Origin of the sequence: Brevibacterium sp. W7.2, from assembly GCF_018137945.1 — a bacterium.
Lineage (GTDB): Bacteria > Actinomycetota > Actinomycetes > Actinomycetales > Brevibacteriaceae > Brevibacterium > Brevibacterium sanguinis.
In genome coordinates this window covers 2,068,388-2,124,154 of record NZ_CP073089.1, presented here as the reverse complement: position 1 = coordinate 2,124,154, position 55,767 = coordinate 2,068,388, and the positions used below count along the sequence as shown (strand labels likewise).

Here is a 55,767-nt window from a genome sequence, read left to right as displayed (position 1 = left end):
ACCCGTCCGCCGAAGAGGAGAGGAGACGGCGATGACCGTCATCGTCGCCATCTGTGCGATCATTCTCGCCGCCGCGATCGTCGTCGGCCTCATCCGCGTGCTCACCGCCCGCGACCTGGGGTCCCGCGCGGTCGTCAGCGATCTCATCTACTTCTGTGCGATCGGGATACTGACGATGATCGCGATCAGCGTGTCCTCCTCGATCGTCCTCGACGTCATCTTCCTCGCCTCGATGGTCGGCATCCTCGCGACGATCGCCCTGTCCCGGATCCTCACGAGGGGGCACCGCTGATGTCGGACACCGTCGCCACCGTTCTCGTCGGGATCTTCGGCATCACCGGCTCCCTGCTCATGCTCGCCTCGGCGCTGGCGATGTTCCGGGTCAAGGACGCGCTCTCCCGGATCAACGTGTTCTCCCCGGCCACCGGCCTGGGCATGCCGCTCATCGTCATCGCCGCCTACATCCACACGCTCCACACCGAGGGCTTCAGGGTGATGACGCTGTTCATCGCGCTCATCGCCGTCCTCTGTCTCATCATCGTCTCCTCGGTCGCAAGCAACACGCTGTCGCGGGCGAGTGTGCTGTCGGGGCAGCCGATCTACCGCAAGACCTCGCCGAACCGTCTGGCCCAGCCCCCGGAGGGCATCGAGGATCCAGCTCCGTGAGCCGGCGCGTGAGATTTCGCGGCACTCTGAGGATTAAGTAAGGCTTTCCTTATGCTAGGCTGAGCGAGCCGTGCCCCGCGGCGCTCCCCAGGACCAGAAAGCCGCCTATGTTCCAGACATTCCTCATCGGCCTGCGCGAAGGCCTCGAGGCCGCTCTCATCGTGAGCATCCTCATCGGCTACCTTGGCAAGATCGGCCGGACCCGTGAGGTCAGGGCGATGTGGTGGGGGATCGCCGCGGCGATCCTCGTGTCCCTCGGCTTCGGAGCGCTGCTCACCTTCGGCCCCTCGACGCTGACGTTCGAGGCCCAGGAGTTCATCGGTGGGACCCTCTCGATCATCGCCGTCGGCTTCGTCACGTGGATGATCTTCTGGATGGCGAGGACGGCGAAGAGCCTCGGCGGCGAGCTGCGGGCGGCGGCGGACAAGGCCCTCGACGGTCCCGTCATCGGCCTCGTCATCCTCGGCGCCTTCTCCGTCGGCCGGGAAGGGCTCGAGACCGCGCTCTTCCTCTGGGCCGCCACCCGCGCGAACGCCACCGGCACCACCTCGGCGCTCGGCCTCACGGCGGCCGCGATCGCCGGCATCGCCATCGCCGTCGTCCTCGCATGGCTCATCGCCAAGGGCCTGCTCAGACTCAACCTCTCGGCGTTCTTCCGCTATTCGGGGGCGTTCCTCATCCTCATCGCCGCCGGCGTCCTCGCCTACGGGTTCCACGACCTCCAGGAGGCCGGAGTCGTCCCCGGTCTCCACGCCCTGGCCTTCGACGTCTCCGACGCCGTTCCGCCGACGAGCTGGTACGGGGTCCTGCTCAAGGGCATCTTCAACTTCTCACCGGCGACGACGTGGGTCGAGTTCACCGTGTGGTGGCTCTACGTCATCGTCGTCGGCGCGCTCTTCATCCGCAGCCTCCGCGCCTCCCCGACACCGGCAGCGCGACCGGCCGCCCGCGGCGTCGCCGCCGCGTGAGCCCGCGCTGCCACCGGCGGCCCACCCTGACTCCACCTCTGCCGATTCCCCGGCGACCGCCTCGGCGGACCTCCCTCTGCCTCTGTGCAGGACAACGATCAAAGGACCGATATGACCACTCTCTGGCCCCGTCTCGCCATCGGCCTCGCCGTCGGCGGAGCGCTCGTGCTCACCGGCTGCGAACCCAATGATGCCGGTGACGGCACGATCGCGGTGACGAGCACCGACGACTCGTGCGACGTCGCCGCGCAGGAGGCCCCGGCGGGCACCCTGAAGTTCTCCGTGACGAACGACGGATCGAAGGTCACGGAGTTCTACCTCCTCGGCGAGGACGGACTGCGCATCATCGGCGAGGTCGAGAACATCGCGCCGGGACTTGAGCGCACGCTCACGGTCACCGCCCCGGAGGGCAAGTACTTCACGGCATGCAAACCGGGCATGGTCGGTGACGGGCTGCGCGGGGACTTCACGGTGACGAAGGGCACCGGGGGCCAGAGCGTGAGCGCCGAGGACTCGCAGCTCGCCGAGCAGGCGACGACGCAGTACGCGGCGTACGTGAAGGATCAGACGGAACAGCTGCTCACCGGCACCGAGGAGTTCGCGCAGGCGTACAAGGACGGCGACGACGATAAGGCGCGGACCCTCTACGCCCAGGTGCGCACGAACTGGGAGCGCATTGAACCCGTCGCCGAATCCTTCGGCGACCTCGACCCCAAGCTCGACCTGCGTGAGGCCGACCTCGAGGAGGGACAGGAGTGGACCGGCTGGCACCTCATCGAGAAGGACCTGTGGCCGCCGAAGGACGGGTACACGGCGCTGAGCGAGGGTGATCGGACGAAGTACGCCGACCTCCTCGTCTCCGACACGCAGGTCCTCTACGACCGGACCCGGGACATGAGCTTCACCCCCGACCAGCTCTCCAACGGGGCCAAGGAGCTCCTCGACGAGGTGGCCACCGGCAAGGTCACCGGTGAGGAGGAGACCTGGTCGCACACCGACCTGTGGGACTTCCAGGCCAACGTCGACGGCGCCAGGGTCGCGTACGAGAACCTCCAGCCGCTGCTGGCCACGCGCGACAAGGAGCTCGACGCGACGCTCAAGACGCGCTTTGCCGACCTCCAGACCCTCCTCGACGAGCACCGTAAGGGCGACGGGTTCGTCCTCTACACCGAGCTGAGCGAGGACGAGGTCAAGGCCCTGTCCGATTCCGTCAACGCGCTCTCCGAACCGCTCTCCCAGCTCACCGACAAAGTGGTGGGCTGATGGCGGACCGGCCGGGTGTGTCGCGCAGAGCGATGTTCGGCATCGGGGCGGGTGCCGTCGCGGCCGGTGCCGCGGCCGGGTACTTCGCGCATGATCCGCTCGCCGAGGCGGTCGGGGCCGATTCCGATGTCGTCGACTTCTACGGCGCGCACCAGGCCGGGATCGTCACCGAGGCCCAGGACCGCATGTGCTTCGCCGCGATCAACGTCCTCACCGACGACCGTGAGGAGCTCATCGACCTCCTCAAGACGTGGACGGCAGCTGCGGCCAATCTCAGTCAGGGGCTGCCGGTCGTCGAGGGCGGCGTCGCCGACGGCTCGCGGTACGCTCCGCCCGAGGACACGGGGGAGGCGCAGGGGCTGAGCGCCGGCCACCTCACGGTGACGATCGGCTTCGGCCGCAGCCTCTTCACCGATGCCGAGGGGAAGGATCGCTTCGGCATCGGGAAGAAGCTGCCGGCCGGGCTCATCGACCTGCCGCATTTTCCCGGTGATCAGCTCGACGAGGCGCGCGTCGGCGGGGATCTGTGCATCCAAGCGTGCGCCGACGATCCGCAGGTCGCCGTCCATGCGGTGCGCAACCTCATCCGGATGGGCTTCGGCATCGTCTCGACGAAGTGGATGCAGCTGGGCTTCGGGCGTACGGCGTCGACGTCTCCGGCCCAGGAGACCCCGCGCAACCTCTTCGGCTTCAAGGACGGCACGGCGAACATCCGCTCCGACGAGGACACCGCGCTCAACGAGAACGTGTGGGTCCGGGACGGCTCATGGCTCGACGGCGGCAGCTTCCTCGTCGCTCGGCGCATCCGCATGCACATCGAGACGTGGGATCGGGAGAGCCTCGACGGGCAGGAGCGGATCTTCGGCCGCACGAAGATGACCGGCGCGCCGCTGTCCGGCGGCGAGGAGTTCACGACCCCTGATTTCGCGATGGCAGGTGCCGGCAGTCAGCCGATCATCCCCGTGACCTCACACGTCCATCTCGCGCATCCGAAGCAGAACGGCGGCGTGCGGCTCCTGCGCCGCGGATACAACTACGCCGATGGCGCGGATGCGCGCGGCAACCTCGATGCGGGCCTGTTCTTCATCGCCTTCGTCGCCGATCCTGCCCGTGACTATGTGCCGATGCAGAACCGGCTCGCATCCCAGGACGCGCTGAGCGAATACCTGCTCCACACGGGGTCGGGGCTTTTCGCGATCCCGCCGGGCGTGAGCAGGGGCGGTTGGATCGGGCAGACGCTCTTCGGGTGAGTGCGCTCAGTCGCGGCCGGTCGTGCGCATCGTGATGTTGATCCTGCCGCCGCCGAGGTCGGTCAGACGCGCCGAGTCCGGGGCGGTGTCCGGGTGGATCTTCGTCACCCCGTGGTAGGCGAACCGGGCGGGACCGCCGAAGACGAAGGCGTCGCCTGAGGCGAGCCGGATGTCCTCGTACGGCCGGTTCCGCGTCTCGGTGTTGCCGAATCGGAAGGTGCACGTGTCGCCGAGGGAGAGGGAGACGACCGGGGCCGGATCGTGTTCGTCCTTGTCCTGGTGCATTCCCATCTTCGCCGCCTCGTCGTAGTAGTTGATGAGGGCGACGTCGGGGGAGTAGTGCGCGGGGTCGAACCCCCACGCGCCAGCCGCCCCGGTGGGGTGGTCGGGGTCGGCATCGACCGCCTCGGCGGCAGCGGTGAGGATCTGGCGCCCGAGCCGTGTCATCCAGTCGGGGAACGGCGGGACGCGCTCCCGGTTGACGTCGACGGCTTCACGGTCGTAGCGGCCCGGCCGCCAGTGCCACCCGAGTCCGATCGTCGTCACGCTCATCGGGTGTCCCATGATCGTCGTCGAGTGCGGCGGTACCGGGCCGGTGCGCCACCGGGCGTACTGGCGGGCGATCCACGCCTGACCGGCATCGTCGAGGAAGCCGGGCAGCCACACGGCTCCGGGCGCGATGACTCGGGGGCCGCGGTCGAAGGCGTCGTCGGCGAAGAGGGCGGGCATGGACGTCTCAGAGGTCGGTGAGCGGAACCGATTCGTCGGCGAGGCGGGAGGCGTCGACCTGCGTGCCGACGATCCGGCGGAGGTCGTCGTTGACGTCCCAGACGTTGACGTTCATCGCGGCGGTGACGGTGCCGTCCTTGGTCCAGAATGCGATGAATTCGCCGGAGTCCTTGTCCCCGCGGATGACGACGTCGTCGTCTCCCGAGCCGTGGCCGACGTACTCCATGCCGAGGTCGAACTGGTCGGTGTAGAAGTACGGTTCCCAGTCGTAGACCTTGCTGCCGCCGGTGAGTGTGGAGGCGGCGACATCGGCCTGGCGCACCGCGTTGTCCCAGTGTTCGACGCGGATCCGGGAGTCGAGTCGGGTGTTGAAGGCGTTGGCGATGTCGCCGATGGCGAGCACGCTCGGTACGCTCGAGCGCATCTTCTCGTCGACGGGAACGCCGTTGTCGATGTCGAGGCCGGCCGCCTCGGCGAGTTCGATCGTCGGGTCCGCGCCGATGCCGACGACGACGAGGTCAGCGGGCAGGTCGCCCTTCGTCGTCTGCACGGTGTCGACGGAGTCCTCGCCGGCGAAGCCCGTGGTGTCGGCGTCGGCGAGGAACTTCACGCCGTTCTTCGACTGCAGATCCTCGAAGTACTGTCCCAGCTCATCGCCGAGGACGTTCTTCAGCGGAGGAGCGTCGCGGAGGACGACGGTGACATCGGAGCCGTGCGTGCGGGCGGCGGCGGCAACCTCGAGGCCGATCCAGCCGCCGCCGATGATGACGACCTTCCTGCCCTCGCCGAACTGCGAGCGGATGGCCACGGCGTCACCGGCGGTGCGCAGGGTGTGCACGTTGGCGAGTTCCTGACCGGGAACCTCGAGAGTGCGCGGGGTCGAACCGGTCGAGAGGATCGCCTGAGCGTAGGTGAGCTCCTCGCCGGAGGCCAGGGTGACGGTGTTGGCGGAGGTGTCGAGCTTCGTCACGGTGTCGCCGAAGAACGTCGTGACGTCATGGGCCGGATACCACTCCGCGCCGCGCAGTGCGGAGTCCGCGGGGTCGGTGTCCTCGAGCATGACCTTCTTCGACAGATCAGGACGGTAGTACGGCGGAAGGGGATCGGTGCCCACCAGGGCGATGGTGCCGGCGAAGCCGTCATTGCGCAGGGCCTCAACCACCTGACCTCCGCCGATTCCCGCACCGATGACGACGATTCCGAATTCCTGGGCCATGCTCGCTCCTTGCTGTATCGGGGTCCTTGTCACAGACTCTACTGTCGGAATCCCGAGTCAACCACTCCCGGTTTTGTGCTTCCTGGGTGCTCGGGTCTAGAGTAGTGCGGTGTCAGGGGCTATAGCTCAGTTGGTAGAGCGCTTCGTTCGCAATGAAGAGGTCAGGGGTTCAATTCCCCTTAGCTCCACTCTGTCGGAGGCGCCGCGTGAACGCGGCGCCTTTCGCTTTCCCAGCCGGTGAAGTCAGACGTCATCGGGACCGCGATAGTCGGGTGCTGAGGCTGTCAAACCCACCTGTCATCGACGACATCGGCGAAACTGCCGATCTCGGCTCGCAGGCGTTCGACGATGGCGTCCCCTTCAGCCTGACTTCGCTGGTGACTCTCTTCGGACTTCCAGCCGTCGAACGGGTCGAAGTGACTGTTCCAGTAGGAATTCCAATCTTGTATGTCCTTGCTCAACGAGTCTGACAGGCCGAGGTCCTCGGGATAGAGGGCGTAGTTCGCCGATCCGTTCTCCCATAGGACGGTCCTCCCGTAGTCGGGGAAGAATCTGATCGTGCGCCTCGATCGTCCGCTGGACTGATCGGATTGAGAGCTGTCGTCTTCTGCCATAGGGCCTTGCCTCCTCAGCTCTGCGAAATCGGGGTGCGAATGGTCTCGTCGGTCAGGGCCGGTGTGACGATCCCCTGCCTTCGAGGCAAACACGGAGGCACACAGATCGTCAACCGTCGTGGTGCAATTCCCCTTGTCTCCACCTTGCCGGTGGCGCGGCGTGATCGTAGTGCTTTTCCCATTCCCACAGCGGCGAGGTGGCGGCAATTCCAGCGTGCACGCATCGGAACTGCAATAGGGTCGAGATGCCTTGAGCGCTGAGGCGGAAGAGACGCTGTTTCAGAGCTTCGGTTCCTCCGAGGGACCGATCTCTCTCGGCTTGCCGTCCCTACCGCGACCGACGAGCACGGCGACGCCGACTGCTGCCGTCCAGACGGTGAGCGTGTCGAAGGAGAGGCGTTCGGCGATGCCGAAGCTCAGACCCGGCACCGCGGCGCCGTCGAGGGCGAGAAGGAACGCTGCGAATCCGAGAATCGAGACGGCGACGGCCGCGATCGTCACCCACCTGAAGACACTGCGACCGGCGGCAACGGCGAGCAGAATCATCGCCGCCCACTGGAGGAGAGCCTGCGCCGCGGCGGCCCCGTCATGCAGGGCCGGGTGGCGATCCCACGGCGCGAAGCCCACCGCGACGACACACACCCCGACGGCAGCCATGAGAATCGTCGCCACGCGTCCAGTCCGGCGACTCCTGCAGCCGTGCAGCAGCACTGCACCAAGGGCTGTGAGCACACCGGAGACGACCATACCCGCATTGAACCCGACGTGCCACGGTGAGCAGACCTCGCGGACGACGCCGCCCTCGGTGAAGGGGCCGCAGACCGTGACACCGAGGTCGCTGATCGCATTCCCTGTCACCGAATACCCGTCCGGCCACTGCAGTGCCACGATGAGTTGGACGGGCAGCAGCAGTGCACTGGCCACCCAGAGAGCTGCCCCGATTCTCCAACGCTGCCTCATGTGCCTCGCCCTCCTCGTCGAACGCGATCGCCTCCGATCGCGCTGGGACGCGGCAACCGGAGACGCGGTCTGCGTTCATCGTAGGGCGATCAGAGGTGATGCGAGGCGACCGGCGGGAAAGTCATGACCCCGCGACGCGCATGCCCTCCCCATCGCCGGGGGCGAGAACGATGTCGAAGCGCGTCTCGGCCCACCCTCTGCCACCGACGTCGTGTCCGTCGGGTGTCGGGGTGCCGGGCGCATGATGCGAGAAGTCCATGATGAGCGACTCCTTGACCCCGAAGACGCTGTCACCGATCTCCAGCTGCTCATCACCGCGGACGAAGATGTGCGTGACAAGCGTCCGGAAGCCCGGTGCCGTGACCATGAAGTGCAGGTGGCTCGCACGCATCGGCGAGCGCCCGGTCGCGGCGAGCATCGCCCCGACGGGTCCGTCGTCGGGAATCGGGTACGGTGTGGGAAACAGCCCCCAGAACCGGTAGGTGCCGGATTCGTCGGAGAACAGATGCGCCCGGGCAGCCGTTCTCTCGTCGTCGTACTGGACGTCGTAGAAGCCGTCCTCGTCGGCCTCCCACACCTCGATGCGCGCCCCGGGGATCGGATTGCCCTCAGTGTCCGTGACCGACCCCTCAACGAGGCAGGGCTCGCCGAGCGCCCCGAACGCCGTGTCCTCCCCGCGGGCGATCTCCGGGGCGTCGTCGACGAAGAACGGACCGAAGACCGTCGCCTCGGTGGCATTCGCGTGCTCGGGATTGTTCATGCCCACGACCTGCATCGACGCCCCGAGCGTGTCCGAGAGGAGCACGAACTCCTGCCTCGTCCCGGTCGTGATGTGCCCGGCATCGGTGAGGAAGCGGATGCCGGCGTTCCACTCCGCCTCGGTGAGGCGCACCTCCCGGAGGAAGGCGTGCAGATGCCGGGTGAGGGCCTCCATGACCGATTTCAGGCGGGCGTCGTCGGTGCCCGCGAATGACGCGATGACCTCATCGACGAGTCCCTGTTCGCGCGCCGACTGCTCGGGGGAGATGTCGCTCATGCTGCCGCCCGCACGATCATGCCCGAGAGGATCGAATCGAGGCGCGTGGTGAGTTCGGCGGCATCACCGGCGACGAAGGCGACGTAGAAGTCCGGTCGCATGAGGAGGTGGCGGGCACCGTGCTCACCCATCCACGTCGCATACGTTCCGTCGAGATCGATGACCTCGGCACCGCTGTCGGGACCCCCGACCGTCAGGTGCCGGCCCCCGACCCGCTCGAGGTCGGCTGCCAGACCCGGATCGAGGTCTCCGGACGCCTCGGGAGTCGAGAGGAGGAACCAGCCGTGGCCGACGGCATCGTCGAACCGTCCGGTCCGCCCCCGGTGGGCGACACACCCCTGGATGCCCGTCTTGCCCGCGGTGCCGTCCTCGGCGACCCAGGTGCCGGGGCCGAGGATCGTCTCATGCGCCGGCAGCGGCCCGACCTTCGACTGTTCGGCATGGTCGGCGAGCATGCGCGCGTCCCGGGCGGCCGCCTCGGCGGGATCGGTGATGCAGATGATCTTGCCGAGGTCGACGGAGAACTCGATGTACCACTTCGCCTGATCGCGCCGCTCGTCGGACCAAGCGTCGAGGAGGTTCCCGTCGGCGAGCCCCTGGAGCACGAGATCGAGGCGCCATGCGAGATTGACGACGTCACGCAGCCCCGCACACATGCCCTCACCGGCGAACGGCGGCATGAGATGGGCGGCATCGCCGACGAGCATCGTCCGCCCGTGATGCCACTTCTCGAGGTATTTCGCCTCGAACCGGGGGAGGGCCAGACGCTCGAGCGAGGCGTTGTCGGGACGGATGTCCCACGGCTCGAGGAGCTTCCACGCCGCCTCCGGGGTGAGCATCTCCTGGAGATCGTCGTCGGGCAGCATCATGAACTCCCACCGGCGCCTGCCCGGCCCGCCCGGCACGACCGTGGTCGGCCGCACGGGATCGCAGACCTGGAAGTGGTGCGTCATGTACGAGGGCATGACCTCGGGCTTCGTGTCGACGATGAGCCAGTGGAAGAGGAAGCCGAGATCCGTCATCTCCGCCCCGACCGCTTCCCGGAGGAACGAATTCGCCCCGTCTGCCCCGATCGCATACCGCGCCCGGATCCGACCGGACTCTCCGCCCTCGGCGTAGTCGACGGTGCGCAGACCGGGCACCGTCTCCCGGAAGTCGAGGGTCACACCGTCCTCGTCCTGGGCGAAGGCGACGGTGTCGCGTCCGAAATGGAGGGTGACGTTGGGCAGGGTCTGGGCGATGACGCGCAGCCGGTCCTCGAGTTCGGGCTGGCTGAACCAGTACCGCTTGCGGAACCCGTTGTCCTCCTTGCCCAGCCAGTCGATCTCCATGAGGATCTCGCCGTCCCCGTTGAGCCAGTAGTAATGGTCGTCGTGGAAGTCGATCGCCGGGTCGTTGTCGGGGTCGATCCCGATCATCGCGAGCACGCGGGCGATCTCATGATCGAACGTCACCGCACGCGGGCGTCCGTACTGCGTGTGCCACCGGTCAAGGGCGTGAACGCGGTAGCCCTGGCGACCGAGCAGGATCGTGGCGAGGAGGCCGACGGGGCCGAGGCCGTTGATGACGACATCGGCGGTGTGTTCGACGGTGGGTGCGGATGCGGGGGTCATGTCTCACTCCTATGTGAACATCTGTTCATCGTTGAACTTATGTTCATTATGGGGAGGGGGTGAGGGGCCGTCAAGGGTTTGTCCGCGGATTCCGCCTGGGAGTTCTCCTCGCGCGCCGAGGCTGTCGTCCGTTCCCATGGCCTCTTACCTCGCGCGCCTGCTGGCCGAGGCATGGCCTGAGCAGGCACAATCGTGTCCATGGCAGAATCTCCCGACCGGCGCGCCCGCAAGGCCGAGGCGACACGTCGTCGCATCCTCGATGCCGCGCGCGACGTCATCGCCACCGGCGGACCGGAGGCGCTGACGATTCGGGCTGTGTCGAACGGCGCCGATATCGCCGTCGGGACGTTCTACAACTACTTCACCTCCGTCGAACAGCTCACTGACGAGGTCGTCTTCGACCTCGTCGAGACCTTCGGCCAGCGTCTTGATGCGCTGACCGGGGACTTCGACGATGCCGCCGAGGTCTACGCGGTGTCTCTGCGGCACCTGGCGACGACGGCGATCTCCGATCCCGTGTGGGGGTGGCTGCTCGTCCGGCTCGGTCTCGCCCATGCGGGGCTGCTCGACGTGCTGGGTCCGCGTGCCAATCGGGACATCCAGAAGGGCGTCGACAGCGGTCGCTTCGACATCGACGACGTCGCCCTGGCCGGGGCGATGACCTTCGGGGCGCTGCTCTCGGCGATGCGTCTGCGACTTGAGCGCGGGGGGTCCGATGAAGTCGTCGCCACCTACACGCAGTACCTGCTGCGGATGGTGGGGATCTCGCGCGAGGAGGCGCGCGACCTTGCCCGGCGACCGCTGCCGCCCCTGCCGCCGCTCAACCCATCCGACGGAAACAGGAGCCCAGCCGCACCTGAGTGACCGGACGCGGCCCCGGGGACGCACGTCGGATCGGCCCATCCGAGTGCGCCGAGAGTCCGAATACTCATCGGTAACACGGTCACGCGGAGATCGACTAGTCTGACGACTGACCTGTCCGTGACGCTGACATATTCACCCAGAGGAGTCCGATGAGACTGAGACCTGCACTGATGACCGGCCTGCTCGGATTCGCCGGGGCCATGCACTTCATCCGACCGCGGACATTCGACTCGATCGTCCCGCCTGCCCTCGGCAATCGGCGGGCGTGGACCTATGCGAGCGGGGTCGCCGAACTCGGCTGCGCCGCCCTGCTCGCCAACCCTGGCACACGACGCCTCGGAGGGGCCGCCTCGGCGGCACTCATGGTCGCCGTCTACCCGGCCAACATCTACACCGTGGTCAAGTACTGGCACTCACCCCGCGGGCGGGCGATCGCGCTCGCGCGCCTGCCGCTGCAGATTCCCCTCGTGCAGATGTCGTGGGCGATCGCCACCGACAGGGGCGCGCAGGACTGACCTCCGGGCGGTGCGCCGAACGGCGGTCATTGGTAGCCTGGGCACAGCGAGTGCCCGTGTGCCTGACCCGTCCGGGCAGACGTCAGCAGGCATCGTGAGGGCGGCCCAAGGGGTCCCCATGTCTCAACGCCACCACCTCTTCAGCCTCTGGCTCATCTTCTTCATCAACGGCTCAGTCATGGCCAGCTGGTCGCCGCGCATTCCCGAGGTCGCAGCCGCCCTCGACGTGGGTGACGCGGCATTGGGCATCGCCCTGCTCGGCTTCGCCGCCGGAGCCATCCCGGCGATGTTGTGTGCCGGTCACCTGACCCGTTGGGTGTCGCCCGAACTCGTCAGCCTCCTCTCTGCGACGGGGTTCTCCCTCGGCCTGCCGGTGATCGCCGCGGCACCGAACCTCGTTGCGCTCTTCGCAGCTCTCTTCGGGATGGGTGTCGCCGGGGGCCTGTGCGACATCACGATGAACCTCACAGGGGTGCGCATTGAGCATCGACTGCGCTCGGGCGTGCTCGGACGCCTTCACGCCGGATTCAGTCTCGGGGTCGTGGCCGGCGGTGTCGGTGCGCTCGTCGCGACCTCCCTCGGTGCGAGCGTCGCCGGGCATTTCGCGGTCGTGGCAGCCGTGCTCGTTGTTCTCGCGGCAACTGCTGCTCCCGGTCTCCTGCGCGCTGGGGGACGGGGGCCTGAGCGGGAACGCGTGCCCGAATCCGCAGGTCCACCCGACGGTCCTCGTTTCACCTCGCACCTCCCGGCGGCGATCGCCGTCCTGGCCATCTGCGGACTGCTGCTCGAAGGCGTCATCACGGACTGGTCGGCGCTCCTGCTCACTCGTGACCTGGGCGCCACCGCAACGCAGGGTGCGTTGGCGCTCACGCTGTTCTCCGTGGCCATGGTCGGATCACGGGCAGTCACCGACCTGCTGGCCGACCGCCTCGGCGAAACGGTGATCCTCTGTGCCGGGGCAGTGACGGCCGCGACGGCGATGACGATCGGAATGCTCAGCGCGGTGCCCGGGATCGTCGTGGGGTCGATCGTGGTCATCGGCTTGGCGATCGGTCCGGTGTTTCCGATCACCCTGAGCCGGGCCTCCCGGTTCGGTGATCCGGCGGCCTCGATCGCCCGCATCAGTGTGGTCGGCTACACCGCAGGACTGATCGGTCCGCTGCTCATCGGCGTGATCTCCTCTGCTGTGGGCCTGCCGTGGACGATCACCGGCGCGGTGCTCGCCGGGAGTCTCGGCATCCTCCTCGCTCTTCGTCCCGCGTCGCGTGGTGACGAGACCGGCACGGCGCCTTAGTCCTCCGAAGTCGGCGAGGTGATCTCTTCAGCACTCGGCGCCGAGTCAGGGTCGAGCAGCCACTGGGCGGCTACGCCGATGAGCATCGCGTAGTGACGCGAACCGGCCCTGTCGTCGTCACCCCCGAAAGCGCGTGCGAGCACGGCCCGTGCGGCATCGCCGCGCTCTTCGAGGCCTGCGCGAATGGTGTCATTGTGCTGAGCCAGACTGATGGCCTCGAAGTTGACGAACCACATCGCGCGGTTGTCATCGATCGCCTCGATGACACGCTGCCACCGCTCGGTGGCCGACAGATCCGGTGCGGCGACCGCACCGAAGAGCAGCTCTCCCCATTCGCCGTTGAGGTCGAACAGGGCCTGATTGAGCAGCACTTCCTTCGAGCCGAAGTGGTAGTTGATCGAGGCCAGATTCGTCCCGCTCTCACCGATGAGGTCACGCACGGTGGTGTCGGCATATCCCTTGTTGAGCAGGCAGGTTCGAGCCGCTGCCAGGAGGCGGCTCTTCGTCGCGTCAGGTTCGGGGCGGCTCATGAAGCGATCGTAGCACCTGTGTTTAAAACACATGTTTGATACGGTTGTTTCAACCGGGGCAACTCGCCTCGCAGAGAGGAGAATCATGAGAGACGAAATCCGATCACGCACCTCGTCCACTCAGCAGCCGTCCGCCTCACCCGCGCTGAGGCTCACCGCGCTCACATGCACGTACCCGGGAGAGGGCGGTCCGGTTCACGCCCTACGGGGAATCGATCTCACCATCCCGAAAGGCACATTCACCGCGATCATGGGGCCGTCGGGATCGGGGAAGACCACACTGCTGCACTGTGCGGCAGGGCTCCAGGAGCCGACCTCTGGAATCGTGGAACTCGCCGGTGAGAACGTGGTCGGATTGGATGAGGCGGAACTTGCCCGGCTGCGTCGCCGAGAACTCGGCTTCGCCTTCCAATCCTTCAACCTGCTTGCCGCACTCACTGCCGCCGAGAACATCGAGCTGCCATTGCGTCTCGACGGTCGACCCGTTGAGGACGGCGCGACCGACCGGCTCCTTGCCCAAGTCGGTTTGGGACAGCGCGCCCACCATCGGCCGGGCCAGCTGTCAGGAGGTCAACGACAGCGGGTTGCCGTGGCTCGTGCCCTGATCACCGACCCGGCCATCGTCTTCGCCGACGAGCCAACCGGTGCTCTCGACCTGCGCAGTGCACGCGACGTCCTCACCCTGCTCCGGGACCTCGCCGACGGAGGTCAGACCATCGTCATGGTCACCCATGACCCGACAGCTGCCGCCTTTTCCGACCACGTGCTCTTCCTGGCCGACGGGCGCATCGTCGACGACCTCGTCGACCCCACGGCGAGTGTGGTGGCTGCGCGCATGGCAGCACTCATCGATGATGCAGAGCAGACGGAGCCCGGCCCTCCACCGGCGGCTGAGTCCGCGCCCGGAATGCCCACCGAGGTGGCGCCATGATCCGGATCGCGCTGCAGTCCGCAGCGCACCACCGGCGCAGTTTCCTCGCCACTGGCGTCGTCATCCTCGTCGGGACGACCCTGGTCTCGGCGATGGCCGCCATCCTCGCCACTGGGATCGCACCGGAGACAGCCGTTGCCGACCGACCGTTCCTCACCCAGTTCCCTCTCATCATGGGAACGTGGATCCTCGCAATCGTCGTCTTCGCCGTCGTGTCAACAGTCTCTGTGGCTCTGGAGAACCGCACCGACGAGATCACCGGGCTTCGCCTCATCGGAGCCACGCCTGAGCAGGTGAGGCGCCTGGCCGCAGTCGAGACCGCCGCGATCTCCGTTGTCGCTGCCCTGCCGGGCGTGGCACTGAGCTATCTTCTCGGTGGTGTCATCGTTTCGCGCGTCGCGGCGAATGGTCTGATCAGCGCGGCTTCCCACTACACTCCAGGGTGGGTTCTCCCTGCGACTGCCGGTCTGCTCGTCATTGCGGCCGGTGTGCTCGGCGGCCACCTCGGCGCGCGTTCAGCGGCACGTCGCAGTCCGATCGGTGCACCTGAGACCGCGGCTTCGCGGCAGCGGGGACCACGTGTCCGCCGGGCGGCAGCTGTCACGCTCATCGTCATCGGCCTGGCCTCCTCGGTGACGTCATTGGCAATGGATCCCTCCAGCGTGTACGCCACCGCGGCCACGGGCCCGGGAGTCGTGCTCGTGGCAGTGGGCACGGCCCTGCTCGCCGCCGAGATCCTCGGTCTGGCCAATCGTCTGCTCGGCAAGGCCTCGGTTCGCGGGACGGCAAGCGTCCACCTCGCCCGCATCAACCTGCGCGAGGTGCACCAGCGCTCCCGTCCCCTCGTGACTTTCCTCGTCCTCTTCATCGGAGTCTCGTCAGGGACGCTGACGATGCAGGCCATCGAGAACGACGCGAACTCGAACTCCGGCGGGATCGGTGCGGTGATGGCTTCGATCAACTACCTCGTCGTGGTGCTCATCGCTGCATTCATGGCCATCGCCCTGGCCAACACCATCGTCTCAGCGATCGCCGCGCGGCGTGAGGAGCTCAGAGATTTGCGACTCGTCGGCGCGACCGCAGGCCAGGTGCGCCGGACAGTCGTCGCCGAAGGTGTCATCGCCATCCTCGCCAGCGCCGTCGCCGCTGCGGTGGCCGCCGCGGTCGCTGTGATTCCGTTCGCGATTGCGAAGCTGGGAACGCCCCTGGCCGTGCTCAATCCGGTGCCATACGTGATGACGATCGTCATCGGAGCGCTTCTCACGATCGGCATCATCAGCGCTGCGACAAGGCTGTCTGGGAGGCGGGCGGCGTCAGGAGAGAATCACGAGCTCCGCGGTTGATCGGGTCATCGCGACGTAGCGGTCGACGGCACCGGTGATGCCGTCACCGAACCGATCGGGGTCGACGAGGACGACGAGATCGAACTCGAGACCCTTGACCTCGAGTGGAGTGAACGCGTTCACCCGCTCGGATCGCCGCCAGCGACCCGGGACGGGGAGGACACTGGGGTCGGCCGCGATGATGCCGACGGTGCCCTGCTCGTGGGCGCTCAGCCACGCCTCGACGACGGGGATGAGCGCCTCCGTCCGTTCACGGCGCAACGGGTTTCCGGAGGTGCGCACGGAGTCTGGCACATTCGCATCGGGGAGGGCGGCACGGATGACGGGACCGGCTTCGGCCATCACCTCGGCGGGGGTGCGATAGTTGACGCTCAGGTGCACCGTCTCGACGCTCAGCCCCACCCGCGACAGCCGTGCCTCCCACGTCTCGGCGAACCCGTCCCTTGCCTGAGCGCGGTCTCCGACGATCGTCACCGATTTCGAGGGGCACCGGTCGAGGATCATCCGCCACTGGGCATCGGTGAGCTCCTGGGCTTCGTCGACGATGATGTGACCGAACGGACCGGCGAGCCGATCCGGTTGCGGCACCGTTCGACCACTGGAATTCTTCAGAGCTGCCTGCAGGTCCGCGCTGCGGAGCATCGTCATCTCCCGCAGCTCGCTGTCGTCGGCAGAGATGAGGTCGTCGATGACGTCGCTCATCCGCGCGCGTTCGGCGGCGGACTCGCGCTCGTCGGTGCGTCGGCGACGGTGAGCGTCCGGGTCGCCGATGCGACGGCGGGCGGCATCGAGGAACGGCAGATCCGATGCCGTCCAGTCTCGCGGTTCTCGGCGGATGAGCGCGTCGATCTGCGTCGGCGTCAGCCCCGGTGCGCACATGTCCAGGTAGGCCGGCACGGTCCACAGGTCGCCGACGATGTCGAGCGGATCGAGCACGGGCCATGCGGCTGTCAGTGCCGTCCGCAGTGCCGGATCGCAGCGGACCATGCGCCGAGTCAACCCCTCGTCGATGTCCTCATCGAGGTCCCGGGCATGGTCGACGATGATGTCGACGAGTTCGTCCCACACCTCATCACGGGCGTCGTTGTGCGGCGTCGTCCCGATCCCGGCCCGGAACGCTTCGGCCCACATCCCCAGTCCGACCGGAATCTCGCCGGCCGGAGTCGGGACGGTCAGGTCGTCGGTCGGCGGCTGCTCGTAGAGCGAGACGGCCCGGTCGACCACCTCGGCGGGATCGAGCGCACCTTTGATCCGGGCGGAGTCCGCAGACTCGGGAGCCGTGGCAGTCTCCGGCACGAGGTCGCTCAGCGTGCACATCTGCACCGCATCCTCACCGAGGCGGGGGAGGACGTCGTCGACGTAGCGCAGATACGTTGCGGTCGGGCCGATGAAGAGCAGCCCGCCTCCGGATCTCACCTGCGGTGTGGAATGGAGCAGGTAGGCGGCCCGGTGCAGCGCGACGACGGTCTTGCCCGTGCCCGGCCCGCCGTCGACGACGAGCGGTCGACGGGCAGACGTGCGGATGACCGCATCCTGGTCGGCCTGGATCGTGCCGAGGACATCGGGCATCCGCGGCGAGCGCACCGCGGAGAGAGCTGCGAGGAAGGCCGACTGGTCGTCGAGCACAGCGGCATCGGCACCGCCGTCGGGACTCAGCTGCTCTTCCCAGTAGTCGATGACCACGCCGTCCCGCCAGCGATATCGTCTCCTGCTCGTGAGACCGAAGGGGGAGGCGAGGGTGGCGGCGAAGTACGGTTCGGCCGCAGAGGTGCGCCAGTCGACGAGCAGCGGGTCGCCGTGCTCGTCGCGGATGCCCATCCGGCCGATGTGGATCGTCTCACCGGTCGTGGTCACCATCCGACCGAGGCACAGGTCGAGGTCGAAGCGGCCGAGCAGGCTCAGCTGCGCGGAGGCATCGCGGACGAGGGCGTCGCGTTCGACGGCCGCCTCACCGGAGGACGCGGGTGTCGCCCGCAGCTCGGCGAGGCGGGTGGTCAGCCGGGCGGACTCGGTCTCCAGGGCTTGGGAGACGCGGGAGAACAGCGCATCGTCGGCGGCGATGAGGTGCGGTCGGGCTTTGGCGGACAGACGAGCGGGCAGGGCGAAGGCGCTGGTTCGCAACGAGGCTCCTGGAGGGTGAACGGCGAGGTGAGCCACCCATTGTTCACCCTGTCCGGGGCCTTGCGGCAAGCCCCCTGTGCGCTGATATCCTGAAAATGCGAGGAGATGCCGGCCGCTCGTCAGCCGCCCATGACGACGAGTCGGAGTGCTCGACCGGGAGGGTGTCAGCGGAAGTCGATGAGCTTCCCGCTCTTCGACAGCTCCGGATCCGTGCAGGAGGACAGGTCGAAGCAGCACGGTCGGCGCTTGCCGTTCTCGAGCTTGTCGATGGCCACGCCGACGCGCTTGGCCCGCGTCGCGGGGTTCTTCGTCGCCTTGATCCAGCGCACCCACTCCCACCGCGCCATCGGGGTCAGGCTCGCCCATGTGTCATCGAGATCGCCGGCAGCCGCGAGCGCCGAAGCGAGATCTTCCGGCACGCTCACCTCGGGCCAGTCCTTCGTCGGCGTCAGCGTCACGGACAGCGTCTCGCCGTCCTCGAGACCCGCAACCTCATCGAGATTGAGCCAGTGACCGCGCATCCCATCGGGCTCGACAACCGTCGCGAACCGCGCGTCGCCGACGACCGCCTCGGCGGCGACCTGACCTCGTGAGGGGAGCTCCGCACTCGCGTCGGGACTCAGCCGGATGATCGTGCGATCACCGAGCGTCGACACCTCTCCGGCGAACTCGATCGGTGCGGTCTTCGTCGCTGCCATGTCTCTCCTCACGGGACCGGGATCCGACCCTCCGGACCCCCTCAACTGCTCTCGTCCCAGGATACTCGCGGGCAGCTGAGCAGGCTTCTCGATTCCTGACCAGTGCGCCCATCACCCTCTGCGCCCGGAGGAGGGGGAGGTGACAGGCGGAGCCGTGCGGAGGATTGACTTTTCCTGAACAGTGTTCAATGATCGTGGCCATGCCGTCTTTCACCACCATCGCCGATCGCGCCTGCTCCGGTTCGCCGGCCACCCCCGACGAGGCTCTGGCCATTCTGCAGTCCTCCGATGACGACCTCCTTGACGTCGTCGCGGCCGCCGCGCGGGTCCGCCGCCTGCACTTCGGCGACGCGGTCAAGGTCAACTATCTCGTCAACCTCAAATCGGGACTGTGCCCGGAGGACTGCGGCTACTGCTCCCAGCGCCTGGGGTCGGAATCGGAGATCCTCAAGTACTCGTGGCTGCCCGGTGACGAAGCGCGCCGGCAGGCGGAGTTCGGTCTCGCCGGCGGTGCCTCCCGGGTGTGCCTCGTCGCCAGCGGCCGCGGCCCCTCGAACCGGGACGTCGAACGGGTGGCGTCGATGACCGAGGACATCAAAGCCCACAACCCCGATGTCGAGGTCTGCGCGTGCCTCGGGATCCTCAAAGGCGGGCAGGCCGAGCGCCTTCGAGCGGCCGGGGTCGACGCCTACAACCACAACCTCAACACCGCTGAGTCGAACTATGCCGAGATCTGCTCGACGCACACCTTCGCCGACCGTGTCGACACCGTCGAACAGGCCCGCGACGCGGGACTCTCCCCGTGCTCCGGGCTCATCGTCGGCATGGGCGAGTCCCCGGAGCAGATCGTCGAGACGATCCTCGAACTGCGTCGCCTCGACGCCGACTCCATCCCCGTCAACTTCCTCATCCCGTTCGAGGGCACCCCGCTGGCGGGAACCCGCGAACTCACTCCCCAGCACTGCCTGCGCATCCTCTGCGCAGTGCGGTTGATGTGCCCGGACAGCGAGCTGCGCATCGCCGGCGGCCGCGAGATGCACCTGCGCACTCTCCAGCCGCTCGCCCTCCATGTCGCCAACTCCCTGTTCCTCGGCGACTACCTCACGAGCGAAGGCCAGGACGCCGAGGCGGACCTCGACATGATCGTCGACGGCGGCTTCTCCATCGTCGGCTCCGACAGCGCAGCCGAACTGCGGGAGCAGGTGCGCGCTGCGAAGGCGGCGCGCACCGCCGCTCTTCTCCCCGAGGCCGCCCCGGCCTCTGCGAGCCTGCCGTGCGGGAAGCCGGCCCCGGCCTCCACCGCGACCGACGGGATCGTCGTCCCCACGATCCGCCGCCGCGGGGCGGGAACGGCCGCGGCCCCCAATGCGTGAGACCACGACCGTCGCCGGTCTCCACGACCGCGAGCGCGGCCTGCTCTGGCATCCCTACGGCGCCCTCGCCGATGGCTCGCACTTCGCGGTCGCCGGTGCCCGCGGCCCCCGCGTCGACCTCGTCGGACGTGACGGGCGCAGCATCACCGCCCTCGACGGGATGAGTTCCTGGTGGTCGGTCGTCCACGGGTACCGCAATCCCACACTCGACCAGGCACTCGAGTCCCAGCAGCGGTCGTTCTCCCATGTCATGTTCGGCGGGCTCACCCACGAACCGGCGGTCGACCTCGCCGAGCGCCTCGTCGCCGTGACACCGGCGGGCCTCGACCACGTCTTCCTCGCCGATTCCGGGTCGGTGTCGGTCGAGGTCGCACTCAAGACCGCCATCCAGTACCAGCGCGCCCAGGGCCGCGACCGCGGACGCTTCCTCGCCCTGCGCGGGGCCTATCACGGCGACACCACCGGTGCGATGAGCGTGTGCGACCCGGTCGAGAGCATGCACGCCGACTTCCGGGCCGTGCTCACCGAGCAGCTCTTCGCCCCGCGGCCGCCGCTGCCGAGCGCCCCCGATGCCGAGGTCGACACGTGGTGTGCGGCCGTCGACGAGCTCTGCGATCGCCACGGTGACGAGCTCGCCGGCATCATCGTCGAACCCCTCTTCCAAGGCGCCGGCGGGATGCGCCCGTACGACGTCCGCGCACTCCGCCATCTCGCCGCCCGTGCCCGCGACCTCGACGCCGTGCTCATCGCCGACGAGATCGCCACCGGCTTCGGCCGCACCGGAACCGCGTTCGCCTGCGAACAGGCCGGCATCGTTCCCGACATCCTCTGCCTCGGCAAGGCGCTGACCGGCGGGTACATGACCCTGGCCGCGGTGCTCTGTGCGAGCGATCTCGCCGAGGTGATCGCCGGATCACCTCACCGTGCCCTCATGCACGGGCCGACATTCATGGCCAACCCCCTGGCCTGCGCTGCGGCGCGAGCGTCGCTCGATCTGCTCTTCGCTCCCACCCCCGACGGCACGCCTGCGTGGGCGACAGCCGTCACCCGGATCGGGGAGGGCCTCACTGCGGGACTGGCACCGGCCGCGGCGCTGCCCGGGGTCGCCGACGTCCGCGTCGTCGGCGGGATCGGCGTCCTCGAGATGCACCGCCCCGTCGACGTCGGCACCATCACCCGCATCGCCGCCGACCACGGTGTCTGGCTGCGCCCCTTCCGCACGCACATCTACACGATGCCGCCGTACATCGCGACGACCGAGGATGTCGCTGGGATCTGTGCGGCGATGCTCGCCGCTGCGGAGGGCTGCCCGTGACCGCGCCCGTGCGTGAGGCGAACCGGATCCTCGACCGCCTCGGCGCCGAGGCGCGAGCCCGTGCCGAGGCCGGGCTCGACCGCGTCGACGCCGGGCCGCACGGTCTCGATCTCGCCTCGAACGACTACCTCGGACTCGCGAACCATCCGAGCGTCATCGCCGCCGGATGCGAGGCGATCGCACGCTGGGGCACATCCGCGCGGGCCTCACGACTCGTCACGGGCACCACCCCGGCCCACCATGAGGCCGAAGCGGCGCTGTCCGCCCTCACCGGGCGGGACACGGCGCTCGTCTTCTCCTCGGGCTACGCCGCGAACCTCGCCGTGCTCACCGCGCTCGGCGGACCCGACTGCCTCATCGTCTCCGACGCCCACAACCACGCCTCGCTCATCGACGCCTGCCGTCTCTCGAAGGCCGAGGTCGTGCGCACCCCGCACGGGGACGCCACCGCCGTCGAGGAGGCCCTGCGGCAGCGCACCCAGCCCGAGGCGATCGTCGTCGTCGAATCCGTCTACTCAGTCCTCGGCGATGCCCCGGACCTTGCGCGTCTGCTCGAGCTCTGCGTACGCTTCGATGCCCTGCTCGTCATCGACGAAGCCCACGGCATCGGCGTCGTCGGCGGCGGAGCGGGCGCGGCCGCGGCACTGGTCGACCACCGTGACCGCGTCGTCGTCACCGCGACCCTGTCCAAGTCCCTGGGAGCCCAAGGCGGAGCGGTCCTCGGACCCGCCGCGGTCCGGGACGCCCTGGTCAACACCGCCCGGACCTTCATCTTCGACACCGGACTCGCCCCGGCCGCAGCGGCCGCGGCCACCGCCGCAATCCAGCTCATCGCCGCCGGTGAGGCACCGGTGGCGCAGCTGGCCGCCAATCGGCGAGCTCTGACGACGGCTCTCGGCATCGAGGAGCCGGCCGGAGCCGTGGCGTCTGTGCCGATGCCCTCGGCCCGGGCGGCCGTCGCCGCGCGTGACGCACTCCGGGAGCGCGGCCTGACCGTGGGGTGCTTTCGTCCGCCCTCGGTTCCCGACGGCATCTCCCGCCTGCGCATCACCTGTCGCGGCGACCTCACCGCGGCCGACGTCGACACCGCCGCCGAGGCGATCGGCACCGTCGTCGCGGAGATGGGCTGACTGTGCGCTGCATCGTCGTCACCGGGACCGACACGGGGGTCGGGAAGACCATCGTGTCAGCGGCTCTCGCTGTCCGTCTGCGGCAGCGCTCTGTCGCGGTGCACCTCCGCAAACCGGTGCAGACCGGTCTCATCGCCGCCGACGACCCGCACCGCGGCGACCTCGAAGCCCTCTACACCGATGTCGTCACCCGCGGTGACGCCGAGATCGCCGGGACCCTCGCCGGCGTCCCCTGGTCGACCGGGGTGAGCCTGAGACTGCCGATGGCACCGGCGGCCGCCGCCGCTGCGGTCGGAGTCTCGCTGCCGACGCCCCATGACCACGCCGAGGCGATCCTCGCGTGCGGTCGGGACACGGCCGACCCCGCCGCGGTCATCGTCGAGGGGGCCGGGGGTCTCCTCGTCGACTTCGGCGACGGTCACACGCTGGCCGACATCGCTTCCGCGCTCATCGAGCTCGATCCCGCGGTCCGGGTCGAATTCGTCATCGTCAGCCGGGCGGGTCTCGGCACCCTCAATCACACGGCGCTGACCTGTGAGGCCCTGCGGGTCCGCGGGCTTCCCATCGGCGGAATCGTCCTCGGCTCGTGGCCCGCCGATCCCGCTCCGGTCGCCGTCGACAACCGTCGCCGCCTCGGCGACAGTGCTCCGGTGCTCGGCGCCGTCCCCGCCGGCGCCGGACAGCTGCGCCCAGCCGCCTTCCGCGCCGCGGCGGGCAGCTGGACGAGCGTCGCCTGACTCAGCCCACGCGGCGACCGGACCATTCGGGGGTGCTGCGGGCCACCTCGGCGATCGTCGCTGCGATCTCCGCGGGGAACTCCGTGACGGCATCCGCGGTCTGATCGACGTGGAGGGCGAGGATCTCCTCGGTCGCGACGACGCGGCCGTCGACGATCATCTCGTAGGCGAGATGGAGCTTCTTCGCCCCGGCGGCGACGAGCTGCGGACGGACGATGAGCGTCGACCCGAGCGAGACCTCGTCGAGGTACCGGACGTGGGACTCCACCGTGTAGAGGGAGCATCCGGTGGCCTCCCGATACGCCGCATCGAGGCCGAGCTCGTCCATGATCGCATCGGTGGCGAACCCGAAGACGAGGACGTAGAACGCCTCGGAGAGGTGCCCGTTGTAGTCGATCCACTCCTCCCGGACAGCGGTGCGGTACTCGCTGAGTCGACGCCCGGTGCCGGACGCGTCCGGGCAGGCAGCGCCTGGGCCGGCGCCAGCGTCTGTCGCGGCGGCGTCCGGCTGAGTCGCAGCCGGCGTCGCCGCAGCAGTGGCACTCCCGCCCGAGGCGAGGTCGGCGGTCAGCCTGCGCAGGGCGACGATGCCGGCATCGCGGGCGGAGACGAGGTCGGCGATCGAGCGCCCCGCACTCTCGTCCTCACAGCCGGCGACGACGGCATCGCGCAGCGCAGGCGTCAGCTCGGGGGCGTCGAGTCGCGTCCACGGAGACTTCAGCGAGGGACCGAAGTGGTCGAGCATGTGGGCCATGCCGCCCTCACCCCCGGCGAGGTGGAAGGTGAGCATCGGCCCCTGGAACGGCCAGCGCAGGCCCGGACCGTCCGTGATCGACCGGTCGATCTGCTCGACGGTGGCCTCGCCCGTCTCGACCATGTGCAGGGCCTCGCGCCACTGCGCCTCCTGGAGGCGATTGGCGATGAACCCGGGGACCTCGTGGTCCATGCGGATGACGGACTTCCCGATGCGGGCGTAGAAGTCCGCGGCCCACGCGACGGCGGCCGGGTCGGTGGCCTCACCGCCGACGACCTCGACGAGGGGGATGAGGTAGGGCGGGTTGAACGGGTGCCCGACGACGAAGCGCTCGGGCCGGGTCACCTCGGTGGCCATCTCCGTCATCGAGTACCCCGACGTCGATGACCCGATGATCACCGAGGCGGGGGTGAGCACGTCGATGTCGGCGAAGAGGCGGCGCTTGAGGTCGAGGTTCTCCGGAGCGGATTCCTGAACGAAATCGGTGCCGGCCAGCGCCTCGGCGAGGTCGGTGTGGATCGTCCAGGCGGTGCGGTCGGCACCGGGGACCATGTCGAGTTCGGCGAGGGCGGGCCAGGCGGCGTCGATGAGGCGGGTGAGGCGCTCACCGGCCGCGGGATCGGGGTCCCAGACCCTGACCGCGTACCCGCGGGCGAGGAAGTAGGCGGCCCAGCCGCCGCCGATCGTGCCCGCGCCGATGCACGTGATCGTCCGCACGGACTCGGGGGCGGGGAAGGAGGAGGGTGCGGTCACAGGTCGGCTCCCATCGCGGTGGCGGTCTGCACGCGCAGATCGAGGATCTCGCGGGCTTCGTCGGGGGTGGCCACCTCGGCGCCGAGGTCCTCGATGATCGACACGGCGCGGTCGGTGAGGCCGGCGTTCGTCGCCTTGACCCCCTTGGAGATGTAGAGGTTGTCCTCGAGGCCGACGCGGGCGTGGCCGCCGGCGAGCACCGACTGCGCGACCCACGGCAGCTGGTTGCGGCCGATCGCGAACGAGGTGAACTCCGCGCCTTTGGGCAGGAGGTGGACCATGGCCTGGAGGAGACCCGCGTCGACCGGTGCGCCGTAGGGGATGCCCATGCACAGCTGGTAGAGCGGCGGCGGGTCGATGAGCCCCTCCTCGACGAGGACGTTGGCGAACCACAGGTTGCCGGTGTCGAAGATCTCGAGCTCGGGGCGCACACCCAGGGTCTGGATCTTCTTCGACCCCTCGCGCAGCATGTCCGGGGTCGAGACGTAGATGTTCGACCCCTCGCCGAAGTTGAGAGATCCGCAGTCGAGCGTGCAGATCTCCGGCAGGAGCTCCTCGACGTGGGGGAGGCGCTCGAGGGCGTTGACGAGGTCGGTGCCCGGCATCTGCGTCGTCGGGTCCTGGGGGTCGATGACGAGGTCGCCGCCCATGCCCGCGGTGAGGTTGATGACGGGGTCGACGTCGGAGGCGCGGATGAGGCGGACGACCTCACGGTAGTAGGCGACCTCGCGGGAGCCGAGCGTGGTCTCGAGATCGCGGACGTGGATGTGGACGACCGAGGCACCGGCCCGGGCGGCGGCGATCGCGTCGGCGGCGATCTCCTCCGGGGTGACGGGCACGTGCTCGCTCTTGCCCGCGGTGTCGCCGGCACCGGTGACGGCACAGGTGAGAATGACTTTGCGATTCATGATGACTCCTCATCAGGTTCGGGGGTGATGATCGCTCGCCGCAGGTAGCGGTCGAGGCGGTGACGGAACGTCGGCACGTCCATGAGTCCGGTGACGACTTTGATGCCGAGGCCGTCGACGACGGAGGTGAGCTCGTCGGTCATCTCCGTCGCATCGCCGGGCCGGAAGACGCCGCTGGCCTGACCGTCTTCGAGGGTGGCGCGCACCGTCCGCGACCACCGGTCGTACCCGGCGGGATACGCGGACTCCGCCGGGTCCTCGACGGCGAGGCGACTCCACGTCTGAATCCAGATCGACCACTCCCGACGCGCATCGGGGCCGATGGGCGACTGGAGTTCGAGGAGGCGCTCGAGGCGCCGGCGCGGCGAGACGATCTCGTCGAGCCACGCGACCTGACGGTCGAAGGCGAGCTTGACGGAGAACTCGAGGGTGGCGTCGAAGAGCTCCGACTTCCCGGCGAAGTGGTAGTGCACGGCCGCGCTCGAGACGCCGGCGGCCTCGGCGATGTCGGCGATGCGGACGGCATCGTAGCCGTGGCGGGCGAAGAGGTCCCAGGCGGTCTCGACGATGAGACGGCGCGGCGAGGACTGATCGGCCTCGTCGAGCGCCGAGGCGGTGCGCAGTCCGGCGGGGACCGCCGAGACCGTCGACTCGTCGCCGAGCAGCCAGCGCACGGTCACGCCGGTCGCCGTGGCGAGGCCGAGGAGCTCCTCGGCGGTGAACTTGCGCCGACCCGAGAGCGACTTCGACAGTTTGGTCTCGTCGATGCCGATCGCCCGGGCGAGGCTGCGCTGGGACAGGCCGCTGCCGGCGACGGTCTCCCGGGCGCGGGCGGCGATGCTGGTGGCCATGCCCCGAGCCTACGACAGTGTCTGCGGCAATCGCAAGGAAATATGATGATGAATCAGTGTTTGCGATTCCGGTGGCGTGGGCGCAGCGGGAGAGCGGCGGTTGCGCGCGTCGGTGATCGGCGGGCCGCGCGGATGCCGTCGACAGTCACGCGGATGCCGCCGATCGCTCCGCGATGCGACCCGTGGCCTGGGCGGGGTCGGGAAACCCGCTGCGAACCGATATCCTCGGACGAATGAACACCCGCACTTTCTCTCGGAGGCCCCGATGACCGACACTCCCCACGACCGCATGCACGTCGTCTCCGATGAGACCCGCAATCTCGTCAACCTCGTGCTCGACTACTCACGGCGGCGCACCCTCGCCGTCGACACCCCGCTCGACCACCCGATGAAGGACTCCGAGCTTACGCGGCTGGCCGGACCGACGATCAGCGAGGAGGGCCTCGGATCGGCGCGCGCACTCGCGATCTTCGAGCACATCTTCGCCCCCGCGTGCATCACGACCGACCACCCGAAGTACCTCTCCTTCATCCCCAGCGCCCCGACGAAGGCCGCCGTGGCCTTCGACCTCGTCGTCTCCGCGAGCGCCCTCTACGGAGGATCGTGGCTCGAAGGCGCCGGAGTCGTCCACGCCGAGAACGAAGTGCTGTCGTGGCTCGCCTCGGAGTTCGGCCTCCCGAAGACCGCCGGTGGGGTGTTCGTCCAGGGCGGGACGATCGGCAACCTCTCCGCGCTCGTCGCGGCCCGGGAGGCGCAGAAGGCGAAACTCGGCGACACGCGTCCGGGCCGGTGGGTCATCGTCTGCAGCGCCGAGGCGCACTCCTCGGTGAAGTCCGCCGCTGACGTCATGGACGTCGACATCGCCCCCGTGCCCACCGATGAGTCGGGAATCCTCCGACCCGAGGGCGTCCGGGAGGCGCTCGAGGAGCACGGCGACGCCGTCATCGCCGTCGTCGCCACCTCGGGGACGACGAACTTCGGGACGATCGACGACATCGCCGGAATCGCCGCTCTCAAGGACGACTTCGACTTCTGGCTCCACATCGACGGCGCGTACGGGCTCGCCGCGATGCTCTCACCGCTCGCCAAGCACAAGTTCGCCGGTGTCGAACGGGCCGACTCCGTCATCGTCGACCCGCACAAGTGGCTCTTCGCCCCCTTCGACGCGTGTGCGCTCATCTACCGCGATCCCCGCAACGGCCGGCGCGCCCACACGCAGAAGGCGGAGTACCTCGACACCCTCACCGAGTCCGATGAGTGGAGTCCCTCGGACTACGCCATCCAGCTCACGCGCCGCCCGCGCGGCCTGCCCCTGTGGTTCTCGCTCGCGACCTACGGCGCGCAGACCTATCGCGACGCGATCAGCCATTCGATCGATCTCGCCCGGCAGATCAGCACGGAGATCAAGAAGCGGCCGAACCTCCGCCTCGTGCGCGACCCCGAGCTCTCCGTCGTCGTCTTCGAACGCGTCGGCTGGGAGCGCGAGGACTACGACGCCTGGTCGGACAAGCTGCTCGAGGAGCAGCGGGCCTTCGTCGTCCCCAGCTCCCACGACGGTCGCCCGAACGCGCGGTTCGCGATCGTCAATCCGCTCACGACCTTCGACGACCTCGTCGACATCCTCGACACCATGGAGTGAGCCCGCCTCATCCGACGGCGCCGCTCTCCCGATGCAGGGAGGGCGGCGCCGTCGGCGTTCTCGGGCCCTGTGTTGCCTGGCCGATCGCCGTCGGGCCCGGTCAGGTCCGGTCGGTCCCGCCAGGTCGCAGCTCGACGGTGAAGACGGGCAGGAGCGCCTGTGTGATCGGTCCGATGCTCAGCGCGTAGAGCGCGGTGCCGATCCCGATGACCCCGCCGAGCGCCCACCCGACGGCGACCACGGTGACCTCGATGAGCGTGCGGACGAGCCGGATCGAGCGCCCGGTGACCCGGGAGAGCCCCGTCATCAGGCCGTCGCGCGGCCCCGGTCCGAACTGCGAGCCGATGTACATCGCCGAGGCGACCCCGTTGAGGACGACGCCGGAGACGAGGAGGACGATCCGCCACCCCAGGTCCTCGGGCTGCGGCAGGAAGAGCAGGGTGACGTCGAGGGCCGGACCGATGAGCAGGGCATTGAGCACCGTGCCCAGGCCCGGCATCTGCCTGAGCGGGATCCAGGCGAGGAGGACGAGCACCGAGGTGATCGTGATGATCGTGCCGAACGTCAGCGGGACGTGCCTGAGGATGCCCGAATGGAGCACGTCCCACGGAATCATGCCGAGGCCGGCGACGACGACCATCGCCATCGACGCACCGTAGAGGTAGAGGCCGACGAGCAGCTGGACGAGACGGCGGGGGAGCCGTCCCCCGGACAGCTGCTGGAGCGGTCCGACGTTGGCGAGTTCGCGGCGCGGTGGGGGAGTCGAGGCCATGGCGTGGACTTTCGGGTCGGTCTTCGGCGGAGGACCGCACGGGAGTGCGGCGTCTCACCATGATGACGCGAATTGGCATTGCGGAAAATAGCCAATTGCGACAAAGTGGTTCCATGACGACTGCGATGGGAGCCCGCCGGCTGGCCCGGATCATCGGCACCGGCCCGTTCGCGCCGCCGGCCTATGAGTCGCTGGCCGGGGCGATCGCCCACGCGGTCTCCGATGGCCGCATCCCCGTCGGCGTCCGCCTGCCGAGCGAACGCGAACTCGCGACCGCTCTCGACCTCTCCCGGACGACGTCGTCGCGGGCGTACGCTCGGCTGCGGGAACTCGGGTTCGTCCGCACGCGGCGAGGGTCGGGCAGCCTCGTCGAACTTCCCGAGGTGCCCGGCGGTCGCATCGACCACCTGCTCTCCCCGACGGAGCCGACGGCGGGTTCGATCGATCTCACGTGCACGGCCACGGTCGCACCGCTCGGGCTCGTCGACGCCTATGAGCGGGCGGTCTCGCAGGTCCACGCGTATCTGCCGGGCACCGGCTACTATCCCTCGGGCATCCCGGCGCTGCGCGAACTCGTCGCCGCTCGCTACACGCAGCGCGGTCTGCCGACCCGCCCCGACGACATCCTCATCACCTCCGGCGCCCTGGGCGGCGCGGCGATCGGCATCCGCGCCCTGCTCGGCGGGTCCGGCGGCGTCCTCGTCGAGAGCCCGAGCTACCCGAACGCGATCGCGACGATCGAGGGCGCCGGCGCCCGCATCGTCGCCTACCCGCTCGAGGTCGACGACGACGGCCGCCACCGCTGGGACGTCAGGGCGATGGGGCAGACGATGCGCGAGAACCGCGTGCGCGCCGCCTATCTCATCCCCGACTTCCACAATCCCACCGGGGCGCTCCTGCCCGATGCCGACCGCGCAGTGCTGGCCGAGGAGCTCGGGAGATCCGGAGTCGTTCCCGTCGTCGACGAGTCGCTCGTCGAGCTCGGCCTCGACGGCACGCCGGGACAGACGCCCCTGTCGGTGTTCGCCCCCGACTCGATCGCCGTGGGAAGCACGAGCAAGATCTTCTGGGGCGGGTTGCGGGTCGGCTGGATGCGGGTGCCGGCCGGCCGGATGGAGGAAGCCGCCGTCGTCCGCCTCACTCTCGACCTCGGAGCGCCCGTCCTCGAGCAGCTCGTCGCCGTCGAACTCCTGCGCAACCACGATGAGCTCGTCGCGCAGATGCGAGCTCGGCTCGCCGCGGCCCGTGACCGCCTCGTCGCCGACGTGCGCACCCACCTGCCGAGTTGGCAGGTCGCCGTGCCCGGCGGCGGCATGGCGCTGTGGGCGCGGCTGCCCGAGGAACGCTCCGGGGCGCTCGTCTCCGCGGCCCGCGCGCACGGCGTCACCCTGGCATCGGGTCCGAACTTCGCCCCGATCGGCGGGCTCGACCGGTGGATCCGCCTCCCCTACACCGTCGCCGAGGCGGAGCTGGCCGAGGTCGCCCCGCGCCTGGCCGCGGCGTGGGAGGACGCCCTGCGGATGCCCGGTCCCATCCCCGACGAACGCGCGCGGATCGTCGCGTGACCGGTTGGCAGACGCTCGGCTGCCTCGGTGCCGTGGCCGTCGGCATCCTCGCCGGCACCCTGATCCCCGGTGCCGGGGACCTCGCCGGACAGCTCGTCACCCCGGTGCTCGTCCTGCTGCTCTTCACGACGTTCGCCACCATCCCGCTGCCCGGGGTGGCACGCGCATTCGGGAGGCCGCGCTTCGCGCTCACGGTCCTCGGACTCAACTTCCTCGTCGTCCCTCTCGTCGTCGCGGGCATCCACCTCGCTGTGCCCCTGCCGGGCCCCGTCGTCGTCCCGGTGCTCATCGTCCTGCTCACCCCGTGCATCGACTACGTCATCGTCTTCACCGGGCTGGCCGGAGGCGCCGCGGACAGGCTGCTCGTGCTCACCCCCGTCCTCATGCTCGCCCAGATCCTCCTGCTCCCGGTGTGGCTGCGGGTCATCCTCGGCGAGGACGCGACCGCGGCCCTCACCCCCGGCCCCTTCCTCTGGGCGCTCGTCGTCTTCATCATCGTCCCGCTCCTCGCCGCGGCTCTCCTTCAGGTCGCGGCAGCCCGGTCGCCCGGGGCCGCGCGCGTGCTCACCGGAGCGACCGCGGCGATGACGCCGCTCATGCTCCTCACCCTCGCCGTTGTCGCCGCCGCCGAGGCGGCCGTCGTCCTTCCCCATCTCTCCGACCTCGGTGCCGCGGCCCTTTCCTTCATCGTCTTCGCCGTGGTGATGACGGGCATCGGATGGCTCGTCGGCCGGGCGAGTCTGCCTGAGCCGGGGGAGCGGCGGGCCCTGATCTTCACCGGAGTGACGAGGAACTCGCTCGTCATGCTGCCTCTCGTCCGCGCTGTCGATCCGGACGGCCTGGGCGCCGCGGCCGTCGTCACCCAGACACTCATCGAACTCGTCACGATGGTCGCCCTCGTGTGGCTCGTGCCGCGGATCGTTCCCCGCACTGCGATGTCCGAAAACCGCTAGCACCGTACCGTGCAGGAGAGCAGAATGGTCCTATGCTCTCCACGGATCAGTGCTATCAGGCAGTCGCAGGCCGCGACCGGCGCTTCGACGGCATGTTCTTCACCGCCGTGTCGACGACGCGGATCTTCTGCCGCCCCTCGTGCCCGGCGCGCACGCCGATGCGGGAGAACGTCACGTTCTATCCCACCGCTGCCGCTGCCGTCGAGGCCGGCTATCGGGCGTGCAAGCGGTGCCGACCCGATGTCAGTCCCGGGTCCCCGGACTGGGATGTCCGCGCCGATGTCAGCGCCCGAGCGGTGCGGCTCATCCGCGACGGCCTCGTCGACCGGTCCGGCGTCTCGGGACTGGCCGCGGCACTCGGCTACAGCAGCCGGCAGCTCGGCCGGGTCCTCCACGCCGAACTCGGGGCCGGGCCCTTGGCGCTGGCCCGCAGCGAGCGGGTCCGCACCGCGCGCACCCTCGTCGAATCGACGACGCTGACGATGAGCGAGATCGCCTTCGCCTCGGGATTCTCGAGCATCCGGCAGTTCAACGACACGTTCAGGGACACGTACGGTCTGGCCCCCGGGCGGCTGCGCACCGGTTCGCGGGTGCCGCGCGGCGACGACCTCGTCGTCCGGCTCGCGTACCGGCCCCCGTTCGACTTCGACCACCTCGTCGCCTATCTCGCCGCCCGCAGTGTTCCGGGCATCGAGGAGGTCGGGGACGGGCGCTACACCCGGTCGCTGCGCCTCGCCCACGGGCCTGCCGTGATATCGCTCGCTGCCGGGACCGGGGACTTCGTCAGCTGCCGTCTCCACCTCGCCGACACCCGCGACCTCGGTGCGGCAGTGGCGCGGGCACGCCGGATTCTCGATCTCGACGCGGACCCCGCCGCCGTCCACGGGACCCTCGCCGAGGCGGGGCTGAGCGACCTTGCCGCCCTCGTGCCGGGCATCCGCTCACCGGGGCACGGCGATCCGGTCGAGCTCTCCGTCCGCACCGTGCTCGGCCAGCAGATCTCGATCCGCGCCGCCCAGACCCATCTCACCCGCCTCGTCGAGTCCACCGGTGAGACGCTTCCCACCGAGATGCGCACGGGTGCCGTCGATCGGGTGTTCCCGAGCGCCGAGGCGATCGCGGAGGTGCCCGATGACGCGTGGGCGCTGCCGGCCAAGCGCATCGCCACGCTGCGCTCCCTCGCCGAGGCGCTCGCACGGCGCGACATCGACCTCGGTGCCGGCTGCGACCGGGAGGAGGCCGCGGTGAGACTGCTCGCGCTGCCCGGCGTCGGGCCGTGGAGCGTCGGCTACATCCGGATGCGCGCCCTCGGCGATCCCGATGTCCTCCTCGGCTCCGACCTCGGGGTGCGGAAGGCGCTTGAGGATCTCACCGCCGACGCCGGAGCGCGGGGGCTGCCCGACCTCGACCGGGTCCGCCCGTGGCGGTCGTATCTCACCCATCTGCTCTGGGCCCTCCACGCCCGATCAGTCGCGCCGGGTCCCTGACTGCAGAGAAGGTCTCACCGCAGGCGACCCCGCTGCCATGACGGCAGGGCACCGTCGACCACACCATCCATCCCACTGAGAGGAACGACCATGACGTTCACGACTCCGAGGACCGACGTCCTCATCTACTCGATCATCGACTCACCCGTCGGGCAGATCCTGCTCACCTCGGACGGGACCAGCCTCACCGGTGCCTACCTCGACGGATTCGCCGAGGTCCTCGACCGCCTCACGGTGCGCACCGGCGCCGACCCGGTCGAGGACCCCGACCTCGACGTCCTCGTCGCGGCGCGAGCGCAGCTGGGGGAGTACTTCGCGGGGGAGCGGACAGAGTTCACCCTGCCGCTCGCCCCCCTCGGCACCGACTTCCAGCTGCAGGTGTGGGAGGCCCTGACGACGATTCCCTTCGGTCAGACCGCCGGCTACGGCGAACTCGCGGGATGGATCGAGCGCCCGACCGCGGCGCGTGCCGTCGGGGCGGCCAACGGGAAGAACCCGATCAGCATCATCGTCCCCTGCCACCGGGTCATCGGTGCCGGAGGTGCGCTCACCGGGTATGCGTGGGGCGAGGAGAGGAAGCAGACGTTGCTCGACCTCGAGCGGTCAGCCGGCTGACAGGCGCCCGTCGCGGGAACGACGGCCTCGGTGGAACGACGAAGGCCCCGGACTCATTCGTCCGGGGCCTTCGCCCTGCGGTGGAGGTAAGGGGATTCGAACCCCTGACCTTCTCCATGCCATGGAGACGCGCTACCAACTGCGCCATACCCCCGCTTGCCTGATCAATATTACTCAGGCGCGGGCTGTGCGCCAAATCGGCGGTGCGTGACGCTCGGCACATCCCGCGGAAAGGCGCTGGTGACGCCGATGGCAGACCGCACGTTGCTGGTGACACCGGGCCCGCGACCAGGGTTCGACCGGCCGCGGGCCCGCGACCGCTCAGACGAACGGGCGGACGTGCCAGAGATAGCGCGCGATGTCGCGTTCGCGGCGCCGGGCCAGTTCCTCCCGGGCGGCCAGGCTGCTGACCTCGGCGATGCGACGGTCGACGTCGCGCTGCGTGACCGCAGCTGACGCGACGTGCGGGCGCCGAGCCCAGCGGACCAGGCGCAGACCCGCTGACAGCGCGACCCGTCTGGGAAAGGTGAATGCAAATGTTGTCGACACGATTAGTCCTCAATTGTTTTCGGGCAGGGGAAATCCCCAGAAGAGTGTTGAGTGAAACTCACTGTTTCGACCGTGCAGCAATGCACGAGAAGCAATGAGGTGAAATGCTCGCTGAACAGAATTCCGAGACATCGGCACCGTGCCGCGCGACGATCACAGGGAGGACGTGAGGATCACAGTCCGGGCGTGAAGGGCCACGGGGGCGTGCGATGCGCGAGGCGCAGTGGAATCGCCGGCGTTCAGAGTGCCGGCGGAAGAAGACGAGTCAGGCTGGAAGGATCAGCCGTCGAGTCCCAGTCCGCCGACCGAGCAGGCAGCGAGCGTCGTCGGACGGATGTCGGAGTCCGGAAAGACGGGGCGGAAGATGTCGAAGATATTCATCTCAGCTGCACTCCTTTCATGGTCGTGGATCGTCGATGAGCGGCGTCAGTGCTCATGGGGAACAATGCAATTCTTTATGGGTGCGAATCCGTAATTGCACTCTCGAAGTTATCACAGTCTCATCGTGTTGTGGGACTTCTGGTCAGAATTGCTGAACTTTATCTCTCCGCCGGTCATTATCCGTGTCGTCGGCATTGTGCGCAGACCCACATGTCGCCATGTGCGGAATGCCCAGCGCGGACCGCCTGCGCCCACGTAGAATCGCTGAGAGAACCGCTACCAGCCAGGAGTCCTCCATGTCAGAATCCGCTGCCTCCCTGCCGCGCCTCGTCGTCGGCTACATCGCCACCGACCGCGGACGCGACGCCATCTCCCTGGCGATCTCGATCGCCCGCTCCGTCGCCGTCGAACTCGTGGTCACGATCATCCGGCCGGAGACCTCGACGTTCCACGCCGCCGGGTCGATCCCCAAGGACGGCACGGGAATCGTCGCCCAGCAGCTCGACGACTGGCTCGAGGAGGCCCTCGCGCTCATCCCCGACGACATCGCCGCCCGCGGTGTCATCCACACCGCGACGAACGAGTCGAAAGGGCTCATGGAGGTCGCCTCCGACGAGGACGCCGTCGCCATCGTCATCGGCGCGCGTGCGACGACGCTCATGCGCCAGTTCCGCATCGGCACGGTCGCCACCTCGCTGCTCCACTCCTCCGAGGTCCCCGTCGTCCTCGCCCCGGCCGGGCGCTCGGACATCGGCCCGGTCTCGCGCATCACTGCGCTCTTCGGCGCCCGTCCCGGTGCTGCCGCCCTCGTCGGCTCGGCGATCGAAGCCGCGACCGCCTTCGACGTGCCCCTCCGTCTGCTCGCGCTCATCGAGAACGACGGCATGGCCGAGGACGAGGTCGCCGAGGTCACCGAGTTCGCCGAGGAGTTCGGCGGAGCGATGCTCGCCGGTCGCGCCTCCGACCTCTTCGCCTCCGGCCGGGCCACCGTCGTCTCGGAGGCCGGCGCCGATATCGAAGAGGCCGCCGAGAGCGTCGAATGGATCTCCGGTGAGCTCGCCTTCATCGGCTCGAGCCGGCTCGGTCACGGGCGCGTGTTCATCGGTGCCCGGGCCCGCCGCCTCCTGCGCGTGCTTCCGGTGCCCGTCGTCGTCATCCCGCGTCGCACCCTGTCCGGCGCCGCTCCCGCGGAGGCCTCCGACACCGCCGAGGCGGCCACCGCGGCCGACGACAGCTGAGCGTGGGGGAGGCAGAGCGCCGCGACCTCAGCGTCGCCGGGCATCCCACCCCGGTGTGGGTCCACCCCGGACGCAGGCCCGGGCGACCGGTGCTCATGATCCACGGCTTCCGGGGCGACCACCACGGTCTCGACCGGATCGCCCACGCGCTGCGCGATCGCACCGTCATCGTCCCCGACCTGCCGGGCTTCGGTGAGGCGGCGCCCCTGACCGGCGGGCTGAGTCTGGCCGCCTACCTCGATCATCTCCGCCTGCTCATCGCCGAGGTGACCGCTCAGTGGGAGGCCGTGCCGATCCTCGTCGGCCACTCCTTCGGGTCGATCCTCGTCTCGCACCTCGCCGCAGACGATCCTGCCGCGATGCCCGAACTCGTCCTCATCAACCCGATCACCACCCCCGCCCTCGAGGGCTCGGCACGCGTCCTCACGGCACTGACCCGGGTCTACTACGAACTCGGCGCCCGCCTGCCGGAGCGACCCGGCCGGGCCCTGCTCGCGAGTCCCGTCATCGTCCGGCTGATGAGCGAGGTGATGGCGACGACGAAGGATCCCGGGCTGCGCCGCTACATCCACGACCAGCACGCCCGCTACTTCTCAACCTTCAGCGACCGGCGCTCCCTCGCGCAGGCCTTCGACGTGTCCGTCGCCCACACCGTCACCGAGGTGGCCCCCGCTCTGACGATGCCCCTCCTCGTCATCGCGGGGGACCGGGATGCGATCGCCCCGATCGACGTCACCCGCTCCGTCGTGCGCGGACTCGACGACGTCAGGTTCGTCGAACTCTCCGGGGTGGGGCACCTCGTCCACTACGAGCGGCCCGAGGCGGCCGCCTCGGCGATCGAGGAATTCTCCCGCACACGCGACTGACCGCGCCGCAGATGCTCTGCGACGCGGTCAGCGATGTCTCAGGTCAGCGGTGACCCGACATGAGGATCAGGAGCGACGATCGACGATCGCGTGGTAGATCATCGGCAGCATGAAGGCGATCGTGGCGACGACGAGGCCGGCCCAGAACACCCAGAACTCGGTGCCGGCGGGGGAGGAGAACGCCGCGCCGAAGAGGTAGATCGAGAAGATGAAGAGCGCGAAGCAGACGACGAAGACGACGACGTCAGCGAAGTTCGCGGAGTTCTGCGTTCTCTGCGCGGCGGGGTTGGACATGTTCTCCTCCGAGACTTGCGGCGATACGGCGATGATCAGCCATCAGTCTACATGCCGTAGAGAACGAGACGGGCATTCCGGCGGCGGCCGTGTCAGTCCCGGGCGTACAAGGTCAGTCCCGGGCGTACGAGGTCAGTCCCGGTCGTACGAGCGCTCCGGGGCGAGCCAGCCGAGCAGCGCGGAGACGACGGAGACGATGATCGCGGCGAGGATCGCCTGGAAGAAGAACGAGTCGATCGTGAAGACGAACGGCGTGAACCCGCTCAGCCAGCTCGTCAGCGCGAGCATCGCGGCGTTGATGACGATCGAGAACAGACCGAGCGTCAGACAGGTGATCGGTGCCGACAGCACGCTGATGATCGGTTTGATGAAGGCGTTGGCCAACCCGAAGATCAGACCGATGACGAGGTAGGAGACGACCATCGCGAAGACCGGACCGACCTGTTCCTCGATGAGCTCATTGCCGGCGATGCTCACGCCGGGCAGCAGCCACACGGCCACCCAGATGGCGAAGGCGTTGATGCCGACTCGGAAGAGGAAGTTCATGGTCATATCCTTTCACTCCCGTCTGCGGGTCCACTGAGTCAGGGATGGGAAAGCCGTGTCCGCGACTCCGTCCGCTGGTCCCTGACCTGTGCCGATGAGACAGGGTGCCTGATGCGATCGTGACCGACGACACCGCCTGGCGCGGGCGCTCGGCAGGTAGGCTGGGAGCAGAGTTCCCATCCCACCGATGTGCATCTACCGAGTGCAGAGCAGTTCACCACGGCGGCACCGAATCCTCGCAGCGCATTGCGAGGCAGAAACGAAGAACGCCATGCAGCACCCCGATCAGAGGACACCGCACACCGAGCCCCCGACCGCCGAACCCGGCCTGCTCCGCGCCGTCGGTCTCAGCTATTTCCCCATCGCCTTCCTCGCCCGCATGCCCTATGCGATGGTCGTCGTCGGCGTCCTCACGCTCGTCGTCGCCGGCCGCGACTCGCTCAGCCTCGGCGGTCTCAACTCCGCGATGGTCGGGCTCGGCACGGCGATCTTCGGCTCCTTCATCGGCGCCGCCGCCGACCGCTGGGGACAGCGTCCCGTCCTCCTCGTCGTCGGGGCGATCAACAGCGCGGCTCTGCTCTTCCTCGCCTGGGTCGTCTTCTCCCCGCTGCCCGACGTCGTCGTCCTCCTCGCGTCCTTCCTCATCGGAGCGAGCGCCCCGCAGGTCTCCCCGATGTCGCGCTCCCGCCTCGTCGACGTCATCCTCTCGGTGCTGCCCGGCACCCGGCAGTCGAAGGTGCTCAACGGCACGATGGCCTACGAGTCCGCCGCCGACGAGGTCGTCTTCGTCTTCGGCCCCTTCATCGTCGGGCTGCTCGCCACCTGGTTCTCACCCGTCGCCCCGATCATCGGTGCCGTGGCCATGACGCTCATCTTCGTCACCGCCTTCGCCCTCCACCGCAGCGGTCGCATCGCGACGTCCGGCGCAGCTGCCGCCGTCGTCAAGGGACCGGTGCGCGACCTCTTCACCGGACGGATCTTCGTCGTCGTCCTCGGCGTCTTCGGCATCGGGCTCGTCTTCGGTTCGACGCTCACGGCCCTGACCTCCCTGATGAATGACCTCGGCCACCCCGAACAGGCCGGGCTCGTCTACGGCGTCCTCGGCATCGGCTCGGCGATCCTCGCGATCTCCGTCGCCCTCTTCTCCCCGCGCTTCGCCCTCTGGGCGAGGCTGCTGAGCTTCGCCCCGCTGCTGCTCGCCGGCACCATCGTGCTCGCGACCGCCTCGGCGATGCCCGGGGTCGTCATCGGGCTCCTCCTCATGGGCACGGCGATCGGGCCGTCGCTCGTCACCCTCTTCAGCCTCGCCGCCGAACGCAGCCCCCGCGGACGCTCGGCCACCGTGATGTCGATGGCGGGATCGGCGATCATCGTCGGACAGTCCGTGGCCTCGGCGCTCGGCGGCATCCTCGCCGAGGAGGTCGGGACGTCCACGGCCATCGCCGTGCCGATCGGGGCCGCGATCGTCGTCGTCCTCGCCGCCCTCCTCAACGTCCTCGTGCGCTTCCGCCAGCGGAAACGAGATGTGGTTCACACGTAGATTCCGCGATCTGGGACGCCTCTTCCCATTCCGGCGAAAATGTGCTGTGTGCCATGTCGTGGGAGTAGAGTAACCGGTTGTTCGCGCTCTCACATCGCGCGATCGCACGACACAACGGAAAGCACGATATGTCTACCAGCACCTCGACGACCGAGGTCGTCAAGAGCGATACGCGGTTCTTCGGACACCCGCTTCCGCTCTTCCAGCTCTTCAGCCTCGAACTGTGGGAGCGCTTCTCCTACTACGGCATGAACGGCATCCTCGCCCTCTACCTGTACTTCCAGGTCACAGACGGCGGACTCGGACTCCCGCAGGCCACAGCGGTCGGGATCGTCGGCGCCTACGGCGGTGCCGTCTTCCTCGCCACCATCCTCGGCGCCTGGGTCGCCGACCGCATCCTCGGCGCGGAGAAGGTCCTCTTCTACTCGGCGATCATCATCATGGCCGGCCACATCGCGCTGGCGCTTGTGCCGGGATTCGGCGGAGTCGCCGCCGGCCTCATCCTCGTGGCCCTCGGTTCCGGCGGCCTCAAGGCCAACGCCTCCGCGCTCGTCGGCGAGCTCTACGAGGAGAAGGATCCCCGCCGCGACGCGGGCTTCACGATCTTCTACATGGGCGTCAACATCGGTGCCCTCTTCGGCCCGCTCATCACCGGTCTGCTCCAGCAGAACATCGGCTTCCACTACGGCTTCGGCGCCGCCGCGGTCGGTATGGCGCTCGGCCTCGTCATCTACGGCAGCGGCCGGAAGAAGCTGCCCGCCGAATCGCGCACCGCGGTCAACCCGCTGCCGAAGTCGAAGCTCTACCTCTTCATCGTCGCGGTCGTCGCCGTCGTCGTCCTCGCCACCGTGCTGTGGATGACGGGTCTCGTCAACCCCGAGAACCTCGACTGGTGGATCGCCGGCATCTCCGCGGCAGCCGCTGCGTGCTACTTCATCGTCATGTACACCTCGCCGCAGACGAACGCCACCGAGCGCTCCCGGGTGCTCGCGTTCATTCCGTTCTTCATCACGAGCGTCGTCTTCTGGTCGATGTACCAGCAGATCTTCGGTGTCCTCACCGTCTACTCCGACGGTCAGCTCAACCGGTCGATCTTCGGGTGGGAGATGCCGATCAACTGGATCCAGCTCATCCCCGCCGCGTTCGTCATCATCTTCGCGCCGCTGTTCGCGACGATGTGGATGAAGCTCGGTCCCAAGCAGATCTCGACCCCGGTCAAGGCGGGTCTCTCGCTCGTCTTCATCGGCCTCGGATTCCTCATGTTCCTGCCGTATGCGACGGCGCCGGCGAACTCGACGCCGCTGCTGTGGGTCTGCCTCATCCTCGCGATCTTCGTCTTCGGCGAGCTGCTCATCTCCCCGGTCGGCCTGTCGTTCTCGACGAAGGTCGCCCCGAAGGTGTTCCAGTCGCAGATGATCGCCGTGTTCTTCCTCGCCTCCGGTGTGGGCACCGCACTCTCGGGTGTGCTCGGCGGCTACTTCGATCCGGCGAACCAGACCCCGTACTGGACGTCGATCGGCGGCACCTCGATCGTCCTCGGCCTCCTCGCGCTGACGCTGACGAAGCCGATGCTCAAGATGCTCAAGGGCGTGCGCTGATCCGCCTCTGACACCCGTATATCTGACACCCGCCGCCGCGGGTGACCAGACTGCAGGGAACCGCCCTGTCCGGAACTGTCCGGACAGGGCGGTTCTGTCGTGCCGGCCCTGCGGTCGGCAGCCTCGGCGACGGACGAGCGGCGCGGACGAGAACGTCGGACGACAGCCCTCGACGGGATCAGCCCCGAACGGGATCAGACCCCGATGAAGATCGGCAGCGCCTGCGGGTGGTGGGCGGCGACGATCGTGAGGAAGACGATCGCGTCGAAGATGAGATGGACCGTGACGGTGTAGGGCAGGGACTTCGTCTTCGTGAAGATCACCGCCTGGACGAGGGCGAAGGGAATCGTCAGCAGCGGACCGATCGACCGGTAGCCGAGCTCCCAGAGGAACGAGACGAAGATGATCGTCGTGAGCACGTTCGCCGTCCAGAAGTCGAAGTGCCGGCGGAGCAGGGCGAAGACCGTGCAGATGAAGAACAGCTCGTCCCAGAGGCCGACGGCGTTGACGCCGATGAAGAGCCTGAGGATCTCATGCCACTCGGTCACCGCCGGCCAGTTGAGGTAGACCCCGGTGCGGAAGAAGTACTGGGGGAGGACGAGCCAGGCGACGACGACGACGAAGATCAGCCATCCCCACTCGAGCTTCGACCACGGCTGACCGTGCCGGCGCGGGTAGACGATGCTCTTCTCCTTGAACCAGTACCGGGTGACGAGGAAGGGCCCGATGACGACGGCACTGAGCACGATCCCCATCCGCAGGATGTTCGTCCACGAGATGTCGGCTTCGACGGAGATCGCGGAGATGAGCGCGAGAGCCCCGGCGATGACGCTGAGATCCCGGGCGAAGCTCCGGTCCGCGGTCGTCCACGCGAGGATGAGGGATGCGGCCATCGGCGCATAGCCCCACACCTTGACGGCCCGGAACTCCGTGCCGATCCCGAAGAGGATGACCGCCGCGGCGGCGAGGAGGACCGCGGCGAGCCCCGGACGTGAGACGACGCTCCATCTTCTCGGTTCGGTCTGTTCCTCCACGTCACCCACTCTAATCGAGACGGGCAGGGCACATTGGTGAAGAGCGGCGCCCACACCCTAGGATCGACGGAGACATCCCCGACCGGACGACTCACCGCGACTCCTCCGGCCCGCCGCAGCGAAAGGACGTGCGTGGACCCCGAGGCCTATTCCCGGATCATCGCCGGAGCTCTGCCAGTCGGCAGTGAGACCGTGCCCCTCGCCGAGGCGGTCGGTCGGATCCTCGCCCACGACGTCGTCGCCCGGGAGCCGATCCCGGCCTTCGCCACCTCGGCGATGGACGGCTACGCCCTCGATTCCCGCGCCCTCGCACGGGCCCGCACGGGCGCCCCCGTCACCGTGGTCGGCGACGTGCCCGCCGGGCACCGGCCGGTCGACATCGCCCCCGGCACGGCGGTGCGGGTGATGACGGGTGCCGCGGTGCCGGCCGGTGCCGCGGCCGTCGTCCCCGTCGAATTCACCGATGCCGCACGGACCGGAGAGATCCCTGAGACGATCACCGTCGCCGGTCTGCCGGAGACGATCGTCGGCCGGTGGAACATCCGCGATGTCGGTGAGGACACCGCGGTCGGCGACATCGTCGTCCTCGGCGGTCAGCGCCTGGGGGCCGCGGCGATCGGGACGCTCGCGACGCTCGGGGAGACCACCGTCGAGGTGCGGCGACGGCTGCGCGTCGGACTCATCGTCACCGGCGACGAACTCGCCCCCGCCCCGGGTGCGGCGACGGCGACCGCGCCGATCATCCCGAACTCGAACCTGCCGATGCTCGCCGCCGCCATCGTCACCGCCGGCGCGATCCCGCACCTGGGCACGAGCGGCGACGATCCGGCCGAGTTCCTCGCCGTGCTCGACGGTCTCCTCCCCGACGTCGACCTCGTCATCACGACCGGCGGGATCAGCGCCGGGGCCTTCGAGGTCGTGCGGGCGAGCCTCGAGGGCACCGACTCCGAGTTCGTCCGGGTGCGCCAGCGTCCCGGGGGTCCGCAGGGCTTTGGGCGCCGCGGCGGCGTGCCCCTGCTCCACTTCCCGGGCACCCCGTCCGGCGCGCTCCTGTCCTTCCACCTCTTCGCGCTCTCCCTGATGTCGGGGACCGACCTCGCCGCACGCTGGCAGCGGGCCGTCTACGCCGGCCCCTACCTCGCCGGGCACGTCAAGGGCGTGTCCTTCGTCCCCGTCACCGTCTCGGTCGAGGGCACCGTCGTCCTGGCCGAACGCGCCCGGCTGCGCGACTTCGCCGGTGCCGATGCGATCCTCCGCGTGTCCGCCGCACCGGCGGCGATCACCGCCGGCGACCTCGTTCAGGTGCTCCCGCTGCCGGCCACCGGCCTCGAGCGGTAGCGGGCGGCGAGCGCGCGTGCGCGCACCGGACCTAGACTGAGAACCATGGATCTTGCCCGCTACACCCGCCAGATCCGCCTCCGCGGATTCGGCGCACAAGCCCAGGAGAGACTGCTCGCCTCCCACGTCGTCGTCATCGGCGCCGGGGGCCTCGGGGCGCCCGTGCTCACTTATCTCGCCGCCGCCGGGGTCGGCACCATCAGCGTCATCGACCCCGACGTCGTCGAGCTGAGCAACCTCCACCGGCAGTTCCTCCACGCCGAGGAGGAGGTCGGCAACCGCAAGGTCGACTCCGCGGCCCGGCGGCTGGCCGGACTCAACTCCGACATCGAGATCATCACGCACCCGGTGCTGCTCACCGCCGACAACGCCGAGGAGCTGCTGACCGGGGCCGACATCGTCGTCGACGGCAGCGACAACTTCGAGACCCGCTACCTCGTCAACGATGCGTGCGAGATGCTCGGGATCCCCCTCGTGTGGGGCACGATCCTCGGCTTCGACGGACAGCTCGCCGTCTTCGACGCCCGCACCGGGTCGACGCTGCGCGACCTCCACCCCGAGATGCCCGCGCCCGGGTCAGTGCCCAACTGTGCGACCGCCGGGGTCATCGGCGCCCTGTGCGGCAGCATCGGCTCGGCGATGGCGATGGAGACGATCAAGGTGCTCGCCGGCATCGGCACGCCCCTGCGCGACGCCGTCTCGATCCACAGCAGCCTCGATGCGAGCTGGGAGACGATCCCCGTCGCCCGCGACCCCGAGCGCCGGCCCGTGACGAGCCTCGAGACCTACCGCACCGGCGGTGCCTCGGGGGCAGCGGTCGCCCCCGCCGCGGCGAACGCGTCTGCCGCCGCGGCGACCCCGTCTGCCGACGAGGCCATCCCGGTCATCACGTGGGAGGACCTCACCGGGGACGACGTGCTCGTCGACATCAGGGACGACGACGAGGTGGCGGCGGGCAGCGTCGCCGGTGCCGCCCACATTCCCATGGACCGACTCCTCGCCGATCCCGAGCTGCTCACAGCGACCGAGGGTGCGACGGATTCCGCGCGCTTCGCCCTCTACTGCCGGTCAGGGGTGCGCTCGGCCCGGACGGTCAGCGCTCTGCGCCGGGCAGGGATCGATGCCGTGTCGATCTCCGGCGGCTACCTCGCCCACCTCTCCCGCGGCAGCATCGACGCCGCGTCCTGACCGACGGTCGCACCCCCCAAAAGGCGGTCACGCCCCAGCGGGCGGTCACTCCTCGAAACGCGGACCCACGCTCACACAGCGCGGCGTCCCGCTCAGCCCCCGGCGAAGGGCGGGAGGACGTCGACGGTGTCTCCGGCGGCCAAGGGCGCCTGCCGGTCGGTGCGCGCCCGGGCGTTGACGAGGAAGCTCGACCGCTCAAGGACAGTGACCGCCTCGGTGTCGGCTCCAGCGGTGAGGACGGAGATGAGATCGGCGAGAGTGGCCGCCTCGGCGGTCGACTCCTTCGTGCCGAACGCCTCCCGGGCGGCGGCGAAGAAGCGCACGGTGACGGTCGCGGGTGCGGCGGCCTGCGAGGCTGCGGTGGTCGACACGGTCTCTCTCATCCTCCGATGGCGCTCATCGGTCGCTGCGGCTGGGTGAAGTCGGCGGAGTCCATGCCGTGCCCGGCGAGCTTCGCCCAGTGCGCGCCCTTCCACAGGTTCGCGATCTCCTCATCAGAGGCCCCTGAGCGCAGCGCGGCGAGCAGATCGACCTCGGTGCGGGAGAACAGGCACGTGCGCACCCGGCCCTCGGCGGTCAGCCGGGTGCGGGTGCAGTCGGCGCAGAACGGGCGCGTGACCGAGGCGATGATGCCGACGTCGCCGAGGTCGGTGTCCGGATCCTCACGGCTCGCCACCCGGAACTTCTCCGCCGGTGCCGCACCGCGCGGGGCCTCGTCCGGCGTGAGGACGAAGCGGGGTTCGAGCAGTGCGAAGACGTCAGCGGCGGTGATCATCGTCCCGCGATCCCACGAGTGCCCCGCGTCGAGGGGCATCTGCTCGATGAACCGCAGGGACAGTCCGTGGTCGAGGCACCACTGGAGGAGGTCGGGTGCCTGCGTGTCGTTGACTCCCGGCAAGAGCACGGCGTTGATCTTCACCGGGTCGAGACCGGCATCCTTCGCCCCCTGGATCCCGTCGAGGACGCGCTGGAGGAACGGACGCCGGGTGATCTCTGAGAACGTGTCCGCATCGACCGTGTCGAGGGAGACGTTGATCCGGTCGAGACCGGCCTCCTTGAGCTTCGCCGCGCGCTTGTCGAGACCGATCGCGTTCGTCGTCAGGGCGATGTTCGGCCGCGGTGTCAGGGCGGCGACGCCTGCGATGATGTCGGTGATGTCGTGGCGGGTCAGCGGCTCTCCGCCGGTGAACCGGATCTGGTCGACGCAGAACCGCTCGACGCCGATGCGGGCGAAGCGGATGATCTCCTCGGCGCTCATCGCCGCGTCGCGGGGCATGAACTCGACACCCTCGGCGGGCATGCAGTAGCTGCAGCGCAGGTTGCAGAAATCCGTCAGCGAGATCCGCAGGTCCCGCGCCCGCCGTCCGAACGTGTCGAGGAGCGACTCCTCGCTGTGCGCGGTGAACGACGTGCCCGGGTCGAGAGTCGGAGTCCTCACCACCGGGGTCGGCAGGCCGATCGTCCCCATGTCCGTTCTCCTCCCTTCCGTAAGCTCTTCGCTATCATCGTCCCATGACCAGCGCCTTCACGCATCGTCGTCGGGTATTCGAGACGATCAGTCCGCTGCGCGGCTCGGCGCGCATGCCCCTGACCGCCCTTCTTGAGGTGCCCAGGCAGCTTGCCGCCGATGTCGTCTCCGCCGTCGACGTCCCCGCCTTCGACAACTCGAGCATGGACGGCTTCGCCGTCTCGGCACAGACCCTGACGAGCGCACCGCGGGACGGGTCCCGCCTCGGCCCGCTGCCCGTCGTCGGGCAGGTCGCCGCGGGAGCCCGGGGCGCTGCCGTGGACCCCGGCACCGTCGTCGAGATCATGACCGGGGCCCCGGTGCCCGAGGGTGCCGACACGATCATCCCCATCGAGGCCACCGAACCGGGCACCTTCGGGGCGAGGGAGATCACCGTTAAGGACGCACCCGCACCCGGCGCGTTCGTCCGCGCCCGCGGCAGCGACGTCACCGCCGGAACCACCGTGCTGCGCGCCGGTGCGCTGCTCACTCCCGCCCGCCTCGGCGTCGCCGCTGCCTGCGGAGTCGTCGACCTCGACGTCGTCACCCTCCCGCGGATCCTCGTCCTCAGCACCGGAGACGAGATCGCCGGGGACGCCGACGCCGGCATCGAGGACGCCAACGGCATCACCCTGACCGCGAGTCTCACCCGCCTCGGCGCCGAGGTCACCCGGCTGCGGGTGCCCGACGACCCGGAGGAGCTGCTGCGCCGAGTGCGCGCCGTCGACACCGACCTCGTCGTGTCCACCGGCGGGATCTCGAAGGGCGCCCGCGAGGTCGTCAAACTCGCCGCGGCCCTCGACCCGGCCGCGGACATGCTCTTCGAGCCCATCGCCATGCAGCCCGGCGGACCGCAGGGCGTGGGCACGCTCGCCGGTCTTCCCTGGGTGGCCCTGCCGGGCAACCCGGTGAGCGCCCTCATCAGCGTCGAGCTCTTCATCCGCCCCGCCCTCCTCGGCATCGACCCCGGCCTCGATGCCCGCCCCGTCGGCTTCCACCCGCTGACCGCCGACCTCGACGAGACCCCGCCTGCCGGCAAGCTCCAGGTGCGGCGGGCGATCGTCGACGACGACGGGATCACCCTCGTCGGCGGCTCCCGGTCGCATCTGCTCCACAGCTACGCCGAGAGCACCCACCTCGTCTTCATCCCGCCCACCGACGACCCTGACGACCCGTTCGCGGCCGCGGGGGATAGGCTGAGAACGTGGACAATCGCGTGAGCCTCACACACCTCGACGAGTCCGGAGCCGCCCGGATGGTCGACGTCGGCGACAAGAGCACCACCCGGCGGCGGGCCGTGGCCACGGCCACGATCACGACGACCCCGGAGGTCATCTCCCTCATCGGTCAGGCGGGCCTGCCCAAGGGCGATGCCCTGCCGGTGGCGCGCATCGCCGCGGTGATGGGCGCCAAGCGCACGAGCGACCTCATCCCGCTCTGCCATCCGCTGCCGCTGACCGGCGTCGATGTCGACTTCACCCTCACGGACTCCGCCGTCACGGTGACCGCGGCCGTGAAGACGGTGTCGGTGACCGGTGTCGAGATGGAGGCCCTGACCGCCGTCTCCGTCGCCGCGCTGACGATCTTCGACATGATCAAGGCCGTCGACAACCGCGCGGTCATCGGGGACATCAAGGTCCTCGAGAAGTCCGGCGGCAAGAGCGGGGACTGGAAGCGGGAGTCATGACCGTCATCACCACCGGCATCACCGAGTCCCCGATCAGCGTGACCGAGCTCGAACCCGAGGTCGTCACCGCCGAATGCGGGGCCGCAGTGACCTTCTCCGGGATCATCCGCGACCACGATTCGGGCCGCGGTGTCACCCGGCTCGTCTACGAATCCCACCCGCTGGCGCCGGCGCAGATCGCCGAGGTGGCCGCCGAGGTGGCCGCCCGGCATCCCGCGGTCCGCCTCTCCGTCGTCCATCGGGTCGGAGAGCTGTCCGTCGGCGATGTGGCGCTGGCCGCCGTCGTCGCCTCACCGCACCGCCGGGAGTCCTTCGTCGCGTGCGGCGAGCTCGTCGACGAGGTCAAGGAGAAGGTGGCGATCTGGAAGCACCAGTTCTTCACCGACGGCGACGACGAATGGGTGGGAGCGCTCGAATGACTCAGCTGCGCATCAGCGAGGCCGCCCGGTTCCTCGGCGTCAGCGACGACACGATCCGTCGCTGGATCAGCGACGGCCGGCTCGCGCAGCACAAGGACGCCTCGAACCGGTCCGTCGTCGACGGGGCCGAACTCGCCGTGCTCGCCCAGGACGGCGCCGGTTCCCTCGACGACCCGACGCACGTGCGCAGCTCGGCGCGCAACCGCTTCACCGGTCTCGTCACCGACGTCGTCATCGACGGGGTGATGGCGCAGGTCAGCCTCCAGTGCGGGCCGTTTAGGGTCGTGTCCCTGATGTCCGCCGAGGCGTGCCGTCAGCTCGAACTCGAACCCGGCAGCCTCGCCACTGCGGCCGTCAAGGCGACGATGGTGTGGATCGACACCGCCGGCGGCGACTGACCCGAATCAGTCTCAGATGCTGATGCAGATGCTCTGAAACTCCGCATCTGCGGGTGATAATGGGTGGATGATCTGTGATTCCACACCGGGAGACCGTCCGTGACGGGGCGTGCCCGGAGGCATGCGACGGCGCCGAGGTGGCTGTGGATTCCCGCTGTCCTCGCCGTCGCGTTCCTCCTCGTCCCCATCATCGGGATGGTCACCCGCATCGACCTCGGCCACCTCGGCGAGGTCATCGCGGCCCCCGAGTCGCAGCTGGCGATGGGACTGTCCCTGCTCACGTCGACGATCTCCGCGCTCGTCAGCGTCGTCCTCGGCTTCCCGCTCGGCTATCTGCTCGCCACGACGACGTTCGCGGGGCAGCGGCTCGTGCGCACCCTCATCCTCCTCCCGCTCGTCCTGCCGCCGGTCGTCAGCGGCCTCGCGCTCCTCTACACGTGGGGGCGCTCGGCGTATCTCGGGTCCCTGCTCACCGATGCCGGTCTCGGGCTCGCGTACACGACGGCGGCCGTCGTCGTCGCCCAGATCTTCGTCTCCCTCCCGTTCATGGTGATGTCGGTCGAGACCGCGGTCGCCGCGCGCGGGCAGCGCTACGAGATCGCCGCCGCCGAACTCGGGGCGACCCCGATGCGCGTGTTCGCCACGGTCACCCTCCCCATGCTGCGGGCGGGCATCCTCACCGGCGCCGTCCTCTGCTTCGCCAGGTCCCTCGGCGAGTTCGGGGCGACCCTCACCTTCGCCGGCTCCCTGTCGGGCGTGACCCGGACGATGCCGCTGCAGATCTACCTCGTCCGCGAGTCCGATCCGCAGTCGGCGATCGCCCTCTCCCTGCTCCTCGTCGTCACCGCGCTCATCATCATCGTCCTCGCGTACCGCTCGCCCCACGCCCCGCGTCTGCGCCGCTTCGGACCGCGCGCCTCGGCTCCCGGTGCGACGATCGCGCGCACGGGCGCTCCCGCCGCCCGGCTGGATGGCACCGATGCTGTCCTCCCGGTGGCGGAGGCCCAGCCGGGATCCCACGCCGCTCGCAGGAGCGCCACCTCCGAGATCGGCCGCGTGGCCGACGCCGGAGCCGCCACCGGTCCCGCCGCCGGGGCCACCACCAGTCCCGCCGCCGCTGCCGGCGACGGTCGACTGAGCCTGAGCGCCCAGCTGCCCGCCCGCGGTCTCGACATCGCCCTCGACGTGCCCGCCGGACAGACGACGGCACTCATCGGCCGCAACGGGGCCGGGAAGTCGAGCCTCTTCCAGATCATCACCGGCGCCCTGCCCGCCGAGTCCGGGGCGCTGCGCCTCGGCGACCGCACGATCTTCGACATCGACGCCGGGCACTGGCCGCCCATCCACGCCCGCGGGGTCGTCCACCTCGCCCAGAACCCGCTGCTCTTCCCGCACCTCAGCGTCCTCGACAACGTCGCGTTCGGCCTCCGCGCCCACGGGCACCGGACCGCCGACGCCCGCGCCGCCGCCCAGGCGATGCTCGACCGCCTCGGCGTCGGCCACTGCAGCGACCGCCGCCCCGAGGCGGTCTCCGGCGGGCAGGCAGCGCGCATCGCCCTCGCGCGGGCGCTCGTCATCGACCCCACGCTCCTCCTCCTCGACGAACCCCTCGCCGCCCTCGACGTCGACGTGAAGATCAGCACGCGCGCAGTCCTCGCCGACGTGCTGCGCGGACGCAGCGCCCTGCTCATCACCCATGACGCTGCCGACGTCGCGGCTCTCAGCCGCGCGCTCGTCCTCATCGACGCCGGTCGCGCCAGCCTCGTCGACGCCGACGGACAGGCCGGGCCCGGGATCGACGACGACTTCGTCCGCAGCTTCCGCGCCACCACCCCCACCCGCCTCGGCGGGGAGACCGACGACAGGAGCACCCCGGCCTTTGCGAGTCGGAGCGAACCGGAATAGTGTGAAGGCGATCACACCGCACGCTGTCAGTGACCGCTGACGGGATACGAAGGGCGACAACGACGTGGCTGACCTCTCCTACTCCTCCGGACCGTCGACCGAACCCCTGCGCGGGGAGACGATTCCGGCGAACTTCCGGCGCACCGCCGCCGCCCACCCGGACGCGATCGCCCTCATCGACCGCGGGTCCGACCGGCGCTGGACGTATGCCGAGTTCGACGCCGACACCGACGCGCTGGCCGCGGCCCTCCTCGAACGCGGCCTCGGCAAGGGCGATCGCATCGGAATCTGGGCGCAGAACGTCGGAGAATGGGCGCTCGTCCAGTACGCGACGGCGAAGATCGGGGCGATCCTCGTCAACGTCAATCCCGCCTACCGCGCCCACGAACTCGAATTCGTCGTGGGCCAGTCGGGGATGACGATGCTCATCTCGCAGATCGCCGCCCCGCCCCATTCGGACTTCCACGCCCTGGCCACCGAGGTGGCCGCCTCGGTGCCGGGTCTCGATCTCGTCTTCCTCGACACCGTCCCGGACGCTCTGACCGGGACGGCAACGATCGGGGAGCGCGAATCGTTCGCCCGCCTGCTGACCCAGGGCCGGGAGCTGCTCGCCGACCCCGGAGCGAAGTACGCCGTGCGCCTCGAACAGGCGGCGGCCGAACTCTCCGCCGACGATCCCATCAACATCCAGTACACCTCCGGCACGACGGGCTTCCCCAAGGGCGTGACCCTGTCCCACCACAACATCCTCAACAACGGCTACTTCATCGGCGAGCTGCTCTCGTACTCGCCCGCCGACTCCGTCGTCCTGCCCGTGCCCTACTACCACTGCTTCGGCATGGTCATCGGCAATCTCGCGGCGCTGAGCCACGGGGCCTCGGTCATCCTCCCGTCCCCGGGCTTCGACCCGGCGGCGAGCCTCACCGCCGTCGCCGAGGAGGGGGCGACCTCGCTCTACGGGGTGCCGACGATGTTCATCGCCGAACTCGGCCTGCCCGACTTCGCCGACTACGACCTGTCGACCCTGCGCACCGGGGTGATGGCCGGGTCCCCGTGCCCGGTCGAGGTGATGCGCCACGTCATCGACGACATGAACATGTCCGAGGTCGCCATCTGCTACGGGATGACCGAGACCTCACCGGTGTCGACGATGACCCGCGCCGACGACTCCCTCGAGGCCCGGACGCAGACGGTGGGCCGGGTCATGCCCCACGTCGAGGTGAAGATCGTCGACCCGGTGACGGGCCAGACGATGCCCCGCGGGCAGAAGGGCGAACTATGCACCCGCGGGTACTCGGTGATGCTCGGGTACTGGGAGGAGCCGGACAAGACCGCCGAGGCGATCGATGCGGCCCGCTGGATGCACACCGGTGATCTCGCGATCATGGACGACGACGGGTACGTCGACATCTCCGGCCGGATCAAGGACATGGTCATCCGCGGGGGAGAGAACGTCTACCCGCGGGAGATCGAGGAGTTCCTCTACCAGCATCCGGCGATCAGCGACGTCCAGGTCATCGGCGTCCCCGACGAGAAGTACGGCGAGGAGCTCATGGCCTGGGTCATCCTCAAGGACGGCTTCGACACCCTGACCGCCGCCGACGTCAGGGAGTTCGCCGAGGGCCGCCTCGCCCATTTCAAGATCCCCAGGTACGTCGAGGTCCGCGACTCGTTCCCGATGACGGTGTCCGGAAAGATCCGGAAAGTCGAGTTGCGCGAAGAGGGCGAGAGGATCGTTCACGCAGGCAGCACGGTGTGAATGTCGCTCAGGTCACAAGTTCATTGCAGTTGTCCTGGGAACACCTGACGTTTTTCATGTGAGCAGGTCATTCACTAAGATCAGTGGTCATGAGAGTTGAATCACAACCGCTGGTCTCGATGACCGACGTCGAGAAGCACTACGGTGACTTCCACGCGCTCAAGCACATCGATCTCGACATCCACGAGGGTGAGGTCGTCGTCGTCATCGGTCCCTCCGGCTCGGGCAAATCGACCCTGTGCCGGACGATCAACCGGTTGGAGACGATCACCTCGGGATCGATCACGATCGACGGCAAGGAGCTGCCGGCCGAAGGTGCGGCGCTCGCGCAGCTGCGCTCGGACGTCGGCATGGTCTTCCAGTCGTTCAACCTGTTCGCCCACAAGACGATCCTCGAGAACGTCACCCTGGGCCCGATCAAGGTGCGGAAGCTGAAGAAGGCCGACGCGGACAAGCAGGCGATGGCACTCCTCGAACGCGTCGGGGTCGCCCACCAGGCCGACAAGTACCCCGCTCAGCTCTCCGGCGGGCAGCAGCAGCGCGTGGCGATCGCCCGGGCGCTGGCGATGAAGCCGAAGGTCATGCTCTTCGACGAGCCCACCTCGGCGCTCGACCCGGAGATGATCAACGAAGTCCTCGACGTCATGGTCGAACTCGCGAAGGAGGGGATGACGATGGTCGTCGTCACCCACGAGATGGGGTTCGCCCGCAAGGCCGGCAATCGCGTGGTCTTCATGGCCGACGGGGAGATCGTCGAGGTCAACGGTCCGGAGGAGTTCTTCACGAATCCGCAGAGCGGGCGCGCCCAGGACTTCCTCTCGAAGATCCTCACGAACTGATCCCACCCCTGATTCGACCCTCTGTTCCGTTCGACACCACCAAGGAGAAACCATGAAGAAGCTCAGCGTCGCGATCGCCTCGGTCGCGGTCGGACTCCTCGCCCTCAGCGGATGCGGGCAGGGCGGCACCCCCGACAACCCGGCCGACGGCGGTTCGCAGGCCGCGGCACCGGAGTACACGGTCAATGAGAGCGCCGACGTCGCCGACTCGAAGACCTGGCAGGCGGCGAAGGACGCCGGTCAGCTCAAGGTCGGCGTGAAGTTCGACCAGCCGGGTCTCGGCAACGTCACCACCGGCTCCGAGGACCCGGAGGGCTTCGACATCGAGATCGCGAAGATGGTCGGCGCGCAGCTCGGCTTCGCCCCTGACCAGATCGACTTCGTCGAGACCGTCTCGGCCAACCGCGAGCCCTTCCTCCAGCAGGGCACCGTCGACATGGTCGTCGCGACCTACACGATCAACGACGAGCGCAAGCAGGTCGTCGACTTCGCCGGCCCCTACTACGTCGCCGGTCAGGACCTGCTCGTGAAGTCCGACTCCGACATCGCCGGTCCCGAGGACCTCGCCGGCCGCAAGGTCTGCTCGGTCGACGGCTCGACCCCGGCGCAGCGGATCCAGGACGAGTACGGCGACGCCGAACTCGTCACCTACGACACCTACTCGAAGTGCGTGACCGACCTCCAGTCCGGTGCCGTCGACGCGGTGACGACCGATGACGCGATCCTCCGCGGCTACGCGGCGCAGAACGAGGGCGAGCTCAAGGTCGTCGGCAAGCCCTTCAGCGAAGAGCCCTACGGCATCGGCCTGCCCAAGGACGACACGGCCCTGCGCAACGCGGTCAACGACGCGGTGCAGAAGAGCATGGACGACGGGCAGTGGACCGAAGCCTTCGAGTACACGCTCGGATCGGCCGAGGGCGTGAAGATGCCGGAGATCGACCGCTACTGACCGCTTGCCGCACCGAGGCCGCCCACCGGCTGCCTCACTGACCTGATGCGAGGGCACCGACCGGTGCCCTCGCATCGATTAAGGAACCCGGGATGGACTTTCTCGCCCTGCTCGAGCTCTTCGGCTCCGGCATCTGGGGCACGGTCAAGCTCTTCACCGTCACCCTCGTCGGATCGCTGGTGCTCGGCACGATCCTCGCCGCCATGCGGGTCTCACCGACCCCGGTGCTGCGGATCGCCGCCTCGGCGTACATCAACATCGTCCGCAACACCCCGCTGACGCTCGTGATGTTCTTCTGCGCCTTCGGACTGCCCTTCCTCGACATCCGCTTCGGCGACTCGAGTTCGTTCAACTCATTCGTCTACGCGACACTCGCGCTCACCGCCTACACCGCGTGCTTCGTCGCCGAGACCCTCAAGGCGGGCATCGCGACGATCCCCGTCGGCCAGGCCGAGGCCGCCCGGGCCATCGGGCTGACGTTCAACCAGACGCTCACGGAGGTCATCCTGCCGCAGGCCTTCCGGACGGTCATCCCGCCGCTCGGCAGCGTCATCATCGCGATGCTCAAGAACACGTCGATCGCCTCGGCGTTCAACAACCGCGAACTCATCTCCGCGATGCGCAACGCGATCGAGCTCCGCGGCGACCTCGTCATCCCGATCCTCTTCGGCACCGCCGTCGCCTACCTCATCCTCGCGCTCATCCTCGGGCGCATCTTCTCCTACCTCGAGCGGAAGCTGGTGATCCTCCGATGAGCGCACCGACAGAGGTTCTCTTCGACGCCCCGGGCCCGAAAGCCCGCCGCAACAACGTCATCCTCTCGATCGTCTCGACGATCGTGCTCGCCGGGCTCATCGCATGGATCATCTGGAAGTTCGCCGACGCCGGACAGCTCGAACCCGAGAAGTGGTATCCGTTCACGTTCGCCCAGATCCAGCTCGTCCTCCTCGACGGCATGCTCGCGACCCTCAAGGTCGCCGCCGTCGCCTCGGTGCTCGCGCTGGCCGTCGGCGTCGTCTTCGCCCTCCTGCGGCTGTCGTCGAAGCGGATCATCTCCGTGCCCGCGACGATCGTCCTCGAGTTCTTCCGCGGCGTGCCCGTCCTCCTCCTCATCTTCGCGACGTTCCTCCTCTTCGGGAACACGATCGGCCCGTTCTGGTCCGTCGTCATCGGCCTCACCCTCTACAACGGCATGGTGCTCGCCGAGATCATCCGCGCCGGCATCCTCGCCGTGCCGAAGGGCCAGCGGGAAGCGGCGATGGCGATCGGCCTGCGACCCGGACAGGTGATGAGCCTCGTGCTCATGCCGCAGGCGCTGCGGGCGATGATGCCGACGATCGTCGCGCAGATCGTCGTCCTCCTCAAGGACTCGGCGCTCGGCTTCATCGTCACCTACCAGGACCTTCTCTACCAGGTCAACCTCATCGGCCGCGAGTACAATAACCTTCTGCCGACGTTCATCGTCGGTGCCGCGCTCTTCATCATCATCAACATGATCGTCGCGAGCTTCGCGCGGTGGCTCGAGAGGCGACTGCAGCGCAAGACCACCGCCGACGTCGAGGGCGAAGGGCTGACGACGGCACCGGTGCGCTGAGCTGCTCACCGACGAGGAAAGGGACGTGAGGATGGAACCCGAACTCAGCGCCACCCCGGTGACGATGCGCCACAACCGTGGCCGGGAGCGCTTCGAACTCTTCACCACCGACGATCCCGAGGCGTTCGTCGGGTTCCTCGCCTACCAGCGGATCGGCGACAGCACCCTCGAACTCCAGCACACGATCATCTCCGAGGGCTTCTCCCGGCGCGGATTCGCCCGCACCCTCGTCACGCACGCCCTCGACGAGATCCGGGCGAACGGGGAGACGATCGTCCCGCTGTGCACCTACGTCCAGGACTACCTGCAACGGTTCCCGCAGTACGCCGATCTCGTCGCCGACAGGTGAGGGCGGGAGCCGGTCGCTACGCCCCGAGCCCCAGCGGCGACCTCCACATCGGCAACATCCGCACGGGAGTGCTCGCGTATGCGCGCGCCCGGCAGCAGGGCCAGCGCTTCCTCTGGCGCGTCGAGGACCTCGACCGAGTCCGGCCGGGCGCGGCGGAGTCCCAGCGGGCGGTGTTCGCCGACCTCGGGATCGTGCCCGACGACGACCCCCTCGTCCAGTCCGCGCGTCTCGACGTCTACGCTGAGGCGATCGCCCGTCTCGATACGGCTGGACTCGTCTACGAATGCTACTGCTCGCGCAAGGACATCCAGCAGGCCCCCTCAGCC

At 68.9% G+C, this 55,767-nt stretch carries 57 protein-coding genes and 2 tRNA genes (2 of these 59 only partly in view); 39 read left to right on the top strand and 20 right to left on the bottom strand.

Annotated features, from left to right (window positions below):
* From J9315_RS09570 to efeB, 6 genes are all read left to right on the top strand, one after another.
* Positions 1-35 carry the end of a Na+/H+ antiporter subunit E gene (locus J9315_RS09570; RefSeq protein WP_349251965.1) on the top strand. Its footprint begins 409 nt before the window's first position, so 35 of the gene's 444 nt are visible here — the last part of the coding sequence; its start codon lies beyond the left edge, outside the window; the stop codon is at positions 33-35.
* Positions 32-292 (top strand): monovalent cation/H+ antiporter complex subunit F, encoded by a 261-nt coding sequence (locus tag J9315_RS09565; RefSeq protein WP_198498645.1) that lies wholly within the window; start codon positions 32-34, stop codon positions 290-292. Before J9315_RS09570 ends, J9315_RS09565 begins: the two co-directional genes overlap by 4 nt.
* Positions 292-666, top strand: a complete 375-nt coding sequence (locus tag J9315_RS09560; RefSeq protein WP_211977708.1) for a monovalent cation/H(+) antiporter subunit G — start codon at positions 292-294, stop codon at positions 664-666. The genes J9315_RS09565 and J9315_RS09560 overlap by 1 nt, the downstream gene beginning before the upstream one ends.
* Positions 667-773: 107 nt before the next feature.
* A complete protein-coding gene (gene efeU, locus J9315_RS09555; RefSeq protein WP_211977706.1) occupies positions 774-1,634 on the top strand; it encodes an iron uptake transporter permease EfeU in 861 nt (286 codons plus the stop codon).
* A 111-nt stretch (positions 1,635-1,745) separates the two neighbouring features.
* On the top strand, positions 1,746-2,897 hold the full coding sequence (gene efeO / locus J9315_RS09550; protein WP_211977704.1) for an iron uptake system protein EfeO: 1,152 nt from the start codon (positions 1,746-1,748) through the stop codon (positions 2,895-2,897).
* Positions 2,897-4,147 (top strand): iron uptake transporter deferrochelatase/peroxidase subunit, encoded by a 1,251-nt coding sequence (efeB, locus tag J9315_RS09545; RefSeq protein WP_211977702.1) that lies wholly within the window; start codon positions 2,897-2,899, stop codon positions 4,145-4,147. The genes efeO and efeB overlap by 1 nt, the downstream gene beginning before the upstream one ends.
* Positions 4,148-4,153: 6 nt before the next feature.
* Here efeB and J9315_RS09540 read toward each other — a convergent pair whose 3' ends face one another.
* On the bottom strand, positions 4,154-4,876 hold the full coding sequence (locus J9315_RS09540) for an alpha-ketoglutarate-dependent dioxygenase AlkB (RefSeq protein ID WP_211977700.1): 723 nt from the start codon (positions 4,874-4,876) through the stop codon (positions 4,154-4,156).
* 7 nt (positions 4,877-4,883) lie between these two features.
* Positions 4,884-6,092 carry an FAD-dependent oxidoreductase gene (locus J9315_RS09535; RefSeq protein WP_211977699.1) on the bottom strand — a complete coding sequence of 403 codons (1,209 nt, stop codon included), beginning with the start codon at positions 6,090-6,092 and terminating at the stop codon, positions 4,884-4,886.
* Between the two features lie 115 nt (positions 6,093-6,207).
* On the opposite strand from J9315_RS09535, the gene J9315_RS09530 reads away from it, so the two are divergent.
* A tRNA-Ala gene (locus J9315_RS09530) sits at positions 6,208-6,280 on the top strand.
* Between the two features lie 96 nt (positions 6,281-6,376).
* Here J9315_RS09530 and J9315_RS09525 read toward each other — a convergent pair.
* The 4 genes from J9315_RS09525 to J9315_RS09510 form a co-directional block, all read right to left on the bottom strand.
* Positions 6,377-6,706, bottom strand: a complete 330-nt coding sequence (locus J9315_RS09525) for a hypothetical protein (RefSeq protein WP_211977696.1) — start codon at positions 6,704-6,706, stop codon at positions 6,377-6,379.
* Between the two features lie 279 nt (positions 6,707-6,985).
* Positions 6,986-7,666 carry a DUF998 domain-containing protein gene (locus J9315_RS09520; protein ID WP_211977694.1) on the bottom strand — a complete coding sequence of 227 codons (681 nt, stop codon included), beginning with the start codon at positions 7,664-7,666 and terminating at the stop codon, positions 6,986-6,988.
* A gap of 121 nt (positions 7,667-7,787) precedes the next feature.
* Positions 7,788-8,702 carry a dioxygenase gene (locus J9315_RS09515; protein WP_211977692.1) on the bottom strand — a complete coding sequence of 305 codons (915 nt, stop codon included), beginning with the start codon at positions 8,700-8,702 and terminating at the stop codon, positions 7,788-7,790.
* Positions 8,699-10,315: a bifunctional 3-(3-hydroxy-phenyl)propionate/3-hydroxycinnamic acid hydroxylase gene (locus tag J9315_RS09510; RefSeq protein ID WP_211977690.1), complete on the bottom strand. Its 1,617-nt coding sequence runs from the start codon at positions 10,313-10,315 to the stop codon at positions 8,699-8,701. Before J9315_RS09510 ends, J9315_RS09515 begins: the two co-directional genes overlap by 4 nt.
* Before the next feature lie 198 nt (positions 10,316-10,513).
* Between J9315_RS09510 and J9315_RS09505 the strand changes: the two genes are divergently transcribed.
* From J9315_RS09505 to J9315_RS09495, 3 genes are all read left to right on the top strand, one after another.
* A complete protein-coding gene (locus tag J9315_RS09505) occupies positions 10,514-11,179 on the top strand; it encodes a TetR/AcrR family transcriptional regulator (RefSeq protein WP_211977688.1) in 666 nt (221 codons plus the stop codon).
* Between the two features lie 149 nt (positions 11,180-11,328).
* Positions 11,329-11,694 carry a hypothetical protein gene (locus J9315_RS09500; RefSeq protein ID WP_249120867.1) on the top strand — a complete coding sequence of 122 codons (366 nt, stop codon included), beginning with the start codon at positions 11,329-11,331 and terminating at the stop codon, positions 11,692-11,694.
* A 118-nt stretch (positions 11,695-11,812) separates the two neighbouring features.
* Positions 11,813-12,988, top strand: coding sequence for an MFS transporter (locus J9315_RS09495; RefSeq protein ID WP_211977686.1), 1,176 nt, complete (start codon positions 11,813-11,815; stop codon positions 12,986-12,988).
* On the opposite strand, the gene J9315_RS09490 is transcribed toward J9315_RS09495, so the two are convergent.
* Positions 12,985-13,518 (bottom strand): TetR/AcrR family transcriptional regulator, encoded by a 534-nt coding sequence (locus J9315_RS09490; RefSeq protein ID WP_211977682.1) that lies wholly within the window; start codon positions 13,516-13,518, stop codon positions 12,985-12,987. The genes J9315_RS09495 and J9315_RS09490 overlap by 4 nt on opposite strands.
* A 31-nt stretch (positions 13,519-13,549) precedes the next feature.
* Between J9315_RS09490 and J9315_RS09485 the strand changes: the two genes are divergently transcribed.
* Both J9315_RS09485 and J9315_RS09480 read left to right on the top strand, forming a co-directional pair.
* On the top strand, positions 13,550-14,449 hold the full coding sequence (locus J9315_RS09485; RefSeq protein ID WP_349251964.1) for an ABC transporter ATP-binding protein: 900 nt from the start codon (positions 13,550-13,552) through the stop codon (positions 14,447-14,449).
* Positions 14,446-15,792: an ABC transporter permease gene (locus J9315_RS09480; protein WP_211977679.1), complete on the top strand. Its 1,347-nt coding sequence runs from the start codon at positions 14,446-14,448 to the stop codon at positions 15,790-15,792. The genes J9315_RS09485 and J9315_RS09480 overlap by 4 nt, the downstream gene beginning before the upstream one ends.
* Here J9315_RS09480 and helR read toward each other — a convergent pair.
* Both helR and J9315_RS09470 read right to left on the bottom strand, forming a co-directional pair.
* On the bottom strand, positions 15,763-17,913 hold the full coding sequence (gene helR, locus J9315_RS09475) for an RNA polymerase recycling motor ATPase HelR (protein WP_211977678.1): 2,151 nt from the start codon (positions 17,911-17,913) through the stop codon (positions 15,763-15,765). The genes J9315_RS09480 and helR overlap by 30 nt on opposite strands.
* A gap of 164 nt (positions 17,914-18,077) precedes the next feature.
* Positions 18,078-18,611: a YdeI/OmpD-associated family protein gene (locus J9315_RS09470; RefSeq protein ID WP_211977676.1), complete on the bottom strand. Its 534-nt coding sequence runs from the start codon at positions 18,609-18,611 to the stop codon at positions 18,078-18,080.
* A 200-nt stretch (positions 18,612-18,811) separates the two neighbouring features.
* Here J9315_RS09470 and bioB point away from each other — a divergent pair, with 200 nt between their 5' ends.
* From bioB to bioD, 4 genes are read left to right on the top strand one after another with little or no spacing between them, the layout of a single operon-like run.
* Positions 18,812-19,984 carry a biotin synthase BioB gene (bioB, locus tag J9315_RS09465; RefSeq protein WP_211977674.1) on the top strand — a complete coding sequence of 391 codons (1,173 nt, stop codon included), beginning with the start codon at positions 18,812-18,814 and terminating at the stop codon, positions 19,982-19,984.
* A complete protein-coding gene (locus J9315_RS09460; RefSeq protein ID WP_211977672.1) occupies positions 19,977-21,299 on the top strand; it encodes an adenosylmethionine--8-amino-7-oxononanoate transaminase in 1,323 nt (440 codons plus the stop codon). Before bioB ends, J9315_RS09460 begins: the two co-directional genes overlap by 8 nt.
* Entirely contained in the window at positions 21,296-22,429 is a 1,134-nt protein-coding gene (locus tag J9315_RS09455) for an 8-amino-7-oxononanoate synthase (protein WP_249120866.1), read from the top strand. The genes J9315_RS09460 and J9315_RS09455 overlap by 4 nt, the downstream gene beginning before the upstream one ends.
* Positions 22,430-22,431: 2 nt before the next feature.
* Positions 22,432-23,166: a dethiobiotin synthase gene (gene bioD, locus J9315_RS09450; RefSeq protein WP_249120865.1), complete on the top strand. Its 735-nt coding sequence runs from the start codon at positions 22,432-22,434 to the stop codon at positions 23,164-23,166.
* 1 nt (position 23,167) lies between these two features.
* Here the strand turns inward: bioD and J9315_RS09445 are convergent, their stop codons facing one another.
* From J9315_RS09445 to J9315_RS09435, 3 genes are read right to left on the bottom strand one after another with little or no spacing between them, the layout of a single operon-like run.
* Entirely contained in the window at positions 23,168-24,673 is a 1,506-nt protein-coding gene (locus tag J9315_RS09445) for a 3-hydroxyacyl-CoA dehydrogenase NAD-binding domain-containing protein (protein WP_211977670.1), read from the bottom strand.
* On the bottom strand, positions 24,670-25,581 hold the full coding sequence (locus tag J9315_RS09440) for a 3-keto-5-aminohexanoate cleavage protein (protein WP_198498662.1): 912 nt from the start codon (positions 25,579-25,581) through the stop codon (positions 24,670-24,672). The genes J9315_RS09445 and J9315_RS09440 overlap by 4 nt, the downstream gene beginning before the upstream one ends.
* Positions 25,578-26,432, bottom strand: coding sequence for a TetR family transcriptional regulator C-terminal domain-containing protein (locus J9315_RS09435; protein WP_211977668.1), 855 nt, complete (start codon positions 26,430-26,432; stop codon positions 25,578-25,580). Before J9315_RS09435 ends, J9315_RS09440 begins: the two co-directional genes overlap by 4 nt.
* Before the next feature lie 265 nt (positions 26,433-26,697).
* Here J9315_RS09435 and J9315_RS09430 point away from each other — a divergent pair, with 265 nt between their 5' ends.
* The gene (locus J9315_RS09430) at positions 26,698-28,071 is read left to right on the top strand and encodes an aminotransferase class V-fold PLP-dependent enzyme (protein ID WP_198498664.1); all 1,374 of its coding nucleotides are present in this window, start codon (positions 26,698-26,700) and stop codon (positions 28,069-28,071) included.
* A 100-nt stretch (positions 28,072-28,171) separates the two neighbouring features.
* Here the strand turns inward: J9315_RS09430 and J9315_RS09425 are convergent, their stop codons facing one another.
* Entirely contained in the window at positions 28,172-28,843 is a 672-nt protein-coding gene (locus J9315_RS09425) for a hypothetical protein (RefSeq protein ID WP_211977666.1), read from the bottom strand.
* A gap of 113 nt (positions 28,844-28,956) precedes the next feature.
* Between J9315_RS09425 and J9315_RS09420 the strand changes: the two genes are divergently transcribed.
* The 4 genes from J9315_RS09420 (at position 28,957) to J9315_RS09405 (ending at position 33,463) form a co-directional block, all read left to right on the top strand.
* Positions 28,957-30,408 carry a PLP-dependent aminotransferase family protein gene (locus tag J9315_RS09420; RefSeq protein WP_249120864.1) on the top strand — a complete coding sequence of 484 codons (1,452 nt, stop codon included), beginning with the start codon at positions 28,957-28,959 and terminating at the stop codon, positions 30,406-30,408.
* Positions 30,405-31,361, top strand: coding sequence for an arsenic resistance protein (locus J9315_RS09415; protein WP_198498666.1), 957 nt, complete (start codon positions 30,405-30,407; stop codon positions 31,359-31,361). Before J9315_RS09420 ends, J9315_RS09415 begins: the two co-directional genes overlap by 4 nt.
* A 32-nt stretch (positions 31,362-31,393) precedes the next feature.
* Positions 31,394-32,848 carry an AlkA N-terminal domain-containing protein gene (locus J9315_RS09410; protein ID WP_198498667.1) on the top strand — a complete coding sequence of 485 codons (1,455 nt, stop codon included), beginning with the start codon at positions 31,394-31,396 and terminating at the stop codon, positions 32,846-32,848.
* Positions 32,849-32,938: 90 nt separating this feature from the next.
* On the top strand, positions 32,939-33,463 hold the full coding sequence (locus tag J9315_RS09405; RefSeq protein ID WP_198498668.1) for a methylated-DNA--[protein]-cysteine S-methyltransferase: 525 nt from the start codon (positions 32,939-32,941) through the stop codon (positions 33,461-33,463).
* 81 nt (positions 33,464-33,544) lie between these two features.
* Here J9315_RS09405 and J9315_RS09400 read toward each other — a convergent pair.
* Both J9315_RS09400 and J9315_RS09395 read right to left on the bottom strand, forming a co-directional pair.
* A tRNA-Ala gene (locus J9315_RS09400) sits at positions 33,545-33,617 on the bottom strand.
* A 167-nt stretch (positions 33,618-33,784) separates the two neighbouring features.
* Positions 33,785-34,012, bottom strand: a complete 228-nt coding sequence (locus tag J9315_RS09395) for a hypothetical protein (RefSeq protein ID WP_198498669.1) — start codon at positions 34,010-34,012, stop codon at positions 33,785-33,787.
* Between the two features lie 677 nt (positions 34,013-34,689).
* On the opposite strand from J9315_RS09395, the gene J9315_RS09390 reads away from it, so the two are divergent.
* Both J9315_RS09390 and J9315_RS09385 read left to right on the top strand, forming a co-directional pair.
* Positions 34,690-35,631: a universal stress protein gene (locus tag J9315_RS09390; RefSeq protein WP_232623582.1), complete on the top strand. Its 942-nt coding sequence runs from the start codon at positions 34,690-34,692 to the stop codon at positions 35,629-35,631.
* Positions 35,632-35,633: 2 nt separating this feature from the next.
* Positions 35,634-36,497: an alpha/beta hydrolase gene (locus tag J9315_RS09385; RefSeq protein WP_198498670.1), complete on the top strand. Its 864-nt coding sequence runs from the start codon at positions 35,634-35,636 to the stop codon at positions 36,495-36,497.
* A 66-nt stretch (positions 36,498-36,563) separates the two neighbouring features.
* On the opposite strand, the gene J9315_RS09380 is transcribed toward J9315_RS09385, so the two are convergent.
* Together J9315_RS09380 and J9315_RS09375 are read right to left on the bottom strand one after the other, a co-directional pair.
* Complete coding sequence (locus J9315_RS09380; RefSeq protein ID WP_198498671.1) at positions 36,564-36,791, bottom strand: hypothetical protein; 228 nt, start codon at positions 36,789-36,791, stop codon at positions 36,564-36,566.
* A gap of 132 nt (positions 36,792-36,923) precedes the next feature.
* Complete coding sequence (locus J9315_RS09375; protein ID WP_140955080.1) at positions 36,924-37,337, bottom strand: phage holin family protein; 414 nt, start codon at positions 37,335-37,337, stop codon at positions 36,924-36,926.
* A 271-nt stretch (positions 37,338-37,608) separates the two neighbouring features.
* On the opposite strand from J9315_RS09375, the gene J9315_RS09370 reads away from it, so the two are divergent.
* Together J9315_RS09370 and J9315_RS09365 are read left to right on the top strand one after the other, a co-directional pair.
* A complete protein-coding gene (locus J9315_RS09370; RefSeq protein WP_198498672.1) occupies positions 37,609-38,877 on the top strand; it encodes an MFS transporter in 1,269 nt (422 codons plus the stop codon).
* Positions 38,878-39,005: 128 nt separating this feature from the next.
* The gene (locus J9315_RS09365) at positions 39,006-40,475 is read left to right on the top strand and encodes a peptide MFS transporter (RefSeq protein ID WP_198498673.1); all 1,470 of its coding nucleotides are present in this window, start codon (positions 39,006-39,008) and stop codon (positions 40,473-40,475) included.
* Between the two features lie 194 nt (positions 40,476-40,669).
* On the opposite strand, the gene J9315_RS09360 is transcribed toward J9315_RS09365, so the two are convergent.
* Positions 40,670-41,509 carry a type II CAAX endopeptidase family protein gene (locus tag J9315_RS09360; protein WP_232623583.1) on the bottom strand — a complete coding sequence of 280 codons (840 nt, stop codon included), beginning with the start codon at positions 41,507-41,509 and terminating at the stop codon, positions 40,670-40,672.
* 132 nt (positions 41,510-41,641) lie between these two features.
* On the opposite strand from J9315_RS09360, the gene J9315_RS09355 reads away from it, so the two are divergent.
* Entirely contained in the window at positions 41,642-42,847 is a 1,206-nt protein-coding gene (locus tag J9315_RS09355) for a molybdopterin molybdotransferase MoeA (protein WP_211977664.1), read from the top strand.
* 45 nt (positions 42,848-42,892) lie between these two features.
* Positions 42,893-44,035 (top strand): ThiF family adenylyltransferase, encoded by a 1,143-nt coding sequence (locus tag J9315_RS09350; protein WP_198498676.1) that lies wholly within the window; start codon positions 42,893-42,895, stop codon positions 44,033-44,035.
* A gap of 92 nt (positions 44,036-44,127) precedes the next feature.
* On the opposite strand, the gene J9315_RS09345 is transcribed toward J9315_RS09350, so the two are convergent.
* Positions 44,128-44,406 (bottom strand): MoaD/ThiS family protein, encoded by a 279-nt coding sequence (locus tag J9315_RS09345; RefSeq protein WP_232623584.1) that lies wholly within the window; start codon positions 44,404-44,406, stop codon positions 44,128-44,130.
* An 8-nt stretch (positions 44,407-44,414) separates the two neighbouring features.
* The gene (gene moaA, locus J9315_RS09340; RefSeq protein ID WP_198498678.1) at positions 44,415-45,503 is read right to left on the bottom strand and encodes a GTP 3',8-cyclase MoaA; all 1,089 of its coding nucleotides are present in this window, start codon (positions 45,501-45,503) and stop codon (positions 44,415-44,417) included.
* Positions 45,504-45,547: 44 nt separating this feature from the next.
* Between moaA and J9315_RS09335 the strand changes: the two genes are divergently transcribed.
* The 12 genes from J9315_RS09335 to gluQRS form a co-directional block, all read left to right on the top strand.
* Positions 45,548-46,762: a molybdopterin molybdotransferase MoeA gene (locus J9315_RS09335; protein WP_198498679.1), complete on the top strand. Its 1,215-nt coding sequence runs from the start codon at positions 45,548-45,550 to the stop codon at positions 46,760-46,762.
* Complete coding sequence (gene moaC, locus J9315_RS09330; RefSeq protein ID WP_282959845.1) at positions 46,759-47,229, top strand: cyclic pyranopterin monophosphate synthase MoaC; 471 nt, start codon at positions 46,759-46,761, stop codon at positions 47,227-47,229. The genes J9315_RS09335 and moaC overlap by 4 nt, the downstream gene beginning before the upstream one ends.
* Positions 47,226-47,648, top strand: a complete 423-nt coding sequence (locus J9315_RS09325) for a molybdenum cofactor biosynthesis protein MoaE (protein ID WP_198498681.1) — start codon at positions 47,226-47,228, stop codon at positions 47,646-47,648. The genes moaC and J9315_RS09325 overlap by 4 nt, the downstream gene beginning before the upstream one ends.
* Positions 47,645-48,046, top strand: a complete 402-nt coding sequence (locus J9315_RS09320; RefSeq protein ID WP_198498682.1) for a TOBE domain-containing protein — start codon at positions 47,645-47,647, stop codon at positions 48,044-48,046. The genes J9315_RS09325 and J9315_RS09320 overlap by 4 nt, the downstream gene beginning before the upstream one ends.
* Before the next feature lie 99 nt (positions 48,047-48,145).
* A complete protein-coding gene (locus J9315_RS09315) occupies positions 48,146-49,951 on the top strand; it encodes an ABC transporter permease (RefSeq protein ID WP_198498683.1) in 1,806 nt (601 codons plus the stop codon).
* 64 nt (positions 49,952-50,015) lie between these two features.
* On the top strand, positions 50,016-51,710 hold the full coding sequence (locus J9315_RS09310) for an AMP-binding protein (protein ID WP_211977662.1): 1,695 nt from the start codon (positions 50,016-50,018) through the stop codon (positions 51,708-51,710).
* 110 nt (positions 51,711-51,820) lie between these two features.
* Positions 51,821-52,549 carry an amino acid ABC transporter ATP-binding protein gene (locus tag J9315_RS09305; protein ID WP_211979286.1) on the top strand — a complete coding sequence of 243 codons (729 nt, stop codon included), beginning with the start codon at positions 51,821-51,823 and terminating at the stop codon, positions 52,547-52,549.
* Positions 52,550-52,601: 52 nt separating this feature from the next.
* Complete coding sequence (locus J9315_RS09300; protein WP_211977660.1) at positions 52,602-53,498, top strand: glutamate ABC transporter substrate-binding protein; 897 nt, start codon at positions 52,602-52,604, stop codon at positions 53,496-53,498.
* 92 nt (positions 53,499-53,590) lie between these two features.
* A complete protein-coding gene (locus J9315_RS09295; protein WP_211977658.1) occupies positions 53,591-54,253 on the top strand; it encodes an amino acid ABC transporter permease in 663 nt (220 codons plus the stop codon).
* On the top strand, positions 54,250-55,092 hold the full coding sequence (locus J9315_RS09290; RefSeq protein WP_198498687.1) for an amino acid ABC transporter permease: 843 nt from the start codon (positions 54,250-54,252) through the stop codon (positions 55,090-55,092). The genes J9315_RS09295 and J9315_RS09290 overlap by 4 nt, the downstream gene beginning before the upstream one ends.
* Position 55,093: 1 nt before the next feature.
* A complete protein-coding gene (locus tag J9315_RS09285) occupies positions 55,094-55,441 on the top strand; it encodes a GNAT family N-acetyltransferase (RefSeq protein ID WP_349251979.1) in 348 nt (115 codons plus the stop codon).
* Positions 55,438-55,767, top strand: partial view of a tRNA glutamyl-Q(34) synthetase GluQRS gene (gene gluQRS, locus J9315_RS09280; protein ID WP_211977656.1) — the 5' portion only. The gene runs 618 nt beyond the window's last position; 330 of the gene's 948 nt are visible here — the first part of the coding sequence; its start codon is at positions 55,438-55,440; its stop codon lies beyond the right edge, outside the window. Before J9315_RS09285 ends, gluQRS begins: the two co-directional genes overlap by 4 nt.

Excerpts from the sequence above, each read along its gene's own strand:
- J9315_RS09565 (WP_198498645.1), top strand. The coding sequence starts at position 32 with ATGACCGTCATCGTCGCCATCTGTGCGATCATTCTCGCCGCCGCGATC.
- J9315_RS09560 (WP_211977708.1), top strand. The coding sequence starts at position 292 with ATGTCGGACACCGTCGCCACCGTTCTCGTCGGGATCTTCGGCATCACC.
- efeU (WP_211977706.1), top strand. The coding sequence starts at position 774 with ATGTTCCAGACATTCCTCATCGGCCTGCGCGAAGGCCTCGAGGCCGCT.
- efeO (WP_211977704.1), top strand. The coding sequence starts at position 1,746 with ATGACCACTCTCTGGCCCCGTCTCGCCATCGGCCTCGCCGTCGGCGGA.
- efeB (WP_211977702.1), top strand. The coding sequence starts at position 2,897 with ATGGCGGACCGGCCGGGTGTGTCGCGCAGAGCGATGTTCGGCATCGGG.
- J9315_RS09540 (WP_211977700.1), bottom strand. The coding sequence starts at position 4,876 with ATGCCCGCCCTCTTCGCCGACGACGCCTTCGACCGCGGCCCCCGAGTC.
- J9315_RS09535 (WP_211977699.1), bottom strand. The coding sequence starts at position 6,092 with ATGGCCCAGGAATTCGGAATCGTCGTCATCGGTGCGGGAATCGGCGGA.
- J9315_RS09525 (WP_211977696.1), bottom strand. The coding sequence starts at position 6,706 with ATGGCAGAAGACGACAGCTCTCAATCCGATCAGTCCAGCGGACGATCG.
- J9315_RS09520 (WP_211977694.1), bottom strand. The coding sequence starts at position 7,666 with ATGAGGCAGCGTTGGAGAATCGGGGCAGCTCTCTGGGTGGCCAGTGCA.
- J9315_RS09515 (WP_211977692.1), bottom strand. The coding sequence starts at position 8,702 with ATGAGCGACATCTCCCCCGAGCAGTCGGCGCGCGAACAGGGACTCGTC.
- J9315_RS09510 (WP_211977690.1), bottom strand. The coding sequence starts at position 10,315 with ATGACCCCCGCATCCGCACCCACCGTCGAACACACCGCCGATGTCGTC.
- J9315_RS09505 (WP_211977688.1), top strand. The coding sequence starts at position 10,514 with ATGGCAGAATCTCCCGACCGGCGCGCCCGCAAGGCCGAGGCGACACGT.
- J9315_RS09500 (WP_249120867.1), top strand. The coding sequence starts at position 11,329 with ATGAGACTGAGACCTGCACTGATGACCGGCCTGCTCGGATTCGCCGGG.
- J9315_RS09495 (WP_211977686.1), top strand. The coding sequence starts at position 11,813 with ATGTCTCAACGCCACCACCTCTTCAGCCTCTGGCTCATCTTCTTCATC.
- J9315_RS09490 (WP_211977682.1), bottom strand. The coding sequence starts at position 13,518 with ATGAGCCGCCCCGAACCTGACGCGACGAAGAGCCGCCTCCTGGCAGCG.
- J9315_RS09485 (WP_349251964.1), top strand. The coding sequence starts at position 13,550 with ATGTTTGATACGGTTGTTTCAACCGGGGCAACTCGCCTCGCAGAGAGG.
- J9315_RS09480 (WP_211977679.1), top strand. The coding sequence starts at position 14,446 with ATGATCCGGATCGCGCTGCAGTCCGCAGCGCACCACCGGCGCAGTTTC.
- J9315_RS09470 (WP_211977676.1), bottom strand. The coding sequence starts at position 18,611 with ATGGCAGCGACGAAGACCGCACCGATCGAGTTCGCCGGAGAGGTGTCG.
- bioB (WP_211977674.1), top strand. The coding sequence starts at position 18,812 with ATGCCGTCTTTCACCACCATCGCCGATCGCGCCTGCTCCGGTTCGCCG.
- J9315_RS09460 (WP_211977672.1), top strand. The coding sequence starts at position 19,977 with ATGCGTGAGACCACGACCGTCGCCGGTCTCCACGACCGCGAGCGCGGC.
- J9315_RS09440 (WP_198498662.1), bottom strand. The coding sequence starts at position 25,581 with ATGAATCGCAAAGTCATTCTCACCTGTGCCGTCACCGGTGCCGGCGAC.
- J9315_RS09435 (WP_211977668.1), bottom strand. The coding sequence starts at position 26,432 with ATGGCCACCAGCATCGCCGCCCGCGCCCGGGAGACCGTCGCCGGCAGC.
- J9315_RS09430 (WP_198498664.1), top strand. The coding sequence starts at position 26,698 with ATGACCGACACTCCCCACGACCGCATGCACGTCGTCTCCGATGAGACC.
- J9315_RS09425 (WP_211977666.1), bottom strand. The coding sequence starts at position 28,843 with ATGGCCTCGACTCCCCCACCGCGCCGCGAACTCGCCAACGTCGGACCG.
- J9315_RS09420 (WP_249120864.1), top strand. The coding sequence starts at position 28,957 with ATGACGACTGCGATGGGAGCCCGCCGGCTGGCCCGGATCATCGGCACC.
- J9315_RS09410 (WP_198498667.1), top strand. The coding sequence starts at position 31,394 with ATGCTCTCCACGGATCAGTGCTATCAGGCAGTCGCAGGCCGCGACCGG.
- J9315_RS09405 (WP_198498668.1), top strand. The coding sequence starts at position 32,939 with ATGACGTTCACGACTCCGAGGACCGACGTCCTCATCTACTCGATCATC.
- J9315_RS09390 (WP_232623582.1), top strand. The coding sequence starts at position 34,690 with ATGTCAGAATCCGCTGCCTCCCTGCCGCGCCTCGTCGTCGGCTACATC.
- J9315_RS09380 (WP_198498671.1), bottom strand. The coding sequence starts at position 36,791 with ATGTCCAACCCCGCCGCGCAGAGAACGCAGAACTCCGCGAACTTCGCT.
- J9315_RS09375 (WP_140955080.1), bottom strand. The coding sequence starts at position 37,337 with ATGAACTTCCTCTTCCGAGTCGGCATCAACGCCTTCGCCATCTGGGTG.
- J9315_RS09370 (WP_198498672.1), top strand. The coding sequence starts at position 37,609 with ATGCAGCACCCCGATCAGAGGACACCGCACACCGAGCCCCCGACCGCC.
- J9315_RS09365 (WP_198498673.1), top strand. The coding sequence starts at position 39,006 with ATGTCTACCAGCACCTCGACGACCGAGGTCGTCAAGAGCGATACGCGG.
- J9315_RS09350 (WP_198498676.1), top strand. The coding sequence starts at position 42,893 with ATGGATCTTGCCCGCTACACCCGCCAGATCCGCCTCCGCGGATTCGGC.
- moaA (WP_198498678.1), bottom strand. The coding sequence starts at position 45,503 with ATGGGGACGATCGGCCTGCCGACCCCGGTGGTGAGGACTCCGACTCTC.
- J9315_RS09335 (WP_198498679.1), top strand. The coding sequence starts at position 45,548 with ATGACCAGCGCCTTCACGCATCGTCGTCGGGTATTCGAGACGATCAGT.
- J9315_RS09325 (WP_198498681.1), top strand. The coding sequence starts at position 47,226 with ATGACCGTCATCACCACCGGCATCACCGAGTCCCCGATCAGCGTGACC.
- J9315_RS09320 (WP_198498682.1), top strand. The coding sequence starts at position 47,645 with ATGACTCAGCTGCGCATCAGCGAGGCCGCCCGGTTCCTCGGCGTCAGC.
- J9315_RS09300 (WP_211977660.1), top strand. The coding sequence starts at position 52,602 with ATGAAGAAGCTCAGCGTCGCGATCGCCTCGGTCGCGGTCGGACTCCTC.
- J9315_RS09295 (WP_211977658.1), top strand. The coding sequence starts at position 53,591 with ATGGACTTTCTCGCCCTGCTCGAGCTCTTCGGCTCCGGCATCTGGGGC.
- J9315_RS09290 (WP_198498687.1), top strand. The coding sequence starts at position 54,250 with ATGAGCGCACCGACAGAGGTTCTCTTCGACGCCCCGGGCCCGAAAGCC.